General features: G+C 63.2%; 54 protein-coding genes (1 of these 54 running past the window's edge). 14 read left to right on the forward strand and 40 right to left on the reverse strand.

From position 1 onward, the window contains the following. Together CDA09_RS21905 and CDA09_RS21910 are read right to left on the reverse strand one after the other, a co-directional pair. Positions 1-97, reverse strand: partial view of a response regulator transcription factor gene (locus CDA09_RS21905; protein WP_050417931.1) — the beginning only. Its footprint begins 560 nt before the window's first position; only the first 97 of its 657 coding nucleotides appear in the window; the start codon lies at positions 95-97; the stop codon falls past the left edge of the window. A gap of 69 nt (positions 98-166) precedes the next feature. Then, on the reverse strand, positions 167-1,804 hold the full coding sequence (locus CDA09_RS21910; RefSeq protein WP_050417932.1) for a PAS domain-containing sensor histidine kinase: 1,638 nt from the start codon (positions 1,802-1,804) through the stop codon (positions 167-169). Positions 1,805-2,109: 305 nt separating this feature from the next. On the opposite strand from CDA09_RS21910, the gene bssD reads away from it, so the two are divergent. The 13 genes from bssD to CDA09_RS21975 all read left to right on the forward strand — a co-directional run bounded on the left by bssD (position 2,110) and on the right by CDA09_RS21975 (position 14,327). Continuing rightward, positions 2,110-3,108 (forward strand): [benzylsuccinate synthase]-activating enzyme, encoded by a 999-nt coding sequence (bssD, locus tag CDA09_RS21915; RefSeq protein WP_050417933.1) that lies wholly within the window; start codon positions 2,110-2,112, stop codon positions 3,106-3,108. A gap of 18 nt (positions 3,109-3,126) precedes the next feature. Then, positions 3,127-3,309, forward strand: coding sequence for a benzylsuccinate synthase gamma subunit family protein (locus CDA09_RS21920; protein ID WP_083447108.1), 183 nt, complete (start codon positions 3,127-3,129; stop codon positions 3,307-3,309). 23 nt (positions 3,310-3,332) lie between these two features. Beyond that, positions 3,333-5,927: a glycyl radical protein gene (locus CDA09_RS21925; protein ID WP_121430506.1), complete on the forward strand. Its 2,595-nt coding sequence runs from the start codon at positions 3,333-3,335 to the stop codon at positions 5,925-5,927. A 76-nt stretch (positions 5,928-6,003) separates the two neighbouring features. Continuing rightward, positions 6,004-6,234, forward strand: a complete 231-nt coding sequence (locus tag CDA09_RS21930; RefSeq protein ID WP_050417935.1) for a benzylsuccinate synthase beta subunit family protein — start codon at positions 6,004-6,006, stop codon at positions 6,232-6,234. A gap of 47 nt (positions 6,235-6,281) precedes the next feature. After that, on the forward strand, positions 6,282-7,142 hold the full coding sequence (locus CDA09_RS21935; protein ID WP_050417936.1) for an AAA family ATPase: 861 nt from the start codon (positions 6,282-6,284) through the stop codon (positions 7,140-7,142). 8 nt (positions 7,143-7,150) lie between these two features. Next, positions 7,151-8,893, forward strand: coding sequence for a vWA domain-containing protein (locus tag CDA09_RS21940; protein ID WP_286164286.1), 1,743 nt, complete (start codon positions 7,151-7,153; stop codon positions 8,891-8,893). Beyond that, a complete protein-coding gene (locus CDA09_RS21945; protein WP_050417937.1) occupies positions 8,890-9,462 on the forward strand; it encodes a DUF4125 family protein in 573 nt (190 codons plus the stop codon). The genes CDA09_RS21940 and CDA09_RS21945 overlap by 4 nt, the downstream gene beginning before the upstream one ends. Continuing rightward, on the forward strand, positions 9,459-9,740 hold the full coding sequence (locus CDA09_RS21950) for a MoaD/ThiS family protein (RefSeq protein ID WP_050417938.1): 282 nt from the start codon (positions 9,459-9,461) through the stop codon (positions 9,738-9,740). Before CDA09_RS21945 ends, CDA09_RS21950 begins: the two co-directional genes overlap by 4 nt. Before the next feature lie 13 nt (positions 9,741-9,753). Beyond that, on the forward strand, positions 9,754-10,278 hold the full coding sequence (locus CDA09_RS21955) for a hypothetical protein (protein ID WP_050417939.1): 525 nt from the start codon (positions 9,754-9,756) through the stop codon (positions 10,276-10,278). Positions 10,279-10,301: 23 nt separating this feature from the next. Beyond that, positions 10,302-10,886 (forward strand): YgiT-type zinc finger protein, encoded by a 585-nt coding sequence (locus CDA09_RS21960; protein WP_050418515.1) that lies wholly within the window; start codon positions 10,302-10,304, stop codon positions 10,884-10,886. After that, positions 10,883-11,806 (forward strand): DUF4037 domain-containing protein, encoded by a 924-nt coding sequence (locus CDA09_RS21965; RefSeq protein WP_050417940.1) that lies wholly within the window; start codon positions 10,883-10,885, stop codon positions 11,804-11,806. Before CDA09_RS21960 ends, CDA09_RS21965 begins: the two co-directional genes overlap by 4 nt. 23 nt (positions 11,807-11,829) lie before the next feature. Continuing rightward, positions 11,830-12,774 (forward strand): SDR family oxidoreductase, encoded by a 945-nt coding sequence (locus CDA09_RS21970; protein WP_050417941.1) that lies wholly within the window; start codon positions 11,830-11,832, stop codon positions 12,772-12,774. Then, positions 12,771-14,327: an amidohydrolase gene (locus tag CDA09_RS21975; RefSeq protein ID WP_050417942.1), complete on the forward strand. Its 1,557-nt coding sequence runs from the start codon at positions 12,771-12,773 to the stop codon at positions 14,325-14,327. The genes CDA09_RS21970 and CDA09_RS21975 overlap by 4 nt, the downstream gene beginning before the upstream one ends. A gap of 68 nt (positions 14,328-14,395) precedes the next feature. On the opposite strand, the gene CDA09_RS21980 is transcribed toward CDA09_RS21975, so the two are convergent. The 37 genes from CDA09_RS21980 to CDA09_RS22160 form a co-directional block, all read right to left on the reverse strand. Next, complete coding sequence (locus CDA09_RS21980) at positions 14,396-17,545, reverse strand: EAL domain-containing protein (RefSeq protein WP_050417943.1); 3,150 nt, start codon at positions 17,543-17,545, stop codon at positions 14,396-14,398. A 231-nt stretch (positions 17,546-17,776) separates the two neighbouring features. Then, positions 17,777-18,406 (reverse strand): YbhB/YbcL family Raf kinase inhibitor-like protein, encoded by a 630-nt coding sequence (locus CDA09_RS21985; protein ID WP_050417944.1) that lies wholly within the window; start codon positions 18,404-18,406, stop codon positions 17,777-17,779. A gap of 62 nt (positions 18,407-18,468) precedes the next feature. After that, positions 18,469-19,239 carry an enoyl-CoA hydratase/isomerase family protein gene (locus CDA09_RS21990; RefSeq protein WP_050417945.1) on the reverse strand — a complete coding sequence of 257 codons (771 nt, stop codon included), beginning with the start codon at positions 19,237-19,239 and terminating at the stop codon, positions 18,469-18,471. A 35-nt stretch (positions 19,240-19,274) separates the two neighbouring features. Then, positions 19,275-20,495, reverse strand: coding sequence for an acyl-CoA dehydrogenase family protein (locus CDA09_RS21995; RefSeq protein WP_050417946.1), 1,221 nt, complete (start codon positions 20,493-20,495; stop codon positions 19,275-19,277). Positions 20,496-20,547: 52 nt separating this feature from the next. Continuing rightward, entirely contained in the window at positions 20,548-20,832 is a 285-nt protein-coding gene (locus CDA09_RS22000; RefSeq protein WP_232299295.1) for a hypothetical protein, read from the reverse strand. Positions 20,833-20,911: 79 nt separating this feature from the next. After that, the gene (locus CDA09_RS22005) at positions 20,912-22,141 is read right to left on the reverse strand and encodes a CaiB/BaiF CoA transferase family protein (protein WP_121430507.1); all 1,230 of its coding nucleotides are present in this window, start codon (positions 22,139-22,141) and stop codon (positions 20,912-20,914) included. Further along, the gene (locus CDA09_RS22010; RefSeq protein WP_121430508.1) at positions 22,125-23,357 is read right to left on the reverse strand and encodes a CaiB/BaiF CoA transferase family protein; all 1,233 of its coding nucleotides are present in this window, start codon (positions 23,355-23,357) and stop codon (positions 22,125-22,127) included. The genes CDA09_RS22005 and CDA09_RS22010 overlap by 17 nt, the downstream gene beginning before the upstream one ends. A gap of 42 nt (positions 23,358-23,399) precedes the next feature. Next, positions 23,400-24,098 carry an SDR family NAD(P)-dependent oxidoreductase gene (locus CDA09_RS22015; RefSeq protein WP_232299296.1) on the reverse strand — a complete coding sequence of 233 codons (699 nt, stop codon included), beginning with the start codon at positions 24,096-24,098 and terminating at the stop codon, positions 23,400-23,402. Positions 24,099-24,160: 62 nt separating this feature from the next. Next, positions 24,161-24,913, reverse strand: coding sequence for an SDR family NAD(P)-dependent oxidoreductase (locus CDA09_RS22020; RefSeq protein WP_050417949.1), 753 nt, complete (start codon positions 24,911-24,913; stop codon positions 24,161-24,163). A gap of 13 nt (positions 24,914-24,926) precedes the next feature. Then, positions 24,927-26,096: a benzoylsuccinyl-CoA thiolase subunit BbsB gene (gene bbsB, locus CDA09_RS22025; protein ID WP_121430509.1), complete on the reverse strand. Its 1,170-nt coding sequence runs from the start codon at positions 26,094-26,096 to the stop codon at positions 24,927-24,929. Between the two features lie 20 nt (positions 26,097-26,116). Beyond that, positions 26,117-26,551, reverse strand: a complete 435-nt coding sequence (gene bbsA, locus CDA09_RS22030; protein ID WP_050417951.1) for a benzoylsuccinyl-CoA thiolase subunit BbsA — start codon at positions 26,549-26,551, stop codon at positions 26,117-26,119. Positions 26,552-26,815: 264 nt separating this feature from the next. Continuing rightward, positions 26,816-28,129 (reverse strand): DUF1329 domain-containing protein, encoded by a 1,314-nt coding sequence (locus CDA09_RS22035; protein WP_121430510.1) that lies wholly within the window; start codon positions 28,127-28,129, stop codon positions 26,816-26,818. A gap of 27 nt (positions 28,130-28,156) precedes the next feature. Further along, positions 28,157-30,202, reverse strand: coding sequence for a DUF1302 family protein (locus CDA09_RS22040; RefSeq protein ID WP_050417953.1), 2,046 nt, complete (start codon positions 30,200-30,202; stop codon positions 28,157-28,159). Between the two features lie 67 nt (positions 30,203-30,269). Beyond that, positions 30,270-32,693: an efflux RND transporter permease subunit gene (locus CDA09_RS22045; protein ID WP_121430511.1), complete on the reverse strand. Its 2,424-nt coding sequence runs from the start codon at positions 32,691-32,693 to the stop codon at positions 30,270-30,272. Between the two features lie 13 nt (positions 32,694-32,706). Next, a complete protein-coding gene (locus CDA09_RS22050) occupies positions 32,707-33,687 on the reverse strand; it encodes a WD40/YVTN/BNR-like repeat-containing protein (protein ID WP_050417955.1) in 981 nt (326 codons plus the stop codon). A 282-nt stretch (positions 33,688-33,969) separates the two neighbouring features. After that, entirely contained in the window at positions 33,970-35,328 is a 1,359-nt protein-coding gene (locus CDA09_RS22055) for an IS1182 family transposase (RefSeq protein ID WP_050417858.1), read from the reverse strand. 213 nt (positions 35,329-35,541) lie between these two features. After that, positions 35,542-35,745, reverse strand: a complete 204-nt coding sequence (locus tag CDA09_RS23795; RefSeq protein WP_198149585.1) for a transposase — start codon at positions 35,743-35,745, stop codon at positions 35,542-35,544. Next, on the reverse strand, positions 35,729-36,187 hold the full coding sequence (locus CDA09_RS22065) for a transposase (protein WP_198149586.1): 459 nt from the start codon (positions 36,185-36,187) through the stop codon (positions 35,729-35,731). The genes CDA09_RS23795 and CDA09_RS22065 overlap by 17 nt, the downstream gene beginning before the upstream one ends. A 291-nt stretch (positions 36,188-36,478) precedes the next feature. Beyond that, the gene (locus CDA09_RS22070; protein ID WP_050417956.1) at positions 36,479-36,697 is read right to left on the reverse strand and encodes a hypothetical protein; all 219 of its coding nucleotides are present in this window, start codon (positions 36,695-36,697) and stop codon (positions 36,479-36,481) included. Between the two features lie 95 nt (positions 36,698-36,792). Continuing rightward, on the reverse strand, positions 36,793-37,542 hold the full coding sequence (locus CDA09_RS22075) for a TIGR03747 family integrating conjugative element membrane protein (protein ID WP_050417957.1): 750 nt from the start codon (positions 37,540-37,542) through the stop codon (positions 36,793-36,795). Then, entirely contained in the window at positions 37,539-39,695 is a 2,157-nt protein-coding gene (traD, locus tag CDA09_RS22080) for a type IV conjugative transfer system coupling protein TraD (protein ID WP_050417958.1), read from the reverse strand. Before traD ends, CDA09_RS22075 begins: the two co-directional genes overlap by 4 nt. Before the next feature lie 24 nt (positions 39,696-39,719). Then, entirely contained in the window at positions 39,720-40,256 is a 537-nt protein-coding gene (locus CDA09_RS22085) for an integrating conjugative element protein (protein ID WP_050417959.1), read from the reverse strand. Continuing rightward, complete coding sequence (locus tag CDA09_RS22090; RefSeq protein WP_050417960.1) at positions 40,253-40,840, reverse strand: lysozyme family protein; 588 nt, start codon at positions 40,838-40,840, stop codon at positions 40,253-40,255. The genes CDA09_RS22085 and CDA09_RS22090 overlap by 4 nt, the downstream gene beginning before the upstream one ends. After that, positions 40,825-41,550, reverse strand: coding sequence for a TIGR03759 family integrating conjugative element protein (locus CDA09_RS22095; protein WP_050417961.1), 726 nt, complete (start codon positions 41,548-41,550; stop codon positions 40,825-40,827). Before CDA09_RS22095 ends, CDA09_RS22090 begins: the two co-directional genes overlap by 16 nt. A gap of 9 nt (positions 41,551-41,559) precedes the next feature. Next, entirely contained in the window at positions 41,560-42,219 is a 660-nt protein-coding gene (locus CDA09_RS22100) for a hypothetical protein (protein ID WP_050417962.1), read from the reverse strand. Next, complete coding sequence (pilL2, locus tag CDA09_RS22105) at positions 42,216-42,635, reverse strand: PFGI-1 class ICE element type IV pilus protein PilL2 (protein ID WP_444541841.1); 420 nt, start codon at positions 42,633-42,635, stop codon at positions 42,216-42,218. The genes CDA09_RS22100 and pilL2 overlap by 4 nt, the downstream gene beginning before the upstream one ends. 502 nt (positions 42,636-43,137) lie before the next feature. Then, entirely contained in the window at positions 43,138-43,452 is a 315-nt protein-coding gene (locus tag CDA09_RS22110) for an integration host factor subunit beta (RefSeq protein WP_050417964.1), read from the reverse strand. A 165-nt stretch (positions 43,453-43,617) separates the two neighbouring features. After that, the gene (locus tag CDA09_RS22115) at positions 43,618-45,891 is read right to left on the reverse strand and encodes a helicase-related protein (RefSeq protein ID WP_050417965.1); all 2,274 of its coding nucleotides are present in this window, start codon (positions 45,889-45,891) and stop codon (positions 43,618-43,620) included. Between the two features lie 98 nt (positions 45,892-45,989). Then, positions 45,990-46,295, reverse strand: a complete 306-nt coding sequence (locus CDA09_RS22120) for a hypothetical protein (protein ID WP_050417966.1) — start codon at positions 46,293-46,295, stop codon at positions 45,990-45,992. Positions 46,296-46,396: 101 nt separating this feature from the next. Then, positions 46,397-47,506, reverse strand: a complete 1,110-nt coding sequence (locus CDA09_RS22125; RefSeq protein ID WP_050417967.1) for a DUF6094 domain-containing protein — start codon at positions 47,504-47,506, stop codon at positions 46,397-46,399. Between the two features lie 67 nt (positions 47,507-47,573). Beyond that, entirely contained in the window at positions 47,574-48,230 is a 657-nt protein-coding gene (locus tag CDA09_RS22130; protein WP_050417968.1) for a hypothetical protein, read from the reverse strand. 665 nt (positions 48,231-48,895) lie between these two features. After that, a complete protein-coding gene (locus CDA09_RS22135) occupies positions 48,896-50,065 on the reverse strand; it encodes a patatin-like phospholipase family protein (protein WP_050417970.1) in 1,170 nt (389 codons plus the stop codon). Then, positions 50,062-52,347, reverse strand: a complete 2,286-nt coding sequence (cap2-3, locus tag CDA09_RS22140) for an anti-phage 6A-MBL system cap2_3 protein (protein WP_050417971.1) — start codon at positions 52,345-52,347, stop codon at positions 50,062-50,064. Before cap2-3 ends, CDA09_RS22135 begins: the two co-directional genes overlap by 4 nt. Beyond that, positions 52,335-53,501, reverse strand: a complete 1,167-nt coding sequence (mblB, locus tag CDA09_RS22145; protein WP_050417972.1) for an anti-phage 6A-MBL system MBL-fold protein — start codon at positions 53,499-53,501, stop codon at positions 52,335-52,337. Before mblB ends, cap2-3 begins: the two co-directional genes overlap by 13 nt. A 195-nt stretch (positions 53,502-53,696) precedes the next feature. Beyond that, positions 53,697-54,524 carry a DUF932 domain-containing protein gene (locus CDA09_RS22150; protein WP_050417973.1) on the reverse strand — a complete coding sequence of 276 codons (828 nt, stop codon included), beginning with the start codon at positions 54,522-54,524 and terminating at the stop codon, positions 53,697-53,699. 89 nt (positions 54,525-54,613) lie between these two features. After that, entirely contained in the window at positions 54,614-55,219 is a 606-nt protein-coding gene (locus CDA09_RS22155; RefSeq protein WP_050417974.1) for a DUF3275 family protein, read from the reverse strand. 54 nt (positions 55,220-55,273) lie between these two features. After that, the gene (locus CDA09_RS22160) at positions 55,274-55,828 is read right to left on the reverse strand and encodes an STY4534 family ICE replication protein (protein ID WP_050417975.1); all 555 of its coding nucleotides are present in this window, start codon (positions 55,826-55,828) and stop codon (positions 55,274-55,276) included. Positions 55,829-56,379: 551 nt separating this feature from the next. Here CDA09_RS22160 and CDA09_RS22165 point away from each other — a divergent pair. Further along, a complete protein-coding gene (locus CDA09_RS22165) occupies positions 56,380-56,838 on the forward strand; it encodes an H-NS histone family protein (RefSeq protein WP_050417976.1) in 459 nt (152 codons plus the stop codon). 80 nt (positions 56,839-56,918) lie between these two features. Here CDA09_RS22165 and CDA09_RS22170 read toward each other — a convergent pair whose 3' ends face one another. Beyond that, complete coding sequence (locus CDA09_RS22170; RefSeq protein WP_050417977.1) at positions 56,919-57,284, reverse strand: DUF3085 domain-containing protein; 366 nt, start codon at positions 57,282-57,284, stop codon at positions 56,919-56,921. Position 57,285 lies beyond the last annotated feature (1 nt).

The raw sequence follows: 57,285 nt of genomic DNA on the forward strand, positions 1-57,285 counted from the left end.
CTAGCGCGATCGAACCAAGCAACCAGCTCAACGAATGGCGGACCGACTCTTCATCATCGACGACGAACACGGTCGGCGAAAGGTTTTCGACCTGCATTGTCTCCTCCTTTGTTCATGGCCTTCGCCGCCCGAGACTCTTCGGTCTTCATGTCGGCGCGGACCTCTCCTACATCGGCAAGGTGAATTGAAACCGTGATCCCCCCCTGCCGATCCTCGAAAACGAAAGCTGCCCGCCGTGCGACTCGACGATCGAGCGGCAGATCGTCAAGCCAATGCCCATCCCATCGGGCTTCGTGGAAAAGTATGGTTCAAACACACGCTTCGCGGACCGCTTCTCCAGGCCCGTGCCGTGGTCCTGGACGAAAACCTTCATCGCCCCACCCTCGCCGACTATCTCGCTTCCGATGACGAGCTTGCGCGCCTCGGATGGCAGGCCCGTCATCGCCTCCATGCCGTTCTTCATCAGGTTGAACAAGACTTGCTGGATCTCTACCTTGCACAGCGGCACCAGCGGTGGATCCTCCAGTAATCGGAGGTCGACACTGACATCATGACGACGGACCTCGAAATTGAGGAACGAGAGCGCATCCTTGATCACCTCGTTGATGTTCTCGGGCTCCTTGTCCGGTTTATGCTTGCAGACGAACTCCTTGACGTGGCGCAGTATCTCGCCCGCTTGCTCGAGATACTTCAGCGCGAACCCCATGGACTCCGAAATCTCCCCCACGCCTTCGACCCGCTCGAGACGGAGCATGCAGCCGTTCAGGTAATTGACCGCCGACACCAGCGGCTGCCCCATCTGGTGCGCGAGGGCGGCCGCCATTTCGGCCATCGAGTTGATCCGGCCGAGCCGCGTGAGCTCCGCGTGGCGCAGCCGTTCGAGCTCTTCGATGCGCTTGCGGTAGGTAATGTCGGTGAAGGCGGCGACGACGAACTGCCGGTCCTTGCGCTCGATCAGCGACGAGCTGACGCTCAGCCAGCGCAGCTTGCGCGCCTTCTCGTCGCGCATCCCGATTTCGATGTTGTTGATCGAATCCTTCTGAAAATCGCGGATCTGCCACGGCAGGCGGTGCCGCGGGATCTCCGTTCCGTCGTGCAGGAAGAAGCGCAGCGGCAGTTTCCGCCAGCTCTCGGGCGAGGCGCGCCGCAAGCCGGCCATCTCCGCGAATTGGCAATTGGCCTCGAGGATGTCGCCCTGCGGATCGGTGATCGAAATCCCGATCGGCAGCATGTGGAAGAGCTTCTGGTATTTCTCGCGATTTTCGTTCGCGGCCTCCTCGGCGCGCTGGCGCGTCGCGACTTCCTCCTCCAGGCTCGCAACGTGCCGGCTAAGCTCCACCGTCCGCTGCTGCACGACGATTTCGAGCTTCTCGACGTCGGCCTTCAATTCATCCTCGATCCGCTTGTGCTCGGAGATGTCCTGCACCACCCAGATACTTCCGAGTTGCAGGTTGCGCGGGTCGAGCAGCGTGCCAGTGACGATGCACCAGATCAAGGTGCCATCCTTCCGAACGAACGGACGCTCGTCCTTGAAAGTGTGCTCGCGCTCGAAAAAATGGCCGTACTTCCGGCCGATTGTCGAAAACGATTCGTCGCTCGGGTAGTGCACCCGGACCGATTGGTTGTCGAGTTCTCCGGGCTCGTATCCGAACAATTCCTCGTATCGTCGGTTACAGCGCTTGATCGTGCGGTTTCGGAGATGGCAGATGGCCACGGGCGTGTTGCGGAAGATCGCCTCGTAGCCGACCGAGACGTCCTCGCCCTGCTCATCGTCGAATTCCACCGCGACCACGTCATTCTTCATGGAGCACTACCTCCTCGCAACCGGCAACCCGGGAACCGGTCTATCTAACCGCGCGCTGGCCCCATTGGCCGCCGATCCGACCCCGTCAACCCTGAGCACTTCCGATTGTGCGCCCGTGACGCAGCGGCCGCACTAGGGACAACCCCTCTTTGCTTAAGTGTTCGCACCAATTGGTCACGTTCGGCGAATGGTGCTTAAATTCAATTCACGGGGCCAGACTCGCGCTGCCGAACCTGACTCCTCCGGTGCATGATACTCGTCTGCTTCCAAAATTGTTTGGTTTGCAATGAACCGCAGAGGCTGTCGTGAGAATTCCTCTTGTTACCGAAATACAGAGGTTCAGCCTGCAGGACGGGCCCGGGATCAGGACGACCATCTTCCTGAAGGGCTGCCCGCTACGTTGCCCGTGGTGCCACAACCCCGAAACCCAGGACGTGAGACAGGAGTTCTACTATTACCCGGCGCGCTGCGTCGGCTGCGGCCGCTGCATGGCCGTCTGCCCCGCGGGAACATCCCGCCTGGTGCACAACTCGGACGGCCGCACGATCGTCGAACTCGACCGCACGGACTGTCAGCGTTGCATGCGTTGCGTCGCCGCCTGCCTGACGGACGCGCGCACCACGGTCGGGCAACGCATGAGCGTCGAGGAAATCCTGCGCGAAGCGCTGTCCGACTCCCCCTTTTACCGCAACAGCGGCGGCGGAGTCACCATCAGCGGTGGCGACCCTCTCTTCCATCCTTCGTTCACATTGGAGCTGGCGCGCAGAATCAAGGAGCGCAACGTCCACGTCGCCATCGAGACTTCCTGCTTTCCCAAGCGTTGGGAGGTTATTCAGCCGCTGCTGGAATTTGTCGATCTGTTCATCGTCGACCTAAAATCGCTGAATCCAAAGAAACATGAAGAAGTCGTTGGTTGGCCACTTCAGCCGATACTCGACAACATCGAGCATCTCATGCGATCCAAGGCCAACATCCGCATCCATATTCCCGTGATCCCTGGATTCAATGATTCCCCCCAGGATTTCGACGACTATATTAGTTATTTGAGTCGCCATACCATGCAGCTGGAGGGTGTCGATATTCTAAATTACCACGTCTATGGAGAAGGAAAATATCGCTCCCTGGGCAGGGAAAAAGAATATCAATATTTAGGTGTGGAAGAGAACCCGCCCGAGAAGGTAGTACCTCTTGTCAAAGGTTTGAAGCTTGCAGGCATCAAGAACGTAACGATTGGCGGTTTGGTTGGCATCACGGCGGACAAAGACGAGACTGATCGCGATGCCGCCACAAGGTGTATTACATAAACAATAGGAGACTCATCTATGGAAACCACCACATGTAAGCAGTGCGCAAACTTCTTTCCTCTTCCCAAGGATGCCGATGATTACGAAGCCGGCAAGGCAGATTGCGTGCGCGAAAAGGAAGATGACAAAGGCAAATACTGGCTCTCCAAACCTATATTCGAGAACAGCACGCGATGTGAAGCCTTTCACGCGAAACGATAAAACCAAAGTTCGAGGAGACTGCCATGAATGACATCGCAAGCGCCAAGGTACTGGAATACAAGGGAAAAACGCTCAATTTCACACCTGAAGATCCGGCCGAAGCAAAGATTCCATCCGACGAGTTGCACGAGCATCTGCAAAAGCCGTCGACCGCAAGAACCAAACGGCTGAAGGAGCGTTGCCGCTGGAAACACGCATCCGCAGGCGAGTTCATCGAAAAGAGCGTCACGGCCGGCATCGAGCGCATGCGCTATCTGACCGAAGCACACAAGGCTAGCGAGGGTCAGCCGGAAGTCATCCGCCGCGCGCTCGGCTTGGCGAATGTTCTGAACAAGTCAACCCTGGTGCTTCAAGAGGACGAATTCATCGTCGGCTACCACGCCGAAGATCCGAACATGTTCCCGCTGTATCCCGAATTGTCCCACATGGCGGTTCAGGACTACCTGAGGAGCGACTACTCGCCTCAACCGGCCGACGAGGCTGCCGCGATCAATGATTACTGGAAGCCGCACAGCCTGCAAAGCAAGTGCCAGCCCTACTTCGACCCGGCCGACCTCGGCCGTATGTACCAGGTCAGCAGCATGGAGGCCCCCCCCTTCGCGTCCGGTTACAACAGTATCGTACCGCCCTACGAAACCGTCCTTGAGGACGGCCTGCTGGCGCGCATCAAGCTCGCCGAGAAACATATCGCCGAAGCCCAGGCCGACATGTCCACCTTCCCGTGGAACGGCACCAAGGGCCTAGACAACATCGCCAAGATCGACCACTGGAAGGCGATGGTCATCGCCTGCAAGGCGGTCATCAGCTGGGCGCGCCGTCAAGGCCGTCTGTGCCGGATCGTCGCCGAGAATTTTGAAACCGATCCGAAGCGTCAGGCCGAGCTGCTCGAAGTTGCTGACATCTGCCATCGCGTTCCCGCCGAGCCCTGCAAGGGCCTCAAAGACGCGATGCAGGCGAAGTTCTTCACCTTCCTGATCTGCCACGCCATCGAGCGCTACGCGAGCGGCTACGCGCAGAAGGAAGACACCCTGCTGTGGCCGTACTACAAGGCCTCCGTCATCGACAAAAAGTTCCAGCCGATGGACCACATGGGCGCGGTGGAACTCGTCGAGATGGAACGTTTGAAGATTTCCGAGCACGGTGCCGGCAAGTCGCGCGCCTATCGCGAAATCTTCCCGGGCTCGAACGACCTGTTCATCCTCACCGTCGGCGGCACGAACGCCAAGGGCGAGGACGCATGCAACGACATGACCGACGCCATCCTGGAAGCGGCCAAGCGGATCCGCACTGCTGAGCCCTCCATCGTCTTCCGCTACAGCAAAAAGAGTCGCGAAAAGACGCTGCGATGGGTTTTCGAGTGCATCCGCGACGGTCTAGGCTATCCGTCGATCAAGCACGACGAGATCGGCACGGCGCAGATGAAGGAATATGCCAAATTCAGCCTCAACGGCAACGGCGCCACCGACGAGGAAGCCCACAACTGGGTCACCGTGCTGTGCATGTCGCCCGGCCTTCACGGTCGCCGCAAGACACAAAAGACCCGATCGGAAGGCGGCAGTTCGGTCCTCCCGGCCAAGGTGCTGGAAATCACGCTCAACGACGGCTACGATTGGTCGTACGCGGACATGCAGTTAGGCCCGAAGACGGGTGAACTCTCCTCGTTGAAGACCTTCGAGGACATCTGGGAGGCCTTCCGCAAGCAGTATCAATACGCGATCAACCTTGGCATCAGCACCAAGGACGTGTCGCGCTACTTCGAGCAGCGCTACCTGCAGTTACCTTTCGTGTCGGCAATCGACGACGGCTGCATGGAATTCGGCATGGACGCTTGCGCCCTGTCCGAACAACCCAACGCCTGGCACAACGAGGTCACGACGGTCGTCGCGGCGAACTCCCTCGTGGCGATCAAGAAGCTGGTGTTCGAGGAGAAGAAGTACACCCTGGAACAACTCAGCCAGGCACTGAAGGCGAACTGGGAAGGCTTCGAGGAAATGCGCGTCGACTTCAAGCGCGCGCCAAAGTGGGGCAACGACGACGAATACGCCGACAGCATCGTCTCCCGATTCTACGAGGAAGTCATCGGCGGCGAATTGCGCAAGATCACCAACTACTCTGGTGGCCCGGTCCTGCCGACCGGTCAGGCTGTCGGCATGTACATGGAAGTGGGTTCGCGCATGGGCCCGACGCCCGACGGCCGCTTCGGCGGCGAAGCGGCTGACGACGGTGGCATTTCTCCCTACATGGGCACCGACAAGAAAGGCCCGACAGCGGTGTTGCGCTCGGTGTCCAAGGTGCAGAAGAACCAGAAGGCCAATCTGCTGAACCAGCGCTTGTCGGTACCCATCATGCGCTCCAAGCACGGTTTCGAGATCTGGAACGCGTACATGAAGACCTGGCACGAACTGAACATCGATCATGTTCAGTTCAACGTCGTCAGCACCGACGAAATGCGCGCGGCGCAGCGCGAACCAGAGAAGCACAATGATCTCATCGTTCGCGTGTCCGGCTACAGCGCCCGGTTCGTCGACCTTCCAACCTATGGGCAGAACACCATCATTGCCCGTCAGGAACAGGACTTCAGCGCGTCCGATCTCGAATTCCTAAACGTCGAAATCTGAAAAAAGCAGCCAAACGGAGGGGCAGCGTTCTGCGCCCCTCCACCCATAGTCAAACCAAATATATTGGAGCCATAACATGGAAGCGGAAAAGAGCTTGCAAAACCAGCCGTATACCGAAGTCGGCACAGCGAAGCCCTGCCGGATCTGCAAGTGGCAAACCCCTGACCCCACCGATCCGCACCGTGGGCAGTGCACCGCCAACCGCCACGCCATGGGCGGAGTCTGGAAACGCTGGCTTAGGGACGTCGAGAACACGACCTGCTCCAGGCATGAGGAAGGCAAACTGAGCTTCCGCGACCACGTCTGAACACCGGACAGAAGTGGCTTACCTCCCGACCGCGTTGACGATAGATCATGAAAACCTCTCCTAGCACAAATGGCTTGTTCATCCCGGAAGTGGACCCCTACTACTATGTAAGTACGGAAAACCAGAGCTTTCTCGATAAATTCGCCAAGATATCCAAAAAGCACCCCGTCAACGTCTTGGTGGTCGGCAAACAGGGCTGCGGCAAGTCCTCTCTGGTGCGGCAATACGCCGCCGTCAACAGGCTGCCGCTGGCGACCTTTCAGATCGGCATCCTGTCCGAGCCGGGACAATTGTTTGGTGAATACGCGCTGGAGAACGGGGAAACGCGCTACAAGCAGTTCCTCTTCCCTCAGGCCATCCAGACGCCCAACTGCGTCATCCATCTTGAGGAGATCAATCGCCCCGAACACCCGAAGGCGTTGAACATGCTGTTCTCCATCCTCTCCGATGATCGACAGGTATGGATGGACGAACTGGGCCTGCTGCAAGTGGCGCCCGGGGTCGTTTTCTTCGCGACGCTGAACGAGGGCGCCGAATTCGTCGGCACGGAGCTACTCGACCCGGCCCTGCGCGACCGCTTCTATGTCACGACCATGGATTTTCTGCCGAACGAAGTCGAAATGGAGGTGCTGGAAAAGAAGACCGGCGTAACAAACGAGCAGGCCAGGGAAATCATCACGGTGGCGAACAGCATTCGCGCCAATGCCGACCTCGGCGTCGACGTTTCCACACGCAAGATTCTGATGCTCGGCGAGATGATCGCCGCCGGAGGTACGCTGCGCGAGGCCATCGTGACGAGTCTCCAAACCGACAAGAAGACGCTCGAGTCGGTTTTGCTGTCGCTGCACGTCAATCTGGGGAAGGTGGAAAAGAGCAAGACCGAATACGTTCAGTACATTGCCGCCTAAGGTTTTCCATGGCCAAGAACAAGGACACCACACTTCGGCTGATGAACAGCGCGGGAGACGTCAAGCGCTTCGTCATCCCAGGTGAGGAAGGCTATTCGGACTTCTGGCGTCGCGACAAATCCCCGATCGAGTCCGTCGAGTTGGTGAAGCTATTGGTCGCGATTCGCAAACTGTCGACCTTCATCGGACGCAACGTCGGCGAAATCGTCTGGTCGGGAATGGAACTCGACAATGCGCTCGCCCTCGATCCAACCCCGATCATGGGCACGTATCCGGTTCCGGCGGGAAAAACCGATCTGATGGTCGGCATCATGGTGCAAGAGGCGTACAAGCGTGTCGAGTGGTCAGAGCGTCTGCGCGAGATGCTCAGGCTGCGCGTCCAGCCCCCGACGCAGTACGAATACAAGTTCGACATGTTCTTCACCCTTTGCGAGTCCGTCTACGTCGACGGCCTGGCCAACAAGAGCGTGCTCGGTTACTACGCCGAGGTGGCGCGTGACTGGCGTATCGTCAAGACGCTGAAGAGCCTGATCAAGCCGCCCACCCTCTCCGAGATGTTGCACCTGTGGTGGCGCTTGGCGGCCCATCGCGACCCGGAACTCTACAAGCAGGGTCACAGCGATCTCACCCTGGGTGGCCTGGTGATGCGGGGTAGCCTGGACCAGTATTACAGCAAGCCGATGCAGACCATGAACAGCATCGTGCCCGCCCTGCGCCACGACTGCCCGGCGCTCTCGAGCGTCAGCGATCGGCGCGATTTCCGCCTTGATCTCTATGAAAAACTCTGGTGCGAAGTGCTCAAAAACATCCGCTTCTGGCCCGGGGATCGCAGCGATCGTTTCATGATCCCCGACATGGGCGATGATGAACTGGCCCAGGAAGAGGCGGAGCAAGCAGCAGTCAAGGCCACCATCGTCAATTACGCCAACCTGATCGAGGCGGCGCTGCCGCAGAAGAACCGCGATTTCACCGATCAGATCAAGGGCAACGTCGCAAACTTCGAGAACGTCGCGCGTGTCGAGGGCAACGACATCGTGATGCTCGCGCGCAACCGCGTCGATCGCCACCTGCTGCACAAGCTGGAGCAAGTCGTGCGGAACGCCACCGACCGCCGAAACGTCTTCAACCGCGGCCTCAGTTCGGGGAAGATTCATAGTCGGCGGCTTTACCGCGCCCACACCACCGGCGCAGTGTTCCAACAAAAGAATCATGAGTTCGACATGCGCAAGAATGTCGTACTGCTGGTGGACGCGACGGGGTCGATGGCCGACCCGACGCAATGGGACCAGGCGGAAATGATCTACCAGACGCTGTTCACCGCGATTCTGGAATACACTAGCAACGCGCGACTATTCGCCTACAACGATGTCAAGAACGCGTGCCGCATCACCGAGATCTATCGTGGTGGCCGCATGCTGACGGTGCTGCCGCACGGAAGGACTGCTTCCGGCGAAGCCATCATCGCCACGGCATTGAATACCCGCACGCCGGGGAAAAAAACGCTGCTGATCCACATCACCGACGGCGCCTCGAATTGGGGGTGTGGCGTGGCGGATGCCATCAAGTATTGCAAGGGCAACGGTATCAGCCTGCTCACGCTCGGCATCAGTTGCAGTCTGTCCGCAAAGCAATCGCTACGGGACGAATACGGCACTCTCGTGAAGTTCGTCGACAAGACCGAACAATTGCCGAAGTTGTTTGGCGAGTTGATCATCAGTGAAATGCGTGAATCGAGGACGCCACAGAAGTGAACTCGTCCTTGCTCGACCACGTGCTGGAAGCCGAATGGCAGATGTTCGTCCGCGTCAGGAGCGCGCGGCACGCCCCCTGTCAGAGCGCTCCAGACAACTTCAAGACGATCCGCTCCAGTCTGTTCGAGACGTGGACGCAACCGATGCTCGCCTCCTATCTTGCCGATCTGGAACAGGCCGAGGCGGTCGGCCGCAACCTGCTTGCGGAAAAATACGCGCGCATGGACAACCTGATTCCACCACTGTCAAACAGCCCGTTGATCGACATCATCGTCACGATGGAAAGCAATTGGCAGGAAGAGTTGGGACGTCGCTATCCCGCCCTTTATCGGCGATGTTGCCGCAGCATGGATGAAACCGGCGACGGCCGGAACTTCGGAATCTATCTGGGCTGCGAACTGGAAACCTACGGCGATCATACATTGCAGCTGTATTTCGAGAATATCGAGGCAGCCGTCGCCGCCAATCGCAATCTCGCGCTCGAGGCCCTGCGTCGACTGGTATGCAAGAACGGCTATCGCGACCTGGATCACGCCGAGAGCGTATTGAAATACGGAGAGACGGCATGAACATCGACGTCAGGCTGAATCTGCTCGGCGTATTGGGCATCAAACAAAGCGAGCTTGCCATCGATACACCGGCGAATGCCACGGTCGCCACGTTGATCAGCTTGATCGACCAGCACAATCCCGGCTTCGCCGCGGCACTGACGAACGACAGCGGAGGCATCTCGCCCCAGTTCGTATTCTTCATCAATGGCCGAAACGCCGTACATCTGGATGGCATGAACACCAGACTCGACGCAGGCGATGTCGTCAACGTGATTCCGGCCATTGCCGGAGGCTGAAAGGGGGCGTCACATGATCGTCGACCGGCCGGAATCGCATTTCATCTTCGTCGTTCCTCTGGATCACGTCGAGTACCGTTACAACTACATCAACCTGCGCGGCGAACCGCTGACCAACAAGCAATATCTGGAACATTGGGGAAAATGGCTTGTGTTCGGCCTGCGCGAGGAAGTCGAGGAACTGGCAAGGAAGCTGGACCCTTATGTCGAGGAAAAGAAGATTCCCGCGGTCAAATACGACCGCAAGCTGATCACTGAATTCCAGCTCAACCGCTGCGTCATGTGTGTCTATTGCCACGATGAAACCAAGGACGAGGTTTGGGAAATCCTGGCCGCGTTGGGCGTCATGGACAAGGCATGGATGTACGAACGGGAGACGCTGGAGAAATGGCTGCCCGGCGGCGTCAATCTGGAAAAATGGATCCAGGGACGCGGGCTGGATCATGAACAAGCTGAACGCGTACGCGCCGATGCACGTGCGAAGTTCAAGAAAATGTTCGCCGACGAGAATGAAATTTTCACCGGCGTCTATCAGTAGTCGGAACCGTGTTCGGCCAAGCCATGCCCCTTCCCGCCCCCGGCCGCGAAACCGAGTGGATCGCCGCACGCGCCGAAGCCTCGCGCTACGTGCTGTCCGAACACGTGATCCGCTCGCTGATGGCCGGATCCGTCAACGGGGCGCAGATCGAAGCGGCGCTACGCACCGGCCGCATCATCGAGGAGCACAGGCACGTTGAGCGAGTCCCGGCCTACCTGCTGTGCGCCGTCCACGACGGCAAAGCGGTGCACGTGATCGCTGCACCACAGGCCGATGGCGGGCTTGTCGTCACGCACGCCTACGTCCCGGCGCCGCCCTTGTGGCGCACCGCCTTGCATCGCTCCGAGGGGATAGCTGCAATGTCCGATCCGATCACGACCTGCTACTTCTGCGGCGGAGCCATCAAGCAGGTGACTGTCGGCAATTTCGACTACCGCCTGGAAGGACGCCTGTACGTCATCAAGAAGGTGCCCGCCGGACTGTGCCAGCAGTGCGGTGAAAAATACGTCGACGCCAAGGTCGGCCGACGGCTCGACGCACTGATCGCGCAGCAGGCCTTCACCGGCAGCGAGACCGTCGGCGTGATCGACTTCGCGGCTGCGCTGTGAACGGCCTGACCCTCGCCGAGCGGTATTTCGAGCGTTACGGCGGCGACCTGCTCGATGGTGAATTCGCCGCCTGGCGCGAGCGCATCGCGGTCGGACTCGCTGGCGATGGCTCCGACTGCCTCGGGTTCGACGATGAGCAGTCGCGCGACCACGACTGGGGTCCGGGCTTCTGCCTGTGGCTCACCGACGCAGACCACGCCGCGATCGGCGCCGCGCTGCAGCGGGCCTACGAGCGGCTGCCGAAGTCGTTCGCCGGCTTCGGGCGCGCGGTGACCGAATGGGGCAGCGGACGGGTCGGGGTGCTCGAGACCGGCGCTTGGTACAAGCAATACGTCCGCCACCCCGACGGCCCGCAGACGCTTTTCGACTGGCTGCGCATTCCGGAAAAGGATCTGGCAGCCTGCACCGCCGGCCGCGTCTTCCACGACCCGCTCGACGACTTCTCGCGGCGCCGCCGCCGACTACTCTCGTTCTATCCCGACGATGTCAGGCTCGCCAAGATCGGTGCCCGCTGCATGTCGATCGGCCAGTCGGGGCAGTACAACTTCGCCCGCGTGCTCGCACGTGGCGAGGTGTTCGCGGCGCGATACGCGGAGACGAAGTTCTGCAACGATCTGATGTCCCTCGTCTACCTGCTGAACCGCCGCTATGCACCGTATTACAAGTGGCTGCATCGCGGCCTGCTCGCTCTGCCGCGGCTGGGCCGCGTCGTCCATGCGCAGGTCAAGGCCCTGGTGTCTGCGGGCGATGCCGACGAGAAGCGGGCGCACATCGACGCGCTGTGCGCGGCAGCGATCGCCGAACTGCAGGCCGAAGGGCTGACCAGCTCAGACAGCCGCTTTCTCGTCGATCACGGTCCGCTGATCCACGAGCGCATCCACGACCCCGCTTTGCGGCGCCTGAGCGTGCTGGTCGGCTGAGCGAGCGCCAACGGAGACCCTTCATGACGAAACGCGTACTGGTGATCGGCGGCAGTTATTTTTCCGGCCGGGTATTCGTCGAGGAAGCGCTGAAGATGCCCGGCGCCGAGCTGCACGTCTTCAACCGCGGCCATTTCCCGCTGCGCATGGAAGGCGTCACCGAGCATGTCGGCAACCGCGAGCACCCCGAGGAGGTCCGGGATGCGATCCCCGGTGGCGAATGGGACGCGGTTGTCGATTTCTGCGCCTACACGCCCGCTCACGTTGAAACGCTGCTCGGGAATCTGCGCGGTCGGGTTCGCCAGTTTCTGCTGATCAGCACGACGACCGTCTACCGGAACCCAAGCGGCGGGCCGCTCGACGAGAACGCCCCCCTGCTCGACGGTCCGCAGCCGGAACTGGGCGAATACGCCGGTTACGGCTATGAGAAATGCCTCGCCGAAGACGCGGCCCGGCGCGAATGCGAGCGACTGGGGATCGGCCTTACTGTGCTGAGGCCGGCGATCATCTATGGCTATTACAACTACGCACCGCGCGAGACGTATTTTTTTGACCGCCTGCGTAACCGCGAACCCATCGTGATACCCGACCCCACGCGGTCGTCGTTCAATTTCATCTGGGTCGTGGATATGGCGCGCCTCCTGTGGCGCTGCATCGGAGAGCCCGGCGTGGTCGGGGAGACCTTCAATCTCGCCTCGGGCGAGGCGGTGACCTACTCGCGCATCGTCGAGGCGCTCGGCGGGATCGTCGGCAAGCCGGTCGAAACCTTGCCGCTGCCGGTCGGGGAAATCACGCGCCGCAACATTCCGCTGCCCTTCCCGCTCGACGGGCCGCTTCTTTACAGCGGCGCGAAGATCGACCGTCTTTTCGGGTTCGAGCACACGCCCTTCCACGTCGGCCTGCGTGAGGCGCTGAAGTACTACCTGATGACGAAACGACGCGAGGCCGCAGTTGGCGTGGCGCCATGAATGCCGACCTGATCCTTTGCAATCTCGTTGCCTTCACGCCCGGAGCGCCGACTCACGGTGCGGACCTCGTCGCCATCCGCAATGGTCGTATCCTGCACGTGGGAAACCGCTCGGCGCGCGCGTCCCTCACAGGCCCGCACACGCAGGTCGTGGACTGCCAGGGGGCAACCCTGATTCCGGGTTTCAACGACGCGCACTGCCACCCGGTCGCCTTTGCGATGACAACCCGCCATGTCGATTGCGGGCCGCCGCGCGTCGCGAGTATCGCCGATCTCGTCGACGCCCTGCGCGCCCGTGCGGTCGAGACGCGCCCCGGCAACTGGCTGCGCGCGGCGAACTGCGACCCCGCGACTCTTGCCGAGCGACGGCTGCCGAACCGCTGGGAGCTTGACCTCGCGTCGCCCGCCCATCCGGTGATCGTCGTCGAGCGCAGCGGGCAACATTGCGTGCTCAACAGCCGCGCGCTCGCGCTATGCGGCATCGATGAGTCCGCGCGCTCGTCCGACGCCGGCGCAATTCACCGCGACTCCGCGAGCGGCCACGTCAACGGCATCGTATCCGGCAACCACGCCCAGGTCGCCGCCGCGCTGCCGCCGCTCGCGCCCGACGAGGTCGAGGCTGGATTGCGCGCTGCCGACCGCGTCTTCCTCGAATCGGGGATCACCTCCCTGCAGGACACGAGCTGGTCGAACACGCCTGCACATTGGCACGCGATGGCCGACTACAAGCGGCGCGGCCTTGTCACACCGCGCGTATCCTTGTGCGTCGGCGCCGACAGCATCGAAGCGTTCGCCGAGCTGGGGTTGCGCACCGGAAGCCCCCATCGCGACTGCGCGCCGGAAGCGCTGCGCATCGGCGCGGCGAAGATCGCGCTCGACGAGAGCACGGGCGATCCGGATCCGCCGCAGGCGCTGCTCGACGCCACCGCGCTCGCGGCGCACTGTGCCGGGTTCCAGCTCGCATTCCACGTGCCGGACCTCGTGCTGCTCGACCGCTCGCTCAACACGCTCGCATGGTTGGACGAGGCCGGCCTCACACCGTCGCTGCGGCCGCGCTTCGAGCACTGCCCGGCCTGCCCGCGCGAATGGCTGGACCGCGTCGCCGCGAGCGGCGCGATCGTCGTCGCCCAGCCCGCGCTGCTGCCGCTGGCCGCGCCGGCGCTGCATGCCTCTCCGCCCGACCCGGCGCAGCCCCCGCTCTTCCCGTTCCGCTCCTTCCTGCGCCACGGCATCCCGCTCGCGTTCGGCTCCGATGCGCCGCTCGCGTCCTGTGCGCCGCTCGAAGGCCTGAAAGCCGCCGTCACACGGCGCGACGATGCAGGCCGCGCGGTTGCCGCCGAAGAAGCGATTGCGCTCGCCGAGGCGCTGCGTCTCTACACCCGGGGCGGCGCGTGCGCGAGCGGCGATGAGGACGCGACCGGGACGATCGCAGCCGGCCGGCGCGCCGACCTCGTGCTGATCGAAGGCGCAGGCGATTGGGCTGGAGCCGCCGACCTGGCGCGGGCTCGCGTCGCGATGACCCTGATCGGCGGACGGGTGGTGTGGGCGCGCTAGCGCCGCAAGCGCATCCGCTGCGCACGGGGCCATACGGGAACCGCGCCGGGCAGCGGCCGCTTACGGCGCTACTGCCCGTTCGCCCTGAGCGGCCACGGCGCCGCCTTGACCCATCCGTCAAAGTCGCCCACCGGCATCGGCGGGCCGACGTAATAGCCTTGCGCCTCGTCGCATCCGAGGGCGATCAGGCGTTCGAAGATTTCCCGGTTCTCGACGCCTTCGGCAATCACCCGGATACCCAGGCTGTGGCCGAGCTCTATCGTGGAATGCACGATCACTCCGGCATCGCGGTCTTGCAGCATCGGAAGCACGAACGACTTGTCGATCTTGATCGCATCGATGGGCAGTTTCTGCACATACGCGAGCGACGACCAGCCGGTGCCGAAATCGTCGATGACGATGCGAAAGCCCCGGTCGCTCAGGCGACCGAGCGTCGTTTGGGCAGCATGCGGATCCACCATGATCGAGCTCTCCGTGATCTCGAGTTCGATCCAGCGCGCCTCCGCGCCCCAGGTGATCAGCGCGTTCTGCAGGTATTCGTTCAGGCGCGGATCGGCCAGATTGCGCGCCGACAGGTTGATCGCGATCGGCACGCGCAAACGCTTCTGCTGCCAGCGGTGGCAGGCCGCCAGAGCGGCGTCTGCGACCCAGCGCGTGAGCGGCGCGATGAGTCCCGTGCTCTCGATGAGCGGGACGAAACCATCGGGAGAAATGAGGCCGTAGAACGGATGCTGCCAGCGCGTCAGGGCTTCGAGCGCGACGATTTCGCGGGTATTGAGATCGAGCTTGGGCTGGCAGTAGAGCACCAGTTCGCGCCTTGCGATCCCCGCGCGCAATTCCCCCATCAGCTGCAAGCGGCGCGGATTGTACGGATCCTGCTCGGCGCTGTAGAGCGAGTGGGACTTTCCGTCCTGCTGCGCGCGGTAGAGCGCGACTTCCGCGTGGCGCATCAGGACTCCCGCTTCGTCGCCATGACCGGGAAAGATCGCGAGGCCGACGTTGGCGCCGATCTCAATGCCGAAATCGGCAAGCTCGAACGCTTCCTCGAAGCGGGCGACGAGGCGCTCGGCCAGTTCCGAGGCGGCCTGGGCGCCGAGACCGGGACAGAGCACGGCGAATTCGCGGTCGCCGCAATAGGCGAGCGCGTCGTCCGGGTGCAGTACGGACCGGATCCGCGGGCCGATATCCTGTAGCAGGCGGTCGCCGTGCGTCTGGCCCAGCGTGTAGGTGATCTCCTTGAAACGCTCCAGCGAAACGATCAGCAAGGCGAATGGCCGGCCGGCGGCACGCGCGGCGGCGACCGCCTGCTGCAGCATCTCCGTGAGCTGCGCGCGATTGGGCAGATCGGTGGTGGCGTCGAAGAACGCGAGGTGCCGGACCCTTTCCTCGGCGACCTTGCGAGCCTTGAGGCTGCGCTGCAGCGACCGCTTGTTCGAAATGAGCTGCCGGGCCAAGGCGACGAGGTCCACGTTCTGGGTCGCGAGCTCTTGCTGCAAGGCGTCGCGCGCCTGCTTCATCGTCACCAGGTTCCGCACGCGGGCGCGCAGCTCGTGCGGCGAGAACGGCTTGGTGACATAGTCCTGCACCGATTCGGCCAGCAGTTTCAAGCGCAGCTCGGCATCGGCGCTCGCCGAAAGCATCAGCACCGGCAGCTGGGCGAGCGCCGGGCGGGCGCGCAGTTCGCGCACCAGTTGATCGCCGTCGAGCGTCGGCATCACCAGATCCGTGACGACGAGGTCCGGCGGCTCGGCGAGCGCCAGCGCGAGGGCCGCCGCCCCATCGGCAGCCGGCGCGACGCGATAGTCGGCGCCGAGCACCTCGACGATGTATTGCCGCATGTCGGCATTGTCCTCGGCGACGATGACGAGCGGCAGGTCGTCCGCCGCGGGCCGATCGCGCTCAACCGCCTTCACCGCGTCGAAGGGCTTCACGGCCCCGATGACCGCATCGATGTCCCGCAACTCGTCCGCCGCAGGTCCGGCTTCGCGCCCGGGCGCGACCGCCGATCGCCGCGGCAGTTGCACCTCGAACAGCGCACCGCCTTCGGGCGCGTCCGATACCGCCACCGTTCCCCCGTGCAGTTCGGCGAATTCCTTCACGATCGCGAGGCCCAGTCCGGTTCCCCCGAATCCGCGCATTTCGCCGCCCCGCCCCTGTGCGAATCGATCGAAGATGACCGGGCGCATGTCCGGCGCCACGCCCGGCCCGCTATCGCTCACGCGGAGCAGCACGCGGTCTGCCCCCAGGGCTTCGAGCGCACATCGGACTCGCCCGCCGATCGGCGTGAATTTGAAGGCGTTGGACAACAGGTTCAGCACGATGCGGGTCATCTTTTCGGAATCCGCTGCGGCGACAAGCGTAGCGGGCGTCGCCACTTCGTAAGCGACGGAACGCTGCGGCGCGAGTGCTTCGAAATGGGCCGCAACCGTGCGGACCAGATGTGCAAGATCGACCTGCAGACAGTTCGCCCGCAGCTGGCCGGCGTCGAGCTTTGCGAGGTCGAGCAACTCATTGACCTGCTTGAGCAGCATCGCCGCGTTGCGATGGATGACTCCGACGTCGCGGCGCTGCAAGTCGGTGAGATTGTCCCCGTGCGCCAACATCGACTCGGCAGGCCCCATGATCAGCGCCAGCGGCGTGCGCAACTCGTGGCTCAGGTTGGCGAAGAAACCGTTCTTCAGCGCGTCGAGCTGACGCACTTTGTCAATGAGCTGCTGCAATTCCGCGTTCTTGTGCGCGAGCTCGATCTCTGCGTGCTTCTTCTCGGTGATGTTGCGGCCTTCCGGCAGCAGAAAGACGACCCGCCCCTGCTCGTCCCGCACCGGCTGCAGCGAGAAGTCGATGACGACCCGCTCCTTGCCCGCGGCGGCCCCGTACACTTCGAGATCGCATCGGACGAATTCGCCTGTCCGCGCCCGTCGCACGAGATCATGCGCGACCTCGCGCAACTCTTCCGACACGGCCCACCAGCGCGCTTCCCAGAAAGGCTTGCCCCGTATGTCATCGAGCTGCACGCCGGCCCCGTCGAGCGCCCGCCGGGAGATATCGACGATCCGGCCTTCCGGGTCGAGCAGCCCCACGAACTCGAACATGCCGTCGAGGATGATGCGTGCCAGTTTCTGCCGAAATGTCGCATCGTCGTCGGACTCGTTGAGGACCGAATCGCGAACGCGAACCGTTGACGCCTCGGAGAATAACTGACGATCGAACGTCGACATGCGTTACCTTCTACGGCCGAACCCTGCCGCCGGCTGCCCGGGGTCACGTTACGAGGGGATCCGATACGCAGTTGCACTTCCCGGGCCACAATGTGCTGCGAGGCGCCGTTCCGAGGTAATGAACGAGGGCTGGTGGTCGGACGACCCATATCGTTTGTTCGACAATTGCTCGGCCGATTGATTCCGCGGTTCCGCATACTGCGCCTCGCGCGGCCAAGGGCACTCCCTGGCTCAGCCGGCGCTGCGCCGCGGATTAAGACTGTAGCGTGCGGTCAGGGACGCCTGGCCGAGGACATGCCCTTCGATCGTCCGCAGCACGTCCGGCCCGGTGAACCGCCCCTCCAGCGGACAACGATCGAAATCGACCGCGTAGAGCGTGAAGACGTAGCGGTGCACGCGCTCGTCGTTCCACGGCGGGCACGGACCGTCGTAGCCGAAGTACAGCCCCGCCATGTGCTCGTCGCCGGCAAAGCCGCGCGTGAAGTCGTTGAGCCCGTGCCGTGCGCCGTGCCGCGCCGCGGGCCCCGGCTTTCCACGCGGCATGACGCCGTCGGAGAATTTCCCCTCGGCGACGCCGCGGTACGCGGCAGGCAGATCGACGAGCACCCAGTGGAAGAAGTCGACGCGCGGCATCGACTCGGGAATCACGATATCGTCGCGGTTGATCTGCTCGAAACGGCTCGGCACATCCGGATCGTGGCACAGCAGCACGAAGGAACGCGTGCCGGCCGGCGGCTCGTTCCACGTGAAGGCCGGGCTGCGGTTGGCGCCGAAGCGGAAACGGCGTTCGGCGTCCACCACCGCGAAGGCGTTGCGGTCCGGCAGGCGCCGGTTGTCGCCGAAACTGCTGGTCAGACGCATGGTGTGTCTCCTGCACGCGAAGCGGCCCTCGCCCGGCCGCTCCGCCATTCAGGTGATGCCTGTCAGGCGCCGCGGAATTCGGGCGCGCGCCGTTCGCCGAAGGCCTTGAAACCTTCCTTGCGGTCCTCGGTATCGCGCAGCACGCCCCACAGCAGGTGCGAGTACAGGATCCCATGCTCGAGCGGCATATCCAGGCCCAGCACCGCGGCTTGCTTGGTCGCCTGCACGCTCAGCGGCGCCGCGCTGGCGATCTTCTCCGCGTACGTTCGCGCCAGGTCCGCGAGCGCCGACGGCTCGACCACGTCGCTGACAAGCCCGTAGCGCAGCGCCTCCTCCGCAGAGATCATCTCGCCCGTCAGCAGCATCTTCATCGCCACCGCCTGCGGGATCGCGCGCGGCAGCGCCTGCGTGCCGTTGAGGCCGGCGAGGCTCGCGACCTTCACTTCGGTCAGCCCGAACTTGGCATTCGACGAGGCGATCCGCATGTCGCACGCAAGCGCCATCTCGAGCCCGCCACCCACCGCGTAGCCGTTGATCGCGGCGATGATCGGCTTCCACATCTTCATGTGCGGCAGGATCGGCTGGCCCTCGCGCAGATAGGTCGCTGCCATGCACTCGGTGGGCGGCGGTGCCTTCTTCATGTCCGTGCCTGTGCAGAACGCCTTTTCGCCAGCACCGGACAACACGGCCACGCGGATGTCGGGGTCGGTACGCACGCGCGCCCAGATTTCGGCGAGATCGCAGGTCGATTCCGGGTCGAGCGAGTTCATCGCTTCCGGACGGTTCAGGGTGACGTAGGCGACGTGATTCTTTACTTCCAGCGTTACCGGCATTGCTGTTCTCCTCTCTTCCTTTACTCCGGCCCGCCTCAGGCGGCCATGAACGGACTGTAGGTGCGGCCGTCCGCGAGCAACTTCTTAGCGATCGACATGCGATGAATTTCAGATGCGCCCTCGACGATCCGCCAGATCCGCACCATCCGCGAGACGTATTCGATGCCCAGCTCGCGCGACAATCCGAGGCCACCGTGCAACTGGATCGCGCGGTCGGCGACACGCGTGAGCATTTCGGTCGCGGCGATCTTCAGGGACGACGCCTCGATGCGCAGATCCTTGTGGCCCTGATCCGACTTCCAGGCGGTGTAGTAGAGCTGCAGCCGGACCTGCTCGAGTTCGACGGTCGAATCGGCGATCCAGTTTTGCACCGTCTGACGCTCGGCGAGCGGCTCGCCGAAGGTCTTCCGCAGGTTCGCCTGCTCGATCATCATCTGGATCAGCCGCTCGGCCATGCCGGTGCAGTGCGCCGCGAGTTCGATCCGCCGCACGCCGAAGCGGTTCTGCAGCGGAATGAAGGCATCGCCGACCTCGCCCAACACTGCGTCGTCGCCGACCCGCACGTTATCGAGATAGACGGTCCAGGTCGGCATCGCGCCGATCACCGGAATCTCGGCGCCGATGCGCAGTCCCGGCGTATCCTTGTCGAGGATGAAGGCAGTCAAGCGCCGCTTGGTCGCCGCCTCCCTGTCAGTCACCGCGATGCAGATGAAGAACAGATCGTCCTTGTCGCACTTGCTGATGAAGATCTTCGACCCGTTGATGACCCACTGCCCGTCAACGCGCACCGCCGTGGTTGTGAGGCCGCTGATGTCGGAGCCCGCGCCCGGTTCGGTCGCCATCATTGCGGATTCGATCTCCCCGCGGCAGTAGCGTCGCAGGTATTTCTCACGCTGCGCCGGCGTGCCGCACTCGTCGAGGTAATAGAGGTTAGGGGCATCGGGCGGCAGCGTGAAGCCGTGATGCGAGAAACCGATCAACGACTTCGACATTTCCTCGACAACGAGGGTCTTGGCGAACATGCCGAGCCCCTGTCCACCAAGTTTCTCGTCGACCTCGATGCCCCAGAAGCCCATCTCCCTGGTCATGTTCATCAGCCGAGCATGATCGGCGGCCGGCAGCAGCGTGTACCCGTCGGTCCACATCCGCATCTCCCGCTCCAGCAAGACCTTTTCCAGCGGCATCAGCTCGTTGGCGGTGAACCGCCGGGCCACCTCCTTGAGCATCATCTGTTCTTCGGATAAGGAAAAATCCATTTTTTCGTCTCTTGTCCTGTAGTTATCGGGGCCGATCCGTCGAACTGCTTCTTCATTCGGCGTCGGAGCGCATCAAAGACTCGAACATGTCCGCGATCGACGTGCTGCCGTTGTTGCGGCATTTCTCGGCAGCGGCCTTGACGCCGTCCTCGAAAACAGCCATCAGCGCCTCGCGGATCATCGCCGAGTCGTGACAGCCGCCGACCATGAGGCAGGCCGCATAGGGGTGGTATTCGCCCATGGCCACCGTCATGCCGCACTCGGGGCACTCGTGATGCGAGATACCGGCTGGCGCGGAATTGCCGACGCTGGCTTGTCGCAGTTGTTGCTTGTACATGATTCGTCCTCCTCCTGGCTCGATCCGCGTCCGTCACGCGACTGCCTCGACGGTCGCCCGCATCACTGGTCGTCAACAGTCACACCAACACCTCCTGACTGACCAGATTCTCGATTTCGTCCTGCGAATAGCCGAGCATCTCGCCGAGCACATCGCGGGTGTGCTGCCCGATCGCCGGCGCAGCGGTCTTCATTTCCAGCGGGGTACGCGAGAACACGATCGGTGCGCGGTTGTAGAGCGTGACGCCGACCTCGGGGTGATCGAGATAAGCCCAGAAGCCGCGGCGTCGCATATGCTCATCCTCGATCGCCTCGCGGGCATCCCGCACCTCGCCTGCCGGGATCCCCACCTTCAGCAGCGCCTCCATCAACCAATCGCCGTACTGCTGCGCAGTCCAGCATTCGATGCGCTCGTTCAGCTCGACCTCATACCGGCGTCGCATTGCGGCAGTCGCGAAACGCTCCTCCTCGGCCCACGGCGGATTGCCCATCACGCGCCGCAGCGCCGCCCACTGAAGATCGTCGAAGACCGCGATCGCGATCCATTTGCGGTAGCCCAGGGTCGTATAGATACCGTGCGGGACTGCTTCCGGATCGCCGTAGCCGAGCGGCCCGAGCGCCTCGCCGTTGGCGGCGAAGGCCATTGGCGCGCTCGGCGTCATGCAGATCGCCGATTCGAGCTGCGACAGGCTGACGGTCTGGCCGCGCCCGCTGACCTCCCGCTCAAGCAGCGCCCCCATGATCCCAAACAAGGTATGTTTCGGTACCATCACGTGATCCGTATAGTTCGTGCCGGTGCCGAAGGGCAACTCGCCGGGGAAGCCGGCACGCGCCGTCAGCCCGCACAGCGCGTTGAGGTTCACGCCGTAGCCCATGTAGCGGCTGTGCGGGCCATCGGTGCCCTGCATGCTCATCGTCACGTAGATCGCGCGCGGATTGATCTTCTGCACGTCCTCCCAGCCGAGCTTCCATTTCTCCATCTGGCCGACGCGGAAGTTATTGATGACGATGTCGCTCTTCGCGATCAGCCGGACCGCCACCTCGCGCGCAAGCGGGTTGTTCATGTCGAGCGCGATGTCCCGCTTGTTCGCGTTGCGCGCGGCGAAGTAGCCGCTGCGGTCGAGGCCGGTGCCGATGCCGTCCTTGAACGGCTCGCCACGGCGCAGTATGTCGGGACGCTTGACGCTTTCGATTTTGATAACGTCCGCGCCGCATTGCGCCAGCACGCTCGTGGCGATCGGCCCAGCGCCGACCCACGAAAAATCGCACACGACAATGCCCTCCAGGGCACCCTCAACGCTGTTCAACATATACCGCCCCCGTTCGCACGAGTTCATCGATCTCGAGTCCCGAATAGCCGCATTCGGTTAGTATTTCCCGCGTGTGCTCACCGATGCGCGGGGCATTGCGTCCGAGTTGCCATTGCAACTCGCCGAACTCGTACGGCGCGCCCGGGTAGGTAATGTCCGCACCGAGCGTTTCGTTGAACTGAGTCTTCCAGAATTTCCGGTGCAAGAGCTGGGGGTTCGCGAGCAGATCCCGGCCGTTACTGACTGGCGTCACCGAGACGCTGAAGCGCTGCCCCATTTCATACAGGTAGGCCTTGCTGCGGGTTCTGGTATAGCGCTCGAAGACGCGGCAGAAGGTCGCGTAGCCCTCGGTCGAGCACCGGTACGCGAAATCGATCCACTTGTCGTCGTCGAGAAGCTTCCATTCCTCGACCCCTTCGGCCTCGAGCCAGCGCACGAAGGGCGTCCACATGCCCTTGTTGCGCCCCATGATGGCGACCAGCATGATGTAGCCGTCGACGCACGGATGCAGTGTCCCGCAGCCCGCCTCGCGCCCGCGTCCGCGCCGGATTTTGCCCTCGAGGTCCCAGAACTGCGCCGCATTCTCGAGCGCCGTCGCCTCGGCCTCGATGCAGGCCACGTCGACCACCTGGCCCCGCCCGGTACGCTGCGCGCTGAACAGCGCGATCGCACTACCGACGGCCGCATACGCCTCGGCCATCCGGTACGCCTGGTTGTCCGGCGCGCGCACCGGCTTGTCGCCATCTACGCCCGCGAGATAGAGAAAGCCGCTCAGCGCAGAACACGTCAGATCCGAACCGGGATAAGCCGCCAGCGGCCCGGTGCGCCCGAACGGAGTGACCGAGGTCTGCACCAGACTGGCGTTGTCGCGACTCAGCACATCGTAGGACAGGCCGAGCCCGTCCAGATAACCCGAGCGGCAGCTCTCAACGAGCAGGTCGGCGCTGCCGCATAGCCGGCGGAACACCGCACGCCCCTCCTCATTCTCGAGGTCCACCGCGAGGCCGCGCTTGCCCGCGTTGTAATAGAGGTACGGTAGACTCGCCTGCACACCGGGTTCATTGCGGAAATAGGGGCCGACGCGGCGCATCGGATCGCCCGCGGGCGACTCCACGTGGATCACGTCAGCACCCAGCCCGGCGAACATCTTGGCCGCGTACGGCCCGAGTTCGCCGGTCAAGTCCAGCACCCTGAATCGCGAAAAGTCCTGTCCCATCTCACATTTCTCCTGCCCGTCGAGGGTCGCGCGCACCCGCCGTCAGCCTGCGAACAGGCTTCGTCCGCCGCACACGTAGAGCACCTGGCCGGTGACGAAACCCGTCTCGTCGTCGGCGAGGAAGAGCAGCGTGTTGGCGATGTCGTCGGGATCGCCCAGCTTTCCGGTCGGCTGCCGCGACAACAGGAACTGCCGATCCTTCTCCGGCAGTTCCTCCCACATCGGCGTGTGGATCAGCCCCGGAGCAACGCAATTGACGGTGATCCCGGCGCGGCCGAGCTCGATCGCAAGCGTACGCGTCATGCCGACGACGCCGGCCTTCGCCGACGAATACGGAGTCTGCCCCGCGCCGCCGAGCCATGCGCGGGAGGCGATGTTGACGATGCGCCCGTGCTTGTTCTCGACCATGTGGCCGTGCACCGCCTGCGAGCACAGGAAGGTGCCCTTCAGATTGACATTGAGCGTGACATCCCAGTCCGCCTCGCTAAGCTTGCGCAGCGCGCCGGCCCGCTCCATGCCCGCGTTATTCACGAGGATGTCGATGCGGCCGAAGGCATTCACCGTCTGCTGCACCATCGCGTCGACCGCCGCCTTGTCGCTAATGTCGGCGACGGCGCCGAGCGCGCGATGTCCCTTTCGGCTGAACTCATCGACCGTCGCGTGCACCTTCTCCGCGTTGATGTCGTTGATAACGACGGCCGCACCCTGCTCGGCGAAGCGCAATGCCGTCTGCCTACCCATGCCGCTCGCCGACCCTGTGATCAGCGCGACCCTGTTGCGAATTCCCATTGCCGCCCCCGTGATCAAATCGACATCGAAAAGTACGCGCTCTTTCCGCCACAGACGAAAAGCGTCTGCCCGGTCACGTACTTCGAACTATCGCTCGCAAGAAAGCCGACTGCGTTGGCAACGTCAGAGGGCCTGCCCAAGCGCTTCACGGGAATGCCGGCGGCGAGCTTTTCCCGCTCCGCCACAGGCGTCGCGTCGGTGTCGAGATCGCCCATGACGACCGTGCTCACCGTAACGCCGTCTCGCGCCGATTCGAGCGCGAGCGCCCGTGTGAGCCCGAACAGACCCGCACGCGCAGCGGCGACGTTGGCGCTCGCCGCGAGGCCGAGATAACGAATATCGCTGATATTGACCACGCGCCCGAAGCCACACTTGCGCATCAGCGGAACGACTTCGCGCAGGTAGTGGAACGGGCCCGCGATGCCGGCGCCGAGCGCCGCGCCGACGTCCGCATCGGAAATGTCCTGCAGCGCCTTGGCGGTCAGTACGCTTTCGTTCTGCACCAAGATGTCGATCCGCCCGTAGCGCGCCATCACCTGCGCGACCGCATCGCGGATCGAACCGGGCTCGACTGCGCCCGTCACCACCGCGATCACCGCCACCCCCTTCTCGGCCAGCCGCGATGCGAGAGCGTCGAGCCGGCCGGCGTCCGCGCCCACGAGCGCGAGTTGCACACCCGGCGCGGCGAGCCGCAGCGCAACCGCCTCGCCCACCGCATCGTCGGCATTGACGATCAGAGCCACCCTTTCTTTGCCTTTCGATTCCATCGCCGTCTCCCAGTTACCAGCCGCGCACCAGCATGTGCATCGTGCAAGCCGCGTGTTCCGTGCCAGACAGCCCGCCACCCGTAACGTGCGTCATCGCCACACGCGGCACCGGATCGACCTGATAGCCGGGACACTGGTTGCGCATCTGCTTGACGCTCGCGGCGATCTGGGCGGCCCCCGAAGCGCCGATCGGGTGACCATACGAGAGCATGCCGCCACGCGGACTGACGACACACTTGCCCCCGTGCGTCGTGTTGCCGTCGCGCAGGAACTTCAGCCCTTCGCCCTTCGGACACAGGCCGAGGCATTCGTAGTACAGCAGCTCGGCAATCGTGAAAGCGTCGTGCAGTTCGACGATATTCACATCCTCAGGACCGATGCCCGACTCTTCATAGAGCTGCGCTGCGGTTTCCTCGGTGATGTCGTCGCCCGTTATGTCGCGCGGCCGGTTGTGGTAAGGCCCCGACCGCACGACCGAGCCCGCCACCAGAATCGGCTTGTCGATGCCCAACTTCTTCACCATCTCTTCCGAGCACACGACGACCGCCCCGGCGCCATCGGCGATGCCACAGCATTGCTGCAGCGTCAGCGGAGACGCGACGACGCGCGAATTGACGACCTCCTCGACCGAAATCTCACCCTTGAACCACGCATACGGATTGTTGGTCGCGTGGCGGCGGTTCTTCACGGTGATCATCGCCAGATCCTCGGCCGTGGCCCCGGTCTCGTACATGTAACGCTGCGCGCGCATCGCGTACTTGCCGGTCATGACCGCGCCGTGCACCGTTTCGATATCCGACATGGCCGTTGCAAAGGCAGTGCCTTGCGCCATGTGCAGCGTGTGATTCTCGCAGCCGATGCCGATCGCGACGTCGGCAAGCCCCATCGCCACGTCCCGCACCGCCAGATGCACTGCCATACCCCCTGCGGAGCATGCGCTTTCGACTGTCATGATTGGAAGATGTCCGCACATGCCCAGATCCTTGAGCACGGTTTGACCGATCACCATTCCGTTGGTGCCATTGCCGACGTAGGCGCTCTGCACCACCGTCGGACGGTCGATATTCGACGCCTTCAGCGCCTCGAATGCCGCGGCACGGCCCAGCACATCGAAATCGACCTCGTGCCGCCCGAATTTCGTTTCGCCGACCCCGGCGATATAGACCTTGCGCTGCAGTTTCATTTTCTTTCACCCACCGAGATTTATGCCTTGCGGAACTTGTAGCTGATCAGCGGAACGCCGTCGCGGTTGTCGCGAACGGGCCCCACGGTCAGTTCGACCTCCTCGTCGCAGCGGAAGCTGCCGGGCTCGCCTTCCAGCTGCGCGAAAATCCGCAGGTTCTCGGGCAGATCGATGTAGCCGAACGAATATGGCGTTTTCATTCCCGCCTGACCAATGAAATTGTCGCTGAAGCTGTAGAGCTTCCCGCGTCGGCTTAGCGGCACGACATCGAACTCCTCGCCCCAGCAACTCGGGCACGGACTCAGCTTGGGGAAATCCAGCTGGCCGCACCCCTTGCAGCGATACCCCTTGAGATACGGCGCGCCGCCGTCCGCGGGCACCTCGAGCAGGTCCGGATGAAAGAATGTGATATCCGGCTTCTTCTCCGGTTTCTTGTTCGGCTTTTGATCTGACATGACGCCTCCGCAGCATTTGTTTCATTTTCAACGTAGATCCAATTAAACGCGCCTGGTTGCGGCGCAACAATTGGTGCGGACACCTAACTGTTAAGGGTACCCCCCACCCGCACGCGCCAAGGCGGAAATTCACGTCGAGCGGCGGTGTCGACAATCTGGCCGCACAGGCGCGGATACCCTGCCAATTTCGGCTGTAAAAAAAACGCGCCGAAAGGCGCGCAAAGTTCCCACGGGAGGAGAGGAACCCCGAGAAAAATCTTCTACTCAGTTTCCGCCACGCATGTTCTGGACGTTAAACAGGCTGACCGGGACCATCTGAGCGTCCAGTTGCGCCTTGAGCTGTCCGGTCGTGCAGTGCTTCGCCTGGATATCGATCATGGTGAACGCATCGAACGGAGTTATGCCGCTGCCCTTGTTCTTGGCCAGGTGGAAGTCGGGATGCGTCCATCCGACAACATACGTCTTCCACAAATCACCCTTGCGGTCATGCACAAGCGACATGCTAATTACCGAGGTTTGCGCGTCCATGTAAAGCACCCGTCTGCTCACCGGATGATTGGTGTCGATCGGAGACGATTCGAGGATGTGCACCTTGCGCAACTGCCACGTGACGCTGGGGAAGCACCCGCCCTTTCCGCCGAAGGCGACGTACTTGTAGCCGTCCGGCTCTTTGTATTCATCGGACAGCTTCATGTCGTTATGGTTGTAAAAAGGCATCAGTATGTTCGCCGTGCCCTGGTACTTCCAGTTCATGTCCGAAATACGGCCGTTATAGCCCTCGAAGTCCTCGATCATGATGTCTGAGCCGAGAAAGGCGTCCGTAGTCTGTCCGGTCGACAACCGGCGCACGCGGCGCTGGAAACCGAGATAGAGATAAGCGTCGTCCAGCTTCGTGTCGTCCTCGTAGCGCTGGATCAGCAGCTGTGTGTTCTTGACATCCTGCGGTTCATATACTTTCACGTAGGTCGCGCGATACAGTTTCGACGGGTTCGGCGTAATTTCCGGCACCGGAGCCTGGCTTACTCGATGCGTATACTTTAAGAAATGAAAACCGAACAGGATATTGCGCTCGACCTTGCCGCTGTCCATGTTAATGTACTTCCAGTAAAACGGCGAGATCGCCAGGCCGTCGTACGCGTTCATGCCATAGCGGTTGTTCCACGCAAGCTTCTCGCCGGCCCGCGGGTCCTTTGCATCGGGTTCTTCAGGGAAAGGACGCCCTGCGACATAGCCGACCAGCTCACCCGGTTTTGCACCGAGCTTCACCTTGCCGGCGTTCACCTTGGTCGCGTCGACATAGCTCTTATTGGTGTCGAACGAGGTCGTTGCTCCGACAGTGATCTCGACCGCCCCTTCCCGAATGTACCGCTGCATTCCCGGGTCGAGGACCCCCTCGAAATTCGCGACGTTCCCCTGGTTGATCACCGTTCCGGGCGCAACACCGGGAGCCGTCGGCAGGGCATGCATGTACGGGAAGAAGGATTTCTCGATATCCGCTTCGGTCGCCGCGTGCGGCGTTCCCGCCGCACAGGCCAGCGCCACTACGATCACCCCATGCCCTGCAATATGTCTGGTCATTTCCACTGTCTCCTCTTAAATGGTGCGTCAGAACTTGTAGCGAACCATCACGTAGATATCGTCTTCCGCAACCGCTGTTCCGATCGGTCCGGCGCGGAAGCGTGCGGTCGGCTCGAAACCAGGCAAGCCCGCCGATCCCGGGACAAACGGCTGGCCCGCGGCCGTATAGGTCGTGAAGGGCGGATAGGGGTTGAACGAACGGGCGTCGTCGAACTTGTAGTGGCTACTCCCGTTCGTATATTTAAAGTTGGCACCGAGGGTGACCTTGAAGTCGTCGGTGACGCTCCACTCGATCTGAGGCGCGACGGTGAGTGCCTTGGCACGGAAGTCGCGTGCCACCATCACCTGCGGGCTGACCCGATCCCCGGCGAGGAATCCCTTGATCAGCAGCGTGCCGATGAAGTTGTCTTCCCAATCGACGATGCCCACCGTACCAAGCGGGCCATCATGTCGTTCGTGATCGATTATGTGCTGCCAGAACAACTGCGCAGAAATCTGCGTTGCCCGCGTCGTGCTGATGAACGGAATGAAGGTCGGCCGGTCGACTCCGATAACGGTGCGCAGCACCCTGTTCTTCGAGTACAACTCGCGCCGCGCGGTGTTCACGAACTCCTCGCCATGCGTCAGCGCGCCTTCCATACGAATGGCTGCATTCGCATCGGGAATCTGGAAATCCAGCGAACCGCCAACGAGGTTCACCCGCGGGTAATGGATGTCGAACGCGATCAGGTGGCTCACCGGAACACCGGCCGCCGGAGGGGTCGTATTGCCCGTCCCGCCGGTGAAGGGGTTCACGGCGCCAGCGCTGAACGCATGCAGGCTTGGAAGTTGCGAACGGTAGGTCAGCGCATTCAGGGAAAACGCGAGGCCGCCCTGCGTGATCCCCTCGTACTTGACGCCCAGTTGCGTGTTCGAGAGCGACCACGCGGGCAGATGCACTTTGCGGACGCCGATCTGATGCGGCCCGAAATCCGTCGCAGCCCAGGCGCCGGCAGTCCCCGCCGGAACGGGACTGAAGTTCGCAACGGTTCCCCCGTTGTCCCACAGGTTCGCGAAGCCGCGGAAGAAACAAGCCGCGTCGAGCATCACGTTCGGAGTGCCGCACTGTCCGAGGTTGTTCGGCCGGAATTTGTCGAAATTCCACACTACCTGCACGTTGCGGTCCTGCATCGACTCGCTCGCGCCCATACGGTACTCGGCCTGCGCGATCCACATCGGGATGCGGATATCCTGCAACTCATCGTAAATATTGTTGCGCGAGTAGTCGACCGGATTGATGACATCGAGCACGCGGAACAGATCGGTGCGCCCCCACACCACCTGCTGCCGACCGAGCTTCAGGAAAAGCTCAGTGCCATCGGCGAGCGGAAATGTCTTCTTCGCATAAAATTCGCGCAGGAAATCGAGCCGATCGTTGAACTCCGGCGTCTCGAGTTCCCGCAGATTCAGATCCCCGTAGCCGCCGAAGTCGCGGCAGCCTCGCGAATCGCGGTCGCACGGCCGGACTGGGACGCCGAAGACCGCGCCCCGCTCGGGCCTGTGCCAACGGTCGCCCAGCACGCGCATGCCATCGTTCGGATTCGCCGCCAGATCGAAGCCCAAAGCGTTAGTCGGCGGCAAGCCGATCGCTGTGCCGATCGGGTTGTTGATCCCGCCGCCGTGCGGCACCTGCGTCAGGTTGAGAGGCGTGCCGGCGGTCGTCGGCACAGGCGGCAACAACGGTGCCGCTGTGTTCTCGAGCGTGATCGCGCCACCTGCGTTGCGCCCGTACTCATCCTTGTTCAACTGATACACGCCATCCCAGCTACCGCGCAGGATGCCGCGAAAAGCCCAGCCGTCTCCCATCTGCCTGTCGGCTTCGACCTGCAGGGTGTTGCGGAACTTCGCGAGCCCCGCCCGACTCCGCCGCGCGGTGTGGTTTTCGTAATACACGTCGGCGACCCATGGCGTTGTGCTGCTAGCCAGATCCGGAAGATTTTCATCCGCTGCCTGCACCGCCCCACCCACTGTCAGCGACAGTGCGGCGGCGAGAACGCTCAATTTCGGGCGCGAAATATCCCTTGCTGTCTTCATACCGCTTGTCCTCCCCTGAAAGACCGGATTCGAGTTGGGTTCGAGTCTTGCACCGGATCGGGCGCCGTTACGCCGGTTGTGCGATCAATGTGCAGTCCGCTTTCCACCCCCGCTCGCGGACCTGGAGAACCTGGTCCTCGTCGAGATAGACTGCCGTGATGAAGCGCGGCTTGAAGATCATGACCCACGCCGGCACGAGCAACGTAGCGGCCGCCACGTTGAAAACCAGCATCAGGCACAGCAGAAGAGCGGCGTCGGATTGGAAGCGCAGATCCGACAGCACGATCCACATGACGACGCCGGCAATCAGCGTCATTGCCGTGAAGGAGACCGCGAAACCGGTCGTCGCGATCGCCTTCATCACCGCCTGCGCGAGATCCTGCAGAGCCGCCATTTCCTCGCGGATCCGGTTCATGATGTAGATTGCGTAATCGATGCCGACGCCAATACCAACCGCGATAACCGGTACGGTATTCACGTTCATGCCGATATGCATCACGCTCATGTACGCATAGGTCAGCACCGTGGCGAAGGTCATCGGCAACACCATCAGCCATCCCGCGTGCAGCGATGCGTAGAAGGCCCAGACGAAGGCGAACGAGAGCGTCAGCACCAGCGGCACAATGAGGAAGTTATCGTGCCTGACTGCGTCGTTGATCGCCGCGTTGACCCCGATCGCCCCCCCGGCGAGCTCGATGCTCAGTCCTGGGGCGGCATTCCCCGGCGCGCTGATGGCCGCCTCGGCCAGCGCTATCGCACGCTCGATCGTCTGCCCCTGGAGATCCTTGTAGTAAAACACCACGTTGGCGAGGTTCTCGTCGGAATTGGTGTACTCGTTCAACGCGCCCGGGATCGGGCTTGCTGCCATGAAAGTAAACATCAGGCCCCCGATCTCGTTCGCGTCGGACGGAATCTGGTTCCAGCGCGGATCGGTGTTGTGGATGAGGCCATTGACAGAGCGGATCAGCCCCGGCAGCGCCTTCGTACCACCGACGTTCGGATCGTGCAGCATCGTGTTCTGGAACGATTCGATCGCGCGCAGCACCTCGGGATTCTTCAGCCCCCCCTTTTCGGCCGTGCGCGCCACGACGTAGAGCTCTTCCGAACCCGGAAAGCGCTCATTGATCGCACGCGACGACGCGTTGTAATCGTGCTCGGGGTAGAGCAGCGGGCTTCCCGGCTCGGCCTCGCCAATCTGCACACCGAGGCTCAGCCACGATCCGATCGCAACAAGCACCGCTGCGCTGACGAGCACCGCTATCGATCCGCCACGCGAGCCGACCACACCGAAGAGTCCGACAATCACTTTGCGCAGGACGCTCTCACGCGCTTCTGCGACGCGCGGCGGCGGCAGCACGTGCAGCAGCAGCGGCACGACGAGGAGCACCGTGAATATCACCGAGAAGCCCCAGAAGCCCGCGTAATAACCCATCTTCGTGTTGATCGGCGCGGCACCGAGCGTCAGCACGAGTATGCCGACAGTATCGACGATGATCGCCAGCGATCCCGGCCTGAACAGATCGTCGAACGCATCGCGCGCAGCTCGCCGCGAATCGCCCGTCCGGCCAAGCTCAAAGTAGTAGCGTTCGACCAGTTGGATGCTGTGCGACATCGCGCGAGCGGCAATGAGGAACGGAATCACCAAGTTCAGCGGATCGAGATTCCAGCCCATCAGCGAGACGAAACCGAGGCCCCAGATCGACGACAATGTCACCCCCAGCAGCGGCAACATCACACCGTACAGACGCCGGAAATAGATCACCAGCAGCGCCACCATCAGCGCAAGCGTGTACAGGAAGATCTGAATGATCTGAGACAGGTACGTGTAAACCCAGCCGATCAGCACCGGACTGCCGGTTGCATAGATCCTCACCCCGTCCGCGGCCTCGCTCGCCCGCACCGCCTGAAGCTCGGCAAAAGTCTTGCCGTAGTCGATATTGTCGGCCTCGTTCAACTGCGCCTTGATCAGCGCGGACTTGAGATCCGGCGATACCATCAGGCCATAGACGCGCGGATTGGCCATGACGTCCGTCCTGAGCGTCGCGAGTTCCTCGCCGGTCAGTTTCGGCTGCGCCGGATCGTAGTAGAGCCGCGAGATCATCTCACCGCTCTCGGTCAACCAGATCTTGCGCACCGTGCGATGCGCGAGGCTCGACACCTGGTTGTGATTGACGCCTGGCAGGTTGTCGACCGCCTGTGTGAGCCGATGCAGGCGCGACAACGTCTCATTGGTGAAGATGTCCCCGTCCTCGACCTCGAGCGCGACGACGATCTGGCTCGCACCGCCGAAGCTGCCGCGAATCTCGTTGTGCAGCTTGATGTAGGGGTGGCTTTGCGGCAGCAGGTCTTCGAACGCCGAGTAGATCTGCAGTCCGGGAACCTTGAGCGCAAAAAAGACCGTCACCAGGAAGATTGCTGCGAGGATCGCACGCGGAAACCTGAAGACGATAGTCTCCAATTCATGGACTGCATGGGTAATACGATGACGCATCACGTAACCTCGCTCAGTTGTTCGCCGTAGCCTTGTGGTCGCCGACGAGCGTCGTCACCTCCACGCCCCCTGCCCCACCCGCGAGAAGAACCCGCCCTTCGCCGAGCTGCATCGCGGCGCGCAAATACGTCGTCCTGCGCGCATCGGCGACCTTCCACTGATCGCCGCTCAGCCGGAACACGAGACCGTTGATCCCTACGCCCACCGGCGCGCCACCACCGTCCAGCGACAAACCGTATATCGGCGCACCCGCCTCATTGACCTGCTTGATCCAGCTCTGTCCGCCGTCGGTGGTCTGCATGACCACCCCGGCGAGCCCCGCCACCCAACCTCGCTGACGGTCAACGAACACAGCCGCATACGGATAGAACTCGTCACTGATCTTCGGCAGTGCCTCCCATGTCGCGCCGCCATCGACGGTGCGGTAAACCGCACCGAATTCACCGGTAACGAAACCTTCGCGCTCGTCGAGGAACTGAACGCTGGCGAGCATTGCGTCGTCGCCGACAACGGTCATATTCCAGTTCGCGCCCTGGTCGACACTCGATGCAATCGTGCTCCCGCTGCCGACGACCCAAAGGCGGTTCGTCGCGTCGCAGGTGATCGCGAGCGGGTTGACGGGTTCGTCGATCGCGCGAGCCAGCCATTCACCACCGGCCGCGTCGGCGGCCCACACGCGATGAAAGAAATCCAGCGCAGCAAAGCTCCCGTCCGGACAGGCTGTCACACCAATGAACGAGCTACTCGAATCCAGTTGTTGTCGCGTCCAACTCACGCCACGATCATTGGACGTCAGCACAACGCCGTTGGCGCCGACCACGATGGTCGTCTTCCCGTTGTCCGCAACCGCCTGAAAGGCATCGGACCGCTTGATTACGGCAGAGCTGGCGGCGCTGATGTTCGACGTACCTGCCGATACACCGCATCCCGCAAGCATCATGCAAAGCGATACCTCGAGAATCGTGGGGTACCATGGCTTCGCCTCGATATTCATAAGTTTGTCTCCTCCGTTCGGGTGTCGTCGGCGCGCCTAACGCGGCCCCTACTCTTGCAACGCGAAACCATCCCCCGACGGTCGGAATGTAGGCCTCGGATATCGCGCCAACAATTGGTGCGGACACCTAACGAATAGAGAGTTGTTCCTAGCAGCCTGTCGGACTTCAAGCTCGCGGGCACCGCGGCCGAGGGATTGATTTCACATTGTGAGAGACGATGGGCATTTCAGGCTCCAATCGGCGGTTTTTGTTCGAAATCACAATGCCCCTGTCCTTTTTTCTCACTGCGGACGCAATACGGCCATGCGCTTGAAGTTCCACGCCAGGCACACCAGGGTCCATTCGTTGCACACGTTGTCCAAGCCCCGCAGCAGAAACTGGCGGAAGCCCATCACTGACTTGATGATGCCGAACACCGGCTCTACCGTCTGTTTCCTGAGCGCGTAGGCCGCGCGGCCCGCGCGGGTCTTGAGGGCGTGCTTCATCTGTTCGACGTGGCTGGCTGAGCGCTCGAGCGGCGCGGGTTCGTCGAAGCGGCTGCGCCAATCGGGATGGTGCTCATCACGCCCCACGGCGATCAGCGGTTCGACCCCGGCGTCCTGGCAGCACTGGACGTTGCGTTCGCTGAAGAAACCGGTGTCGGCCAGCAGTTGTTCGGGCCGATTGAGCCCTTCGGGCAAGGCGCCGATGCGCGTCAGCATCGGTTCGACCTGCTCCTTGTCGTTGCCCGCCTGGGTGACGTGGGGGACCATCACCAGCATCGATTCGGTATCGACCACCGCCTGGGCGTTGTAGCACTGCTCGAAGCCGCCGCCGGCCACTTTCATGATGCGCGAGTCCTCGTCGGTGAGATTGATCTGGTCCTCGGCGCCCGGACCCGCCTGGGGCGGCTTGGGGGGCTTGCCACCGGGCTTCTTGCCCGTGGCCGCCTGCTTGGCTTGGCGTTTGGCCATCTTGGCCTCGTACTCGGCCTGCTCGTGCGCGAAGCGTTCGGCGGCGCGCGCCTCGATCTTGGCCTTGGCGGCGGCGATGGCGGCCAGCCGCGCTTCGCGACGCGCAATTTCCGCCGGCAGATCCACGCCTTCGGGCACGCTGCTTTGATCGGCCGCTTCGGCCAGCTTGAGCATTTCCTGCACTTCGGCCTTGAGCTGGGCTTCGATCTTTTCGGCGTGTCCGTAGGAGAGCGCGCTGTGCCGACTGGCGTGGGCGTGGATCTTGGAGCCGTCCAGACTCACCGTGCCAAAGCGCGAGAGCCGATTCTCACGCGCCACTTGCAGTACCTGCACGAAGATATCGGCGAACTGCTCGCCGAAGCGGCGCCGGAAGCTCGCCAAGGTGTCATGGTCCGGGTGCTGGTCGCAGGCGATGAAGCGGAAGGCCAGCGAATCGTAGGTGGCCCGCTCGATCTTGCGGCTCGAGTGCGTCCCCGTCGCGTAGCCGTAGATCAGCAGCGACAGCAGCAGCGCCGGATGGTAGGCGTCGCTTCCACGGCCGGCGTAGGCTCGCTCCAGTTCCGACAGGTCCAGCCCGTCGACCACATCGACCACGTAGCGCGCCAGGTGCGATTCGGGTAGCCAGTCCTGCACCGACGGCGGCAGCAGGTAGTCCGTTTGGCGGTCGATCGGGCGGAAGCGGCTCACGCAGTCAGGCTCCAAGGGTGACACGGCATTTTACCGGGCGATAGTCCGACAGGCTGCTAGGGAACCTCTTATATGGACGCCTCCCAGAGTGACAAGTGATTCTTGCGCCTGGCAGTCAAGGTAAGGATGCAGTCTTATATCCGGCCTGTCTGTGCAAGCTGTAAGCCTGCTGGCCCTGATGGAATCCGCTGACGGGGGCCTCATCTGATTCCCTCATTGCGCATACCCGTGGTGCGCCAGTTTCTCGATGTTGTGCACCAGACAGTAAAGCTTCCATTGCCCGTCGACGCGGGAGCGCCCGCGCAGCGTGAACCGGTGCAGGCGCTTGTTGTTTCTCAGCGCGCTTGACGGCTGCTTCCATTTTGCCCGCCTCGCGTTCGAAGTCCGTGCGGGTGCCGCTCTACGTCTTGCTCGCATTCGCGGGGAACTTCACCCCGTCGATGGCGAAGAGCTCCCGCCCGATGAGCCCTTGGCGATCGCAGATCATCAGTACTTGGGTGAAGACCCTGGCGACCTCGTCGCCCAGCTCGGCGATGAAGGCGGCGATGGTCGTGAAATGCGGGGCGCTGTCTCCCGACACCGCCATGAAGAGCACGTTGTGGCGGCAGGCCGCGGCGATCGCGCGCGAGCTCACCAACCCGCGCGAGTAGCCGAGCAGAACGATCTTGAGAAGCACCGCGGGGGAGAAGGCCGGGGCGCCGGCGGCGTCGTTGCGGTAGCGTGCCGCCAGCCCCGCCAGATCGAGCTCGTGATCCACCAGATGACACAGCGCGTGCTCGAAGCTGCCCGGAATGACTTGCCGGTCGAAGTCCACCGGGATCATCTTCAGCCCGTAGTCGGGTGTCTTGAAGCGGGGCATCGGTCAGCTCCGGGAGAGGATGAGCAATTATCCCAGAGGCATCATGTACCGCGCGGCGGGAGTGGGTTTTTCTACAGCCTCAACGCACGACTACATGCGCCACGGCACACGTGTCGGCGCGCATCCAAAATTACCCCCGTGCGCGTTAAATTTTACCCAGGGGCTTTAGCCACGCGTCATTGTACGAACTGCTTTTCAGTGAAGCCCAACGGACCGGTTTTTTTTGTTCCGCTGATCGGTCTGTCAGCGTGCGCGGAGGGAACCCGCGCAGGGCGTAGCGATCGGCGGTGGTCATGGTGTTTTGGTCCTGTTCTTGGTGCGCTTTGCGCTGAGGGAAGCCTCAGCCGCTTCGTCTGATGGCGTGCGCTCGATAATGATGGCCTTGGTAGTGGCGTCGAAGTACAAATCCACTGAATCGCCCTCCTGGATGCCGGCATTGCGCAGCAACGCTTCGGTGAGGGCAATCCTTCCCATTTTCTGTACTTTTTTCGTACGGAAATGAATCTTCATGAAGTACCCACCTGAGCGGAAGCTAGTCTTGAATCTGGGTGATATTAGCCCAAGGATGCCCTCCGCCGATACAAGGCATGAGTACTATATATGATCTATAGGTACTTCTTGAACGTTGCCGCCGCGATGCACACGGCCACGCTGAGCAGCGCAGCGCTGGGCAGCAAGATCGGCAGCGGATTCACGCTCACCGGCAGAGCGAGGTAGACCACCCACGGCAGCACGGCCAGCGGCATCAGCGCAGCCTTCGCTCGGTGATAGACAAAGCCGGATTCCCGCCCAGCACCGAACTTGCGGATGTCGCGCCGCACCAGCCCTTCGACCAGGCCGACGAAAGCCGCGAGCAAGAGCAGCGGCAGCGTCAGCACAAGGACCAGCAGCCGGAGGATGAAGGTCAGCGTGGTGAAGGCGGCAGCGATCAAGTAGCCCTCGGTCCAGACGTAGGCCCGGCTGAGGTAGTAGCGGAAGTCGCGGCCGCTGCTCCGGCTAGGAGCACTGGCCTGGGCCGAGGCGTCGCGTATCCAATCGAGCAATCCGCTCTTCACGAACAGCCAGTCGTAGCCCTGCTCGACCAGCCGGTGCGCGGTGCGCCCCGGCTCATCCACCAGCGCGCTGCGCGTGAAATGCGTGGAGAGCTGATCCAACTCGTAGTGCAGCATGCCCTGTGCGTGGCGCCAGCCCTGATCGGGCCAGAAGAAGTGCATGCCGACGCACTCGATCAGGATGCACAGCAGCAGCGCGCCGCACAGCACGCCGAAGAAGCGGAACGGCAGCGTGACCAGGCCGGCGATCAGCCCCTGCTGTCGTTGCTGCTGGCGCTGTGCCGCGACGGCCGGATCGCTCATGCTTCGGCCTCTTCAGCGGCGGCCATCTGCCTGAAGTCGTCCAGCAGGTCATCTGGCAGCGCCTTGTCCTGCGGGCCTGAGATGCCCTGGCTTTCCCACCAGTCGCCGGCCTCGACGTAATGCTGCCGCATGTAGCCGGCCAGCTCCTGCAGATCCTTTGGCATTACCTCGTCGGGGTCGGGCGCCGGCAGCGGCATGCGGACTTTCCAGAGGTTTCCGCCCTCGATCAGCGCGAAGCACTGCCCCTTGGGCAGGCCCACCACATGCGCTGGCTCGATCAGCGGCACGCTGTTGCTGCTGATTCGGTCCTGCGTGTTGGACGTGAACGCGGTATTGCCGTGCGGATCGGAGCTGTCGGTGGCGCCGCTCATCAGTGCCGTAGCGTACACCTCGACCTTGGGCAGTTGTCGCGTCAGCAGCTCGGCGGTGGCGGTCTCGCGCACACGCAGCATGAACAGGTTGTTGAAGTTGCCAACCACCTGGCCGGCCTTGGCGCGGTTGCCGATGCGCGCCTCGATGTCGCTCAAGGTCTGCGTGTAAGCCGTCACCTGCACGCCGGCACCGCCGCCCTTGTTGACCATCGGAATGAACTCGTCGCCCATGAGTTCATTGAATTCGTCGGCATGGACGTTGATCGGAATCTTGGCGCTCACTGCGGCGCCGGGCAGCCCATCGTCGATGCCGAACTTGTAGATGTGGCCGGCGACCGAGACCAGATCGCTGAACATCGAGTTGCCCACCGCCGCCGCGACTTCGGCGTCGGACAGCGCATCCAGTCCCACGTAAACCACCGCGCGCTTGCGGATGATCTGCATCCAGTCGAAGATCGGCCGCGGGTCTTCGAGATCCGAGTAGTTCGGGGCGAGCAGTTGCGCGATCTTGCCGGTGGTGAGCTTCTCCAGCAGCGGCAGCAGGCTCGCGACGATCTTGTCGAAGTAGGTGCGGTCATAGCGCACCGCGCTGCGCAGGCCATCGAGCACGGGGTCGTAGATGCGCACTTGGGAGAGGTACTGCTCCAGTGCCACGACGCGCTTCTCGCGGCCGATCATGTTGCGCGGAATGTTCTTGTCGTTCAACCGCGCTTCGAGCTGGACGATGACCTCCCAGGCCTTCGGTTCGTTCTTCTCGAAGTAGTGCTGGGCGTACTCGATGAATAGCGCATCGATGTTGATGACGTGACGCTGGATCAGCAGGTAGTCGGGGCGCTGCCCCAGTTCCACCAAGGCACGCGCGATGATGTTGACGAAGCGCCAGGCAAACTCGCGGAACGCGGCGCTGTTGCCCTCGCCCGAGAGCTGGCCCGCGATACGGGTGGCGACCTCGGAGATGCGGCCGAAGCGCCCCACGGCGTTGTAGCGCGCCGAGATGTCCGGCCAGCCCAGATGGAAGACGTAGAACTCGCCCTCGCGTCCGGCACGCCTGGCCTCCACGTACATGCGCTTGAGCAGGTCGGCGTCGCCCTTGGGGTCGAAGACAATCACGACCTCGTGCTGGCCATTGACCTTGCGCCGGATGTCCTGGGTAATGAACAGCTCGGCCAGGCGAGTCTTGCCCACCCTCGTGGTGCCCAGCACCAGCGAATGCCCGACCCGTTCGCCCAGCGGCAAGGTGACGTCGACCTCGTGCGGCTCGATGCCGTGCAGGCGTGGCAGTCCGCCAACAGGCGGCAGGGGCCGTGTCGGATTGAGCGGGCTGTCCCAGGCCAATGTCTTCGCCAGCTTCGAGATCGGGAACGGCGCGAACTCCAGCCGTTCCTCGATTCGCCGCGCCGCCCGATAGATTGCCGTCGGCTCCACGTAGCGGCGGAACTCCGGCCGGTAGGTTTGCATGAGTCGGTGCGTATGGCGCTGATCCCACCGAAAACCCCGGCCGATGAACAACCGCTGTTGGCTCACCGGAACGTCGCGGCTGGTCATCACGTAGCGCGGCAGGCGGCGGATGTTGCGCCGATAGCGCAAGATGGCCCAGGCATCGCGCAGGCGGATCACGCCGAAGGTGAGGAACGCCAGCGCGCTACCGAGGCCCAGCAAGGGGCTCAACGCGAGCGACCACGGCGCCACCAGGCACAAAAGCGCGGCGCCGGCACAAACCGCGACGGTGTACAGCTCCACCGCTGGCCGCAGCAACACCTCGACGGTCTGGGACTGAGCCATGGCGGGCGCTTCACCTTAGCCACTTCAGGGTTCGATGCCGGTGGAGGTGATCAGCACCGGGTAGTGACGGATGCCCAGCCGCTGGGCCAAGTCGTCGCCCGAGGCTGGCGACAGCGTAAGGCCCGGCGCGAGGCGGCGCAGCGCGGCCAGTGCCTCGGGCGAGGTCACATTGACTACCTGCCCCACCGCGCCCAGTTCCTGCAGCGCCGTCCGCCGCTGCTTGAGCCAAGTGCGCGAGCGGTCGTCGTCGCCGACCAGGAACAGCGGCGTCAGGCCCGGAGCGCGGACGACGCGGCGCGGTTCATCGCCCGGCGACAGCCGTGCCGAGCGCACCGGCAGCATGGCGGCCTCGACTTCGGCCGGGCTGCCGATGCGGGGTGCCGGCAGCGGCGCGGACGACTCGTCCGGGCCCGCATCCTGCGGATTCAATGCTTGGTAGTACGGCAGCGCAGAAGCGCCGCCGCGGTCCTCGACGACGATCAGCCGTTCGGTAGTCGATTGCGCCGTGGCGGTGGCAGCAGTGAACAGCCCCAGGGCAGTGGTGACGAGCATGCGGTTCATGGCGTGGTCGCTTTGGTGGTGAAAAGAGTCGTGCCCGGCCCCAGCACGCGGACGAGGTGCTGGTGGACGTTGCGGCGGTAGCGGGCGGCCGGTGCGCCGCCGGCAGGACGGTGGTAGCGCCCGATGGCTGCCAGCCAGTCCTCGCCCTCGACGTACTGCTCCTTGAGGATTTCAGCGGCGATCGCGAGATTCCGGTATGGGTCGAGCAGCTCGCAGGGATGGCTGTAGCGGTGCGCCTGGTAGCCGAGATTGACCTGCCCGAGGCCGGCGTCGATCCGGCTGGCCGGGGTGTGGGCGAGCGCCCTGCGCAGGCCGGCGCAGGTCTGGGCCCGCGTGGCGTAGCGCTCGGGCCTGCCGGCGACATTGAGCGTCCACGGCCAGGGAATCAGGCGGCCGCGCAGCCGGGTGCCGCTCTCCTGCAAGGCCACCGCGTACAGCACTGGCGACGGCACGCCCGCTTGCTGCGCGGCGATCTGGTAGGCCGGCGGTGGCACTTCCTGCGCGGAAGCAGCCGATGCCCAGACGCAGGCGCCGAGCAAGAGCGCGGCGCGCAACGCGGATGGCCGGCTTACTGCCGCTGCCATTGGCCGTTCACCTCGCGCACCACGGCCGGCAACTCGCCGGGCATGCCGAGGGACAGCCAGCGCCCGGCATCGTGGTTGAGCGTGATCGTGCGTGCGCGCACCCGGGCCGGGTCGATGCCGGCCAGGGTCGCCCACTGGCGAATGCGCGCATCGTCCTGGCGGCTGCCGACCATGTAGATATCGAAGGCCGTGCCCGCCGCCTGCAACTGGCGCACGCGCTGGTCGCACGGCGCGCAGTCGGCCTTGACGAAGACGGCCAGGCGGCCCGAGCCCTTGTTCCCGGCGCTGGGCACCTGTGCGCCCTGCAGGTTGACGCGCAACTGGCCCGGATAGAGTCGCTTCCAGGCCGCGTCGTAGGCCCGCTGGTAGGCCAGCGTCTTGTTCACGCGCCGCGACTCGGCCTGCACCTGCAGCTCCGCGTAGCGGTTGCGCTCCTCGTCGCTGCGCGCCTCGATGCCCAGGGCCGTGAGCGGGTCGAGGTTGGGGGAATAGACGCCGAGTGGTCCCTGCATCAGCTCCCGGTAGCGCGCCCAGTCTTCGGCACTCAGCCCCCAGTCGCGGCCCAACAGCTCGTCACTATGGACGGTCACCACCGGCCGCTCGCGGCCGGGGACGGTGTCCGACGTGGCGGTGTGCTGGGCAACCGCGACCGGGGTCGAGCCAGTGAGAAGCGCGACGGTCAAGAGGGTGACGGTCCCGTACTGCTTCACTTGCCCCTCCTATCGCTCGGGTACGGTCAGGCGGCGGACCTCGTCGCCGTGTCGGAAGACGGCGATGCCGTGCTCGATCACTTCGAGCTGCCAGCCGGCCTCGGTTTCACCAGCTCGCAGCAGACGGGCCGGTGCGAGCGCAGCCGCATCAGCAGGCAGGATCGACAGGAAGCGTTCGCCCGCACGCAACTCGACGCCGATCACCCGGAACGCGGGCTCAATGGGCCGGGGCTTTGCCGGCGCGAATACGGGGGGACGGGAAGCGGCCATCGGTGCCGACCGGACGGTGGCAAGGCGTACTTCCACCCGTTCGATGCGGGTCTGCAAGGACTGCAGATCGGTGGTTGGCAGATCGTCGAGTGCCTGTTCGAGCGCTGCTAGCCGTTGATCCAGCACCAGGCGCTCGGATTCGTAACGTACCAAGGGCAGTGCAGCCGGCCCTTTGCGGTGCTGCTCGAGTTCCCGGGCGAGTTCGGCCAGTCGCGCTTCCAATACGGCGATCTGCATGCCAGGCACGCGGTCTTCGGCCTCTTCGGCCTCTTCGGTCAGTGTCGACAGGACGACGTGGTCGATCACGACTGCGACGCTGATGAGTAGCAGCCAGGTGGCCGCGGCCACGTGCAGCAGGGTGGTGCGACGCGACCGTTCGGTGTACGGTATCCTTGTCATGGCTGCGCCTCCTCGCTAAGCGGGAATGTCTCGGCCGGGGTGTCGGCATCTCCAGCGGGAGAAGGTAGTGGCCTGACCGGCTCGGCAGGCATTGCGACCGGCGTGAAACACACCACGCGCGCAGCCTCGTCGGCGTGCAGGTTCCAGGCCGGACCGGTGAGGGTCAGCAGGGCATCGCGCAACACCATCGGCCCGAGCCGGTAGTGCGCCGCCGGCAGCGGAAGGGCATCGATGGCATCGGTTTCGGGGCCGCTGCAGAGTTGGAAGCCCGAGCGTTGCAGCACGTGGCGCAGCGCGTCGCCGACCGTCGCGTGCAGGGTGTCGGGCAGGGTCACGTCGATCACCTGCAGCAGCAGATCCCGCTGGGCCTCCGTCGGCTTGAGTTCGACCAGGGTGTAGCGGCCGTAGCGGACCACTGGGATGTATTGCGGCGGTGAGCTTGCAGGTTCGACTGCCCGGGATGAAGCGGCTGGCGGGGAAGACGGCGCGGTCGTCGCGCAGCCGGCCACCAGGGAGGCGGTCAGCGCCAGGCAACCGCAGGCTGTCCGGCAATACGGGCGGGCTGATGGCATGGATCGGCTCTCTGCGATGTGGAGCCGATACCATCGCCATCCTGGGATGCTGCATCAGCAAACAATGGGAATCGCCGCCTTGCCGATTCCTGGGGGAACGGTCTGCCCGCTGGTCAATAAAGCGTCACAGCGTCCAGATGCCTGAACGCCGGGTGGTGATCGAGTTATCGAGAGGGTTATCCACAGTTTTTGTGGAAAACCGAAGGGCCACGTTCGGGTACGCGTGCGCTCGGGGCGTTTTGGGGATACCTGAGGGGGATACCTGAGCTTTCTTGCTCCGCACACTCGGGCAGTCGCAATGTACCGCGTCGTCGGCCCGTTGCGCTACCGATGCCGGCAGTCCCGTTCAGGCGGCTTTCTTGCGGACGGCTGCCGGCACGGGGGCAACATCCACTCGGTCCCGCAACTCCTTGCCCGACTTGAAATGCGGCACGTATTTCCCGGGGACATGCACCGTCTCGCCGGACTTCGGGTTGCGGCCTACGCGTGGCGGCCGGTAGTTCAGCGAAAAGCTGCCGAAGCCGCGAATCTCGATTCGGCCGCCATGGGTGAGCGCATCGGTCATGGCGCCGAAGATCACCTTCACCGCCTCTTCCGCATCCCGTGCGACAAACTGCGGGAAGCGCTGTGCGAGACGGTCGATGAGTTCTGATTTCGTCATCCGCCGATTATATCAATCGAAACAGCAACTTCACGCTCGAGCAAAATACCGTGCTTGGGACCGACCCCGGAACACGTGGGGGCGATTGGCCATGGCTCCATCTTTACGATGGGGCACGGGAGAAAAATACGGCGACCCACTGGGCCGCCGGCACGTGTCAGAAAATCACGCCGCAACCAGTTGCCTGGCGAGCGCGACTTCGACGGAGTCACCGTCCTGGTTGAGGACATCCAAGCCCGACTCGGGCACGTCGCCCGAGGTGCTTTGCGAGACCATGATCTTCTTGGCCATCAGCCCCAGGCAGGTCATCTGCGAGGAGTTGGCGTAGCCGAGGTAGATCACGCGCACCGGCTGCTTCTGGCCGATGCGCCATGAGCGCCGCGCGGCCTGCTGCAGCGAATACACGTTGTAGCCCGACTGCATGAACACGATGGTCGGGAACTCCAACAGGTCCAGGCCGGTTTTGACCAGCTCGGGATTGGTGATGAGCACGTCGATGCCGCGGTCCAACTGCTCGGCGATCCAGTCCTCGCGGCGGGAGGCATCCACGCTTGCGCGCAGCACCGCCACCTTGAAACCTTCCTGCTCCAGCAGCACCTTCAGGCGCGACGTGGTATCGCGTGTGCCCGTGTAGACGGAATAGACGAGGGTCTTGCGACCCGCTGCCTTCTCCTGCTTGCAGATCTCGATCAGCTCGCGCTCCTTGGGCATCACCTCCAGCTCGTTGAACTGAGCCGGGACGAAGGCCAGGGTGTGGCGCGTGCGCGGATGCACCACGGTTTCCGACCGGAAGCAGCAATCCGGCCAGGCCAGCAGCACGTTGAGGACCACGCCGAGCAGTGTCGTGTCGCGTTTGGCCAGGGCCTGCTTCAGCTCCTGGGTCAGGCGACCCGCCAGATCGCGGTAGGCTGCGGCCTGCGCCGTATCCATCGCGACTTCGCGGAACTCCTCGTCGTAGGGCGGCAACACGTTGCCACCGATGTCCTTGAGCTTGAGGAAGACGGTGAACGGCAGGACGCAACGCAGCACGCCCTTCGGACCGAAGCCCGGCGCCTTGACCGTGCGCACCGATACCTTGGTGCCCTTGGCCGTCTTGTGCGCCGTACCCGTGCTCTCGGAATAGATGTCCTTGAGGACACCGTGATCGCGCATAAATGCCATCGCAGCCGAGGTCATGCTGCCGCTCTTCGTCGGCCGGTAGCCGTCTTCGATTATCCGCCCCGGCAGGGCTCGGAACAGCAGGTGGAACAGGTCGTCGCCGTAGCCGCCCATCAGCGTGCCGGTGAGTAGCAAGGTCTTGCGCGACTTTGCCGCGAGCACGCCCATGGCCTGGCCCTGGGCGCTTCCGCCGTTCTTGTACTCGTGCGCCTCGTCGGCGATGAGCAGGTCGAACGTGCCTTGCGGCAGGTAGCGTTTGATGTACTCGGACGGCTGGTAGCCGCCCTCGCCGAAGCCAAACTCCATGTTCGCCATCGCGCGCTCCATGCGGTGCGCCTGACGATCCGAGAAGACCAGCTCACCCCGGTCGTCCATCAGGTTGATGAACTCGTGGATGTTGTCGCCCAGCATCGAGGCCAGGAAGGCGTCACCGAACTTCTGCATCAGCTTCTGCGCGGTGACTTCCCCAATGGTCGGGATGCGCTTCAGGGCCTTGAGCACGGCGGAGGACTGGTCACCGGCGGACAGGCTCCTCGGGCGGATCAGCGTCCACAGCGGTGCGGCGCAGTGGCTGCACTTCCTGCGGTACTCCTCGGCTTCCAGCTCGACCGGGTTGACCGGCTCGCCGTCGAGGTCGGTGATGACATGGCCGCAGTCCGGGCACGCCGCCACGTCGCCGTGGCGGGTGCGATGCCGGGTGAAGACGGGTTTCCAGTGGAACCCCATCCGCATCCGCACGCGGCCCAGGACGAAAAACTCCTGACCCCATGCCGGCACACCCAACTGCTCGCGCAGCTTGATGAGCTTGAGCAGGGTGTCCGGGCCGTTGAGCACCCAGACCTTGGCACCGGCCACCGTCTCCTGGATTTCGCGCCGCCACTTGTAGACCAGGTGGGGTGGCGAGAGCACCAGGGTACGGCGGTAGCCTTCGGCGTTGAGCACAGCAGCCGTGGCGATGCCGACGGTCGTCTTGCCGCATCCCATCTCGCCGTTGACGATCGCGGCACGTTCGCCGCGGTCGACCAACAGTTCGGAAACCGCATGGACCACGTCGGCCTGCGCCTGGAACAGCTTGCGCTTGAGGCTTGCGAGAACGATCTGCCGATGCGCCCGTGGCTGGCCGGTGTAGACCGGCGGATTGGCGCGGTTGAGGGAATCCAGCAGTTCGTCGCCGAACTCGGAAACGAAGTCCTGCAGGCTCAGCGTGAGGGGAGAAGCCGCTGCTTCGAGCAGGTCGCCCTGTGCAGCGGTTTCGGGAACGGTTTCAAGATCGACGGACATGGTGATGCTCCAAGGTGAAGGGGCAGGCACCTCCCCCACGGGGCGATGACATGCCCCAGGGTGGGAAGAAAGGAACGGCGCAAGGCCGTCGAGGTGGATCAGTACTCGCTGGGCAACAGCAGCGTGGTGACGCTGCGATCCCATTCGGTGATGATCCAGAGCTTCAGGTCGGGCGTGACCTGGTAGGACGAGAACAGACGATCGTCGCCGGACTTCAGGGCGGCGTCGTTCAGCCGCCGATCGTCGTCGCTCAGGTCGCCCCAGTCGCCATGAAGATGGCGGCGCAGGTACGGCACGGGGTTGAGCCGGCCCTGCCGGACCAGTTCATCGACGCCGATGGTCATGACAACCTGACCGGGCGAGAAACGTGTTTGTGACGTGAGGTTGAGGACTGCGAGTGCCATGGTGGTATCTCCTTCTGGAAGAAGGGGCCACGACACCCCATCGGGGCGACATGAGCCCGGTGGGTGGATGAAAGCGACGGCGAACCGTCAGGGAACAACGATCAGCGGATGGTCAGCACCTCGCCCCGCGTCGGGGAGCCTGGCGTCATGTCCCAGGCGCGGATGACCGGCACGAACTTGTCGGTGAGGATGCGCGTCTCGGCCACGGAGCCGTCGTCGCGTTCGGTGTATTCCGTCTGGAGAGTTTTCTCCTTGTGGGTATCACCTTTGACGACGAGCACCCGCCCGGTTCTGGACCTCACCACGCCGGAGATCGCGCCCGCGGCCAAGGCCAGGGCGAGATGCCAGTGTGACAAAGCCCGCGCCGGTGGCCGCAGCGATTGCTGTGCGGCACCCAGGTGCGTATCGAGCGCCGGCCAGAGTCCTTGCAGCCGGTCGACTTCGTCGGCGAACTGCTCGGGTTCCATCGTCACGCGATAGAAGTGCTCCGGTTCGGCCGGGCTGGCGGGGAGCATGTAGGGCAGGAACGGCCATTCCCGCGGCAGCTCCTCGGCTTCGACGTCGCCCTGCCCGATCTGCAGCAGCAGGCCGCGCACGGCTTTGACCGAATCCGATGCCTGGTCGCGCTGGCGAACCCGGCGGCCGAAGACCACCACCTGCTTGAACTGCGTCTCCACCGCACGGTAGATGCGCAGGTCGGCGAAGTGGCGCATCAGCCATCCGACCAGCTCGGCGTCGAGCACGTAGGACGGCACGATGAAGATCAGCACGCCGCCGTACTGCAGCAGCGGCAGCGCGCGCTGGTAGAACAGTTTCTCCAGCCTGGCGCGGCCCTGGCCCTGGTAGCCGATGTTGCCGTTGGCGTCCTTACTCAGGTCGCCATAGGGCGGGTTCAGCCACAGCAGGCCAAAGGTCTGGCGTGAGATCAGCGTGTCCATTAGGTCGCCGTGGATACAGCGATCGACGAGTCCGCGTGCGTGGGCCGCACGCCCGGCGTCGTACTCGACGGCGAAGGCCTTGACCTGCTCGCGCCCGAGGGCGTGCGCGGCTTCGGCGATCGCCACGCCTTCGCCGGCGCAGGGATCGAGGATGCACATCGGGCCGTCGGCGGGAGCCAGTGCGGCGAGCGCTCTTTCGAGTGTGGGTTCATCGGTGGGGAAGTACCCGTTCTTCACGAAATTGCGGGCGAGCCGCGGGAACATGAGTGCCATGGGAATCTCCTTGGCATGTCGATGAAGGGAAGCGGACATGCGCGTGGGCATGTCCGGTGCGAAGACCTCAGGCCACCGCTTCGAGCGATAGGTCAGAGGTGATCGGGTACCCGGAGTCCTCTGTGGTGAGCACGTTGCTACGGATCAGCCCGCCCAGCGCCAGGGTCAGCGCCGGTACGTCAATGGCGAGGCGATGGCCTTCCAGTGGCCCGAGGGCGAGCGGAAGGCGGGTCAGCATCGACCGCGCCTGCAGCAACTCCAGCACGATGTCGCGCCAGTGATCGAGCAGCGGCAGCGGGCAGGTATCCCGCACCAACGACCACAGCCGGTCGAGCCGGTGTGCGGACTCGCGCGGCAGAAGCGCCAGCGCGCTGGCGTTGGCCTTGTCAGGCCTCACGGCGCGATGGTCGAACAGCCACACGTTCGTCAGCGCACCGAACAGCGTACGGCGGTAAGCGCGGGTGATGCGCTTCTCCAGGTTGTCGACGTTGCCGACGAAGACCGGAAGCGCGCCGCCCTGCTCGGTGACGACGTGGAACTGGTCCAGCCCCTGCTCGTCGCGCCCGAGGGTCAAGCGAGCCAGGAACTCCTGGACGGCGGTGTCGCGCGCCCAGACGGACAGGAAGACTAGGTTGCCGTGTTCGTCACCCACGCAGCCGTCGGCCATGAGGTCGGGGCATTCGTCGATGCGATACAGCGTCTTGGAAGAATGGGTGGCAGGCATGGTGTTGTCCTCGAAGAGATCGGAGACAGCACGGCCCTTGGGGCAGTCGCTGCCCCAAGGGGTGGAAGAAAGCGCCGGGAACGGCTTGGCGAAGAAGAACGACCTGCGCGTCGCAACGCGTCGTAACCTTGAAGGTCTTGGCTACCTCGGCATGTTGTCGGCATCGCCGACGGACATAGCAGTAGAGTGCTTCAGGTGACCGACGGGCGGGCGCAAAAAACCGTTGTGCTGCACACCCCTGTTTGCCCGAGTAGTTCCTACTGTGGGGGGACCTGCCGACTAATCCTAACTCCAGACTGTGGGGTTCGAGATGCGACGAGTATGAAGGGATAAAAGCAGAGTCCGACCACTATGCGGACGTTTCGAGTCTGAGCTGCTTCCAGACATTTGGGAGTACCGGTTCTCCTTATTTGCGTAGCTCAGCAGGGCCAGAGTCCTCGCTAGCTAGACACCGCACCGCCTCCAAAGCAGCAGAGAAGATTGGTCAGCGCCGAGACTCTCAGAGCGTTATCGGAATGGGACCGTCGTAGCCAGCACTTACAACATTCTGGTTCGAGTTGGCGACCGCCGGGGACACTTGGACAAGGGTCAGCGTCCACGCATTTCGGACCTCGGGTTCGTGCTCGCCCTCCCGGCCCGCGGATCCGCGCCCCCCTCATCGTCACTCAAAGTTCGGGCGCATAGGTATCCACAAGGCAGCGAGTCAGCTGCTCGCCCCGCTTGCTGAGCTTTTCGATGTTCCCCTTCGACATTGGGTTGAAATTCGTCGGGTAGTCGATAACCTGATCACGACTGACCAGGTCGGCAGGCCGGACCGGCAGCGCGCTATCCCGCTGGCCGAGATACGGCATGAGAAACCCCTGAATCTCCCCGCTGGCCGCCATCCGGTGGAGGAGACTCTGTGTCAGCGTCTGCGTCCGCCGGTGGATAGTGATGACCGTCGCCAGCATCCGCGACATCCAGAATGTCGGCCGCCTCGCCCCAGACGGCATCCCCTGGCCGGCATCACACGCAATGATGAAGTCCACCGGGAACACATTGGTACTGAACTCGCTTGAGCGCCCAGGTAGCATGCAGGACACACCAAGATTGTCGTAAACACCCCCGTCCGTGACGATGACGCGATGCTTCGTTTCGACACCGTTCTTGGTGAATGTCAGGTAGTGATCGAGCGCGGGCAGGAATGCAGGGAATGCCGCGGAAGCGGCAACCGCGGTGGCGACGTGCGGGGTATCGGTCAGCCTGCCGAACCGCCAACATCCGCTCTCAACGGAGCCATAGCGGAATGCCGTCTCGGTACGGAGCTCGGCCGCATTGATGACAACCGAGAGCTCTCGGCGCCCGACAGCATCCATGCGCCGGTCGCCGAAGTAGCAACGAACGAGGTGGCGCTCGAAAGCCGTCGTGAAGCTCGCAAACCGTGGGGCAAAGTCGAGGATCTGCTCGGCGATCGTTACTAGCCACTTAGGCCGTAGCTTTACGAGGCTCAGCAACCATCCCGTGAGCTGGAGAGTCCGCGCCAGAACGGCAGCCGGGCCGGCGAGGATCGTGGCGACCACAATCTTAGGCAGTTCGAACGACAAGAGCGTCTCGCGGGCAATTCCCCACACCATGCCGCGCGAGAGCGCCGCCTCGACTCGACGCGCAAAAGCTTCGAATGGTTCATCGCTGTAGGCATAGAGCGCCGCGATGACACTGCCGCCCGAGACCCCCGAAAGCACAGCGACCTTGTCGAGAATTCCGCGGTCGTGAAGCGCACGCAGGCAACCCAGGTGAAAGGCGATGGCCCGAGATCCGCCACCCGAGAGGGCCAAGCCGATTCTCGAGGAGCTCATTGTTGCCCTCCATCCTCTTCCTCGTGCCGCGCAATGAAGACGAATTCGTTGCGCCGGTAGAGGTAGTAGTTTTCTTCGCGCCTCGTTGCGGCGTACCCTACGATGAGCATGACCACCTGGCGCGGCGGAAACTCCTGGAAGTGGAGCAGCTCCAGCATCGCATTGAGGTCGTCTTGGCTCGGCCGGCCGCGACTGATGGGGTGCGTATGCCAGATGCCGATGAAGCGGCTCGACTTCCCACTCGCCACCGATTTGAACGCGTTCAGTTCCTTCGTGCCGGCAGTCCCGCACAGAAACTGCATTTCAGTCGCGGTACTATCCGGCGGCGGCCCGCTGACACTATCGACCCAGATTACCTGATGAGCGTCGTCAACTTCACCGAAGATGAGGCCGCCAGTTTCGACCCTGTCGGAACGCGTGCGTGCGATGCGCCTCAATTCTGACGCCATATCGAGCGCGGCAACATCCGAGCGCAGCACAGCGTAGCCGTGCCTCTGCTCGCTATGACGAGCGTAGCCCTTGAACGTGTAGCTCAGGCGCCGCTTACTATCGTCCGCCCGCAACCACGATGCGGCGACGAGGTCCAGACTTGCCGCATCGGGCGCAAGGCTTTCGATGCGAGACAGACCGATGTTCAAGAGGCCCGCTGCGTGGTGGTCAATGTCGGCCGCCGAGCCGATGAACGTCGGCGCCGAGCAGCCTGGCTCCGGCTGAAACACCGTTACCGTCTCGCGCTCTGGCCAGAACGCCTTCGCCAGTGAATGGCCAGCATCCTTTGCTAACGCCTCTAATTTGGCCTGTCGCGCAATGTGATGCGGACCCCCACGGTACTGAGGCATCTTCACCAGCACCGATCCGTTTTCGGCCGCAGCACTGACCGACATCGACAGCATTGGAATCGGAAGGCTCTGTGCCTTCAATTCCTCTTCGATGCGATGGGTTGCGCTCGCTGACGCCGTGGCGTCTATGACCAAGTCCCATTCCTTGAAGTCGAAACGGGACAGCGCCTGATTGGCGAGGTTACCCTTGCCCACAGTGACCAAGCATTCAAGGCCAATGGCCTGCAAATGCGCTTGCAGCGCGGTGGCCTTTTCCGAGCCGATGTCGCTGTCCGCATAGCGCTGCCTGACGAGGATTCCAGGCTTCACTATGCCGTAGTCGACGAGATGCAGTTTGGCGGCGCCAGAGCGCAGAACCATCTCGGCCACCGCCGACCCCAGTGCTCCGCAACCGAGGAGCAGGACCCGTTTCTCAGAGAGGGCAGCGAGCAGCGTTCCGCCGTCTCGCCGGTTGACGATCTCAGGCCGGTCTTCGAGGACGTCGCACCACCTGACGCCTGCCTTAACCATCCACTTGACGAGCTCGTCTCGCGCGGCTTCGTCTTCCCCCTTGCTCCGCACCATGGCGCGGAGCGTCTTCAGCGTGTCCGGACCAATTTCCCAAACGGTCAGGTGCGGCTTAAGCGGCTCGCCGGCCGCCTTGCGCCGCATCGGAGCGCCAAGGACGAAATATGCGGGCTCCTCCTCTGAGCCGACCAGGGAGAAGAGTCTCAGGAGGGAGTACAGCAAGCCGAACGACAGCCCCGCGTTCTCGACGAGTTCGATGAGATCGTTGACCTTCGTCGGAAATTCGGTCGCGAGCGGCTTGTCGAATAGGATGGCGGCAGCGATCGGATGTCCAGGGTCGGTATCGCCCCAATCATCTAGCTTGGTCCACCCGACGAGGTCGAAGCGGTCACCCCTGACTTTGCGCAAGTCCGCACGCCCGATCCAAATCCCGTCGTCCGCCATTCCGGCAGGTGTATCAGCTCTGACGACGAACGTGGTCGAGGACGTGGTGTAGGCGACGGGCGGATGCAGAGGCGCATCATCAGGGTCCAGCTCGCCCTTTCCCGCCGCGCGCATCCACTGCTCTACCCGGTCAAAGAAGCCGAACATGCCATCGGACGGCTCGTACTCCGTCTCGCCCGATTGATAGAGGCAGATCGAACTGCCCCACTGAACGTGCGGCGTTCCGATGAACCGCGTGTGCTTGAAATAGATGTCGGGTTTCTTGAATGGGAAGTCCGGATGAACGTGCAGGCTTATTCGCTCACGGTCTCGAAATGCGAGACCGTTTCTGGTTCGGTAGTCCTTCGTTTCGAGCGATAGGTGGACCCAGACGTAGCCCTCCGATTTCGACTCGGCCGCTAATTCAAGAACCTCCAGAGCACCGTTCGAGTTGTCGGCGATATCGGCGAGTTGAAGAAGGGCGAGCTGCTGACCTCGACTCAGTTCGGGCATCCAAAACCTACCTTGGTCGAAGGCGTCGCGTCGCTTCCGCGGGCCGCGCTGACCGCCGCCGACAAGGCGCTCGTTCCCTTTTCCTGGCTCTTCGTCTCAGCGTAGTCGATGTCTGAACCGTCCACGGTGAACTTGAGCGGTTCCGCATGCCCGCCATCGTCGTGCGTGCAGACGAACCCGCCGGCCGCGAGCTCCTGATAACGGGCCTTCGCTTTGGCATGAGGCGGGTTGTCCCCGTCCTTGTTCGACGCGGGAATGCAATTCGCGCTGGCCACGACGTAACCCGCGCTGACCTGATATGCCCCTAGGTCGTCGAGGATGTCCTGTTTAAGGAGCTCCTTGCCGTCCTCGTCCTGGTACATCACGGACTTGCTGCAATGGTGAGGCGCGAGCAGCACCTGCCACCGCAGATTCTCCTCCTTCCCGTGCTCCTTGGTGACATCCAAGATCTTCCGGATGACGGGGTATTTGTGGTCGCCGAAGAGCAGCACCCCTCCCACTGAAGGGTCATCTCCGAGCACGACCTGCATAGCCAAGCTCGTGTCGTTCCGGTCCCCAACATCCTCGTCCGAGCCTTGCTTGAAGGGGCCGTGGATGAACGCGCGGAATTCGCCGGTCAGGTCTTCGCCATCGAGCGATTCCACGACGTCGCCAGGCACGCTAAAGAACTCGGACGGAAATCCCTGGTAGTGTTCTTCATCGAGCAGATCGTCCCAGCCGACGAGACGCACCCGGTTTCCAGCGCCAGGGTCGCCACCCGCCTCAACCGTGGCGGTTACGCGCCGGTGCGCTTCGTCGCGGAACGCCTTCGCATCGTCGCCGAGGCTGTCGGGGTCGTCGTCGTGTTCACGGAAGATGCGCGGGGAAAACCACAGCTCGCCGACCGTCACCCGCTCCAGCAGTTCTTCGAAGCCTTGAATGTGGTCCTTGTCAGGATGCGTGATGGCGAACGCCGAGAGGTAGGGCTTTCCATCCACCTTCGGCAGATGTTCCTCAAGGTAGTCGATGACCGGAGCGCAGTCCGTCTCCTCGTCTTCCGACTTCTGACTGTGTCGGAGGTCAACCTGGAACACGACCTCGTTCGGACGCACCACGAACGTCGTGCTGTCACCCGTGCCGACCGGCCAAAAATATACGCACTTCTCGTCGAACATCTCGTCCCCCCCATGTTCCAACGTAAGGCTACCTTATATGCCCTAAGTGCAAATATCATAACAAAACCAATGCGTGCAGGATGAACACTACGGCAACGGCCGTCACGGGTCGTCTTGAATTCTGATCTCACCTTGTAGGTCAGCACACATGGAAGAGAGCGGGCCACACCCATCAGGGCATGGTCCGCTTGAAGATCAGGCTTTCAATTGACGCAAGCCTTCCGCGAGCAGCCAGAGCGCCCGGTTGAGCCGGACGTTCTGGTCGATGCCCTGGACAGGCCGGGTGCGCTGCTGGCGCCCATTGGCGCTGCGGCCAGTCAGGCCGCCTTTGACGAGGTTCTCCTGGACCCGGTTGAACGTCGACCACAGGTCCGCATGGTTGTCGTCGAAGCGACGGGGACGCAGGATCTGGCTTTCCGTGATCGGCAGGGTCTTGCCAGGTTCGTCGTACTTGAGGACCAGGGCCGATCTCGCGAAGACCTCGGCCTCGCCATCGTCGAGCGTGATGGCACGCATGGCGTCGCGCGAGTCCTGCATCTGCTCGAAGCCATGCAGTACCTCGTAGGCGCCCTCGATCACATCGTCGGTGACGTTGCCCTTGTGAGGCACACGGACGTCGGCGAACGTGTCGCCGCACACCAGGCCGTTCTGGCAGACGAAGCGGAACATTCCGGCCAGCATCTGGTAGCTGCTGGTGCCATCGTGCGAGTTGAGCAGGATGATCTCGTTCGCCTCGGTGCCGTTGATCTGGCTCGCATGGCGAAGGCGCAGCATGTGCTTGGTATAGTCGCGGTGGTCCTCCTGGCGCACGCGAGTCTGGCACACCATGAAAGGCTGGAAGCCTTCCTTGCGCAGTTCAGCCAGCACAGCCGCCGTGGAGATGTAGCTGTACCGCTCGGAGCGGCTTTCGTGCGGGGTGTCCGCGAAGATGGAGGGCGCGACGGTGCGAATCTGGTCATCCGACAGTGGCTGATTCGACCGCAGCACCGGGGAACAACAAGCGAAACGGGATGCGAGTTGCATGACGATCTCCTTGAATAAGAGACCGGGGCCCCGCCCACCGGGGAGGAACCCCGGCGGTTGGTGGAACGCCGCTGACGCGGCGGTGGGAATCAGGCCTTGACGAGATGCCAGTCCTGGGACAACGGAGCGAACGCGTAGCCCAACACACCGAGACGGTCGCACTGCTGACGCAGGATGCGGCGATCGACGGTGGCGTCGAGTTTGACTACATCGCCCAGCGGCCAGAGCGAGCCGAACAGTGCAGCATCGTCGGCCGAAACCTCGGATGCCGCTGCGGCCGGCTCGCTGCCGAACGGCGTGGTGTCGACCAGGGGGTCGCGCGAGGAACGCGACTTCGACTTGGCAGTGGCCTTCATCGAGTCCGGTGCGGGCGCCTGCGTTTCCTCGTCGATCGGATCGACCTCCTGCGGACTCAGCCGGCGGGCTTCGTCGCGGCTCAAGGCGTCGATGTTGGACAACGTCATCCCGCCCAGGAGGGCGCGAATTTCAATGACCATGCGGCCGTTGGCGCTGTACGTAGAGGGGCGAATCTCAGCGATGACGAAATCGCCCTCGTACTTGCCTTCGGTGTACTGGTCGAGCTCGGCGTTCTTCACGACGAACTCGCCGATGGAGGTCGCGAGGCGGCCGACGTTGAAATCGCCGTTGCGACCGTGGATAGTCTTGATGGCCAGTTGGCCGGGGATGGTGATCATGAAGGTCTCCTGCTGACGATGAGAAGACAAGACCCCGGTAAGGGGCCTTGTGGATCAGAACGACTCGGCAACGGCCAATGCAGAAGCATCGGCAGAGTCGTCGTCAGCAGCATCCGCGGCCGGCTTGGAAGGCTCCGCTGCTGGGGCTTGCTGTGCGGCGGGCACGTCGGTCGTCACAGGGACTTCCGGAGTGCACTCGTCGGTCTCGGTCGGCTTGGACTCGGCCTTGTAGGCGAGCTTGCCGTCGACTTTGATCCAACTGACGAACAGCAGGCGGGCCTTGAGGCTCACCCCCTGCTCGCCGGCACGCTTCCCCTTGGAGTAGGTGAAGGTGTCGGTCCACAGGTCGCCCAGACGGAAGCCGATCATCACCTTCTTCTCGGCGTCGACCGCCTGGATGCAGCGGCGCACCAGGTGCTGCGCTTCCGAACCCGATACGCGCGTGTCGAAACGCACGTACGAGACGTCATCGCTGGGACCGTTCAGGGCCGCGATGTCGCAGGCCAGGAACGCATCGCCTTTCTTGGGCTTCACTTCGCGGATGCGATTCAGATACCCGAGGCCGGTGATGTGCAGATCGAAGTAGGACTTTTCGGTGGAAGTGGTCATGGCGGATCTCCTGAAGGACAAAGAGGCGGAGACACACCCGACCCAGGCGGGGAAGGTGTGGAAACCCCCGCGTGGGTTGATGGAACAGCTTGGTGGCATCACCATCGGAAACCGATGGGCGTTCGCGCGTGGATGCCGGTGCGAACTGGGATGATCAGCGCGGTCGGAACCGCGCCGTAGCCCTGAGGATCGTGGCTACCTGGGCATGTTGCTGACGGGAGTCAGCGAAACATGGTGAGAAGCGTGGCACCAACACGGCATCTACGCGAGCGGATATCGCGATTCGTCAATGTCCGCATTGGTGGAACTTCCGTCATCAAGCGTCCATGACACGGAGGATGGCGACATGTTTTTTCTGGGCTGGACTCGGCTCGAAGCGGTCGTTCCTGTTGCTTCGGGCTGAAAGGCTGCCGACGATTTATTCGAGCCATCCCACCCCGAAAGGCGCGCAATCGCAATTGCGGTCCGGCGTACAATCGGACGTGACAGCGAGCGGCACGGTCGCCGCGACGCGTCGTTATCCTCTTTGCCCCCGGAGAATTCACGTCGTCATGGATCTCAGCCAGTACACACTCCCTCAGCTTCAGCAGCTCCGCACGAAGATCGCCAAGGAAATCGACAAGCGCCAAACGTCGACTAAGAGCGACTTGCTGAAACGCCTCACGAAGATGGCAAAGGAACACGGCCTTTCCCTGACCGACGTCGTCAGCAGCGCCGCGCCGGCAGAGTCAAAGGCCAAGAGCGTCACCGCGAAAGCGCCAATTGCCCCCAAGGAGCCGCTGCCGGCGAAGTACCGGCACCCGAACAATAAGGATTTGGCATGGTCGGGCCGTGGCCGTCGGCCGCAGTGGGTGGACGCATGGTTAGCGCAGGGTGGCTCGCTGGATGGGTTGGAAATCGCTGCGCAGAAGATGGGGAAGAGGAAGGCCCGTGCCGCGGCGCCAGCGGCCGAAGCGAAGGCAGCCAAATTCGAGCAGCAAGCTGAGGCACCGGCCGCCGCTACCGAATGACAGCTTCGTCACTCAGGGCGCGCTCATTCAACCTCTGGCGATGAAACGCCCCCGGAGCGGGGGCTGGGAATGTGGGACCGTCAGTTGCCGTTCGGCGTTGAGGCCACGGCCTGCAGCGACAGGTGTGTCGGGGTGGCGGACACGTCGAGGTCGTTCGCGTTGTGCAGGATGAGCGCAAAGACACCGTCGTGCGGATCGAAGAACTCGCCGAAATCGTCGCCGCCAAACTCGGCGCGCGCCAGTTCCCACCAGTCATCGAACGCATTGACATCCGGATTGCAGCCGACAGCGTAGGCGATGAGCTTCTGGCACCCATCGGGCCTGCGCTCGCCACGCTCGGCGAGGAAATACACGCCCTGATCCTTGACCAGAACGACGCGACATTGGTTGACCACCGCTTCGAGGAGCACGGGCCGCAGCTCGGTACCTTTGAATCGAACAGACATG

It is taken from the genome of Azoarcus sp. DN11 (assembly GCF_003628555.1).
In the GTDB taxonomy this organism is placed as follows: domain Bacteria; phylum Pseudomonadota; class Gammaproteobacteria; order Burkholderiales; family Rhodocyclaceae; genus Aromatoleum.

Bases quoted from the DNA above. Each gene is read 5' to 3' on its own strand.
- CDA09_RS22170 (WP_050417977.1), bottom strand. From the start codon at position 57,284: ATGTCTGTTCGATTCAAAGGTACCGAGCTGCGGCCCGTGCTCCTCGAA.
- CDA09_RS21975 (WP_050417942.1), top strand. From the start codon at position 12,771: ATGAATGCCGACCTGATCCTTTGCAATCTCGTTGCCTTCACGCCCGGA.
- CDA09_RS21950 (WP_050417938.1), top strand. From the start codon at position 9,459: ATGAACATCGACGTCAGGCTGAATCTGCTCGGCGTATTGGGCATCAAA.
- CDA09_RS21980 (WP_050417943.1), bottom strand. From the start codon at position 17,545: ATGTCGACGTTCGATCGTCAGTTATTCTCCGAGGCGTCAACGGTTCGC.
- CDA09_RS22075 (WP_050417957.1), bottom strand. From the start codon at position 37,542: ATGAGCGATCCGGCCGTCGCGGCACAGCGCCAGCAGCAACGACAGCAG.
- CDA09_RS22130 (WP_050417968.1), bottom strand. From the start codon at position 48,230: ATGCCTGCCACCCATTCTTCCAAGACGCTGTATCGCATCGACGAATGC.
- CDA09_RS22155 (WP_050417974.1), bottom strand. From the start codon at position 55,219: ATGATCACCATCCCCGGCCAACTGGCCATCAAGACTATCCACGGTCGC.
- CDA09_RS22000 (WP_232299295.1), bottom strand. From the start codon at position 20,832: ATGTACAAGCAACAACTGCGACAAGCCAGCGTCGGCAATTCCGCGCCA.
- cap2-3 (WP_050417971.1), bottom strand. From the start codon at position 52,347: ATGCCCGAACTGAGTCGAGGTCAGCAGCTCGCCCTTCTTCAACTCGCC.
- CDA09_RS22040 (WP_050417953.1), bottom strand. From the start codon at position 30,202: ATGAAGACAGCAAGGGATATTTCGCGCCCGAAATTGAGCGTTCTCGCC.
- mblB (WP_050417972.1), bottom strand. From the start codon at position 53,501: ATGTTCGACGAGAAGTGCGTATATTTTTGGCCGGTCGGCACGGGTGAC.
- CDA09_RS21985 (WP_050417944.1), bottom strand. From the start codon at position 18,406: ATGCGTCTGACCAGCAGTTTCGGCGACAACCGGCGCCTGCCGGACCGC.
- CDA09_RS22120 (WP_050417966.1), bottom strand. From the start codon at position 46,295: ATGGCACTCGCAGTCCTCAACCTCACGTCACAAACACGTTTCTCGCCC.
- CDA09_RS22100 (WP_050417962.1), bottom strand. From the start codon at position 42,219: ATGACAAGGATACCGTACACCGAACGGTCGCGTCGCACCACCCTGCTG.
- CDA09_RS23795 (WP_198149585.1), bottom strand. From the start codon at position 35,745: ATGCGAGCAAGACGTAGAGCGGCACCCGCACGGACTTCGAACGCGAGG.
- CDA09_RS22065 (WP_198149586.1), bottom strand. From the start codon at position 36,187: ATGCCCCGCTTCAAGACACCCGACTACGGGCTGAAGATGATCCCGGTG.
- CDA09_RS22020 (WP_050417949.1), bottom strand. From the start codon at position 24,913: ATGGAATCGAAAGGCAAAGAAAGGGTGGCTCTGATCGTCAATGCCGAC.
- CDA09_RS22035 (WP_121430510.1), bottom strand. From the start codon at position 28,129: ATGACCAGACATATTGCAGGGCATGGGGTGATCGTAGTGGCGCTGGCC.
- CDA09_RS22160 (WP_050417975.1), bottom strand. From the start codon at position 55,828: ATGACCACTTCCACCGAAAAGTCCTACTTCGATCTGCACATCACCGGC.
- CDA09_RS21970 (WP_050417941.1), top strand. From the start codon at position 11,830: ATGACGAAACGCGTACTGGTGATCGGCGGCAGTTATTTTTCCGGCCGG.
- CDA09_RS21920 (WP_083447108.1), top strand. From the start codon at position 3,127: ATGGAAACCACCACATGTAAGCAGTGCGCAAACTTCTTTCCTCTTCCC.
- traD (WP_050417958.1), bottom strand. From the start codon at position 39,695: ATGGCTCAGTCCCAGACCGTCGAGGTGTTGCTGCGGCCAGCGGTGGAG.
- CDA09_RS22050 (WP_050417955.1), bottom strand. From the start codon at position 33,687: ATGAATATCGAGGCGAAGCCATGGTACCCCACGATTCTCGAGGTATCG.
- CDA09_RS22090 (WP_050417960.1), bottom strand. From the start codon at position 40,840: ATGGCAGCGGCAGTAAGCCGGCCATCCGCGTTGCGCGCCGCGCTCTTG.
- CDA09_RS22150 (WP_050417973.1), bottom strand. From the start codon at position 54,524: ATGCAACTCGCATCCCGTTTCGCTTGTTGTTCCCCGGTGCTGCGGTCG.
- CDA09_RS22165 (WP_050417976.1), top strand. From the start codon at position 56,380: ATGGATCTCAGCCAGTACACACTCCCTCAGCTTCAGCAGCTCCGCACG.
- CDA09_RS22115 (WP_050417965.1), bottom strand. From the start codon at position 45,891: ATGTCCGTCGATCTTGAAACCGTTCCCGAAACCGCTGCACAGGGCGAC.
- CDA09_RS21995 (WP_050417946.1), bottom strand. From the start codon at position 20,495: ATGGATTTTTCCTTATCCGAAGAACAGATGATGCTCAAGGAGGTGGCC.
- CDA09_RS22135 (WP_050417970.1), bottom strand. From the start codon at position 50,065: ATGAGCTCCTCGAGAATCGGCTTGGCCCTCTCGGGTGGCGGATCTCGG.
- CDA09_RS21925 (WP_121430506.1), top strand. From the start codon at position 3,333: ATGAATGACATCGCAAGCGCCAAGGTACTGGAATACAAGGGAAAAACG.
- CDA09_RS22125 (WP_050417967.1), bottom strand. From the start codon at position 47,506: ATGGCACTCATGTTCCCGCGGCTCGCCCGCAATTTCGTGAAGAACGGG.
- CDA09_RS22010 (WP_121430508.1), bottom strand. From the start codon at position 23,357: ATGGGACAGGACTTTTCGCGATTCAGGGTGCTGGACTTGACCGGCGAA.
- bbsB (WP_121430509.1), bottom strand. From the start codon at position 26,096: ATGAAACTGCAGCGCAAGGTCTATATCGCCGGGGTCGGCGAAACGAAA.
- CDA09_RS22085 (WP_050417959.1), bottom strand. From the start codon at position 40,256: ATGAACCGCATGCTCGTCACCACTGCCCTGGGGCTGTTCACTGCTGCC.
- CDA09_RS21990 (WP_050417945.1), bottom strand. From the start codon at position 19,239: ATGCCGGTAACGCTGGAAGTAAAGAATCACGTCGCCTACGTCACCCTG.
- CDA09_RS21955 (WP_050417939.1), top strand. From the start codon at position 9,754: ATGATCGTCGACCGGCCGGAATCGCATTTCATCTTCGTCGTTCCTCTG.
- CDA09_RS21935 (WP_050417936.1), top strand. From the start codon at position 6,282: ATGAAAACCTCTCCTAGCACAAATGGCTTGTTCATCCCGGAAGTGGAC.
- CDA09_RS21910 (WP_050417932.1), bottom strand. From the start codon at position 1,804: ATGAAGAATGACGTGGTCGCGGTGGAATTCGACGATGAGCAGGGCGAG.
- CDA09_RS21930 (WP_050417935.1), top strand. From the start codon at position 6,004: ATGGAAGCGGAAAAGAGCTTGCAAAACCAGCCGTATACCGAAGTCGGC.
- CDA09_RS22015 (WP_232299296.1), bottom strand. From the start codon at position 24,098: ATGGGTAGGCAGACGGCATTGCGCTTCGCCGAGCAGGGTGCGGCCGTC.
- CDA09_RS22110 (WP_050417964.1), bottom strand. From the start codon at position 43,452: ATGACGAAATCAGAACTCATCGACCGTCTCGCACAGCGCTTCCCGCAG.
- CDA09_RS21940 (WP_286164286.1), top strand. From the start codon at position 7,151: ATGGCCAAGAACAAGGACACCACACTTCGGCTGATGAACAGCGCGGGA.
- CDA09_RS22045 (WP_121430511.1), bottom strand. From the start codon at position 32,693: ATGCGTCATCGTATTACCCATGCAGTCCATGAATTGGAGACTATCGTC.
- CDA09_RS21960 (WP_050418515.1), top strand. From the start codon at position 10,302: ATGCCCCTTCCCGCCCCCGGCCGCGAAACCGAGTGGATCGCCGCACGC.
- CDA09_RS22070 (WP_050417956.1), bottom strand. From the start codon at position 36,697: ATGAAGATTCATTTCCGTACGAAAAAAGTACAGAAAATGGGAAGGATT.
- CDA09_RS22005 (WP_121430507.1), bottom strand. From the start codon at position 22,141: ATGTTGAACAGCGTTGAGGGTGCCCTGGAGGGCATTGTCGTGTGCGAT.
- bbsA (WP_050417951.1), bottom strand. From the start codon at position 26,551: ATGTCAGATCAAAAGCCGAACAAGAAACCGGAGAAGAAGCCGGATATC.